Annotated in this window: 36 protein-coding genes and 2 pseudogenes (1 of these 38 running past the window's edge); 15 read left to right on the top strand and 23 right to left on the bottom strand. The window is 45.0% G+C overall.

Features of this window, described 5'->3' with window-relative positions; translation table 11 throughout:
• The 3 genes from H8S52_RS11690 to H8S52_RS11680 form a co-directional block, all read right to left on the bottom strand.
• On the bottom strand, positions 1–802 hold the 5' end (the start) of the coding sequence (locus H8S52_RS11690; protein ID WP_186909882.1) for a RagB/SusD family nutrient uptake outer membrane protein. Its footprint begins 1,151 nt before the window's first position; only the first 802 of its 1,953 coding nucleotides appear in the window; its start codon is at positions 800–802; its stop codon lies beyond the left edge, outside the window.
• An 11-nt stretch (positions 803–813) separates the two neighbouring features.
• Positions 814–3,975, bottom strand: a complete 3,162-nt coding sequence (locus tag H8S52_RS11685; RefSeq protein ID WP_186909881.1) for a TonB-dependent receptor — start codon at positions 3,973–3,975, stop codon at positions 814–816.
• A gap of 265 nt (positions 3,976–4,240) precedes the next feature.
• A complete protein-coding gene (locus H8S52_RS11680) occupies positions 4,241–5,974 on the bottom strand; it encodes a glycoside hydrolase family 43 protein (RefSeq protein WP_186909880.1) in 1,734 nt (577 codons plus the stop codon).
• A gap of 615 nt (positions 5,975–6,589) precedes the next feature.
• On the opposite strand from H8S52_RS11680, the gene miaA reads away from it, so the two are divergent.
• From miaA to H8S52_RS11645, 7 genes and pseudogenes are all read left to right on the top strand, one after another.
• On the top strand, positions 6,590–7,510 hold the full coding sequence (gene miaA, locus H8S52_RS11675; protein WP_005657872.1) for a tRNA (adenosine(37)-N6)-dimethylallyltransferase MiaA: 921 nt from the start codon (positions 6,590–6,592) through the stop codon (positions 7,508–7,510).
• 71 nt (positions 7,511–7,581) lie between these two features.
• Positions 7,582–8,508 (top strand): diacylglycerol kinase family protein, encoded by a 927-nt coding sequence (locus H8S52_RS11670; protein ID WP_186909879.1) that lies wholly within the window; start codon positions 7,582–7,584, stop codon positions 8,506–8,508.
• Between the two features lie 53 nt (positions 8,509–8,561).
• The gene (gene kdsA, locus H8S52_RS11665) at positions 8,562–9,362 is read left to right on the top strand and encodes a 3-deoxy-8-phosphooctulonate synthase (RefSeq protein WP_016661493.1); all 801 of its coding nucleotides are present in this window, start codon (positions 8,562–8,564) and stop codon (positions 9,360–9,362) included.
• 76 nt (positions 9,363–9,438) lie between these two features.
• Entirely contained in the window at positions 9,439–12,258 is a 2,820-nt protein-coding gene (locus tag H8S52_RS11660; protein ID WP_186909878.1) for a pitrilysin family protein, read from the top strand.
• A gap of 195 nt (positions 12,259–12,453) precedes the next feature.
• Entirely contained in the window at positions 12,454–13,941 is a 1,488-nt protein-coding gene (locus H8S52_RS11655; protein ID WP_186909877.1) for a DUF5687 family protein, read from the top strand.
• Between the two features lie 25 nt (positions 13,942–13,966).
• A complete protein-coding gene (locus H8S52_RS11650; protein ID WP_186909885.1) occupies positions 13,967–14,725 on the top strand; it encodes an ABC transporter ATP-binding protein in 759 nt (252 codons plus the stop codon).
• A 125-nt stretch (positions 14,726–14,850) separates the two neighbouring features.
• Positions 14,851–15,229: pseudogene (locus H8S52_RS11645) on the top strand (C40 family peptidase).
• Between the two features lie 141 nt (positions 15,230–15,370).
• Here the strand turns inward: H8S52_RS11645 and H8S52_RS11640 are convergent.
• The 12 genes from H8S52_RS11640 to H8S52_RS11585 form a co-directional block, all read right to left on the bottom strand.
• Positions 15,371–17,662: a GH92 family glycosyl hydrolase gene (locus tag H8S52_RS11640; protein WP_186909876.1), complete on the bottom strand. Its 2,292-nt coding sequence runs from the start codon at positions 17,660–17,662 to the stop codon at positions 15,371–15,373.
• 22 nt (positions 17,663–17,684) lie between these two features.
• Complete coding sequence (locus H8S52_RS11635) at positions 17,685–18,668, bottom strand: glycoside hydrolase family 130 protein (RefSeq protein WP_370527584.1); 984 nt, start codon at positions 18,666–18,668, stop codon at positions 17,685–17,687.
• 141 nt (positions 18,669–18,809) lie between these two features.
• Positions 18,810–20,129, bottom strand: coding sequence for an MFS transporter (locus H8S52_RS11630; RefSeq protein ID WP_186909874.1), 1,320 nt, complete (start codon positions 20,127–20,129; stop codon positions 18,810–18,812).
• A gap of 26 nt (positions 20,130–20,155) precedes the next feature.
• A complete protein-coding gene (locus H8S52_RS11625) occupies positions 20,156–22,447 on the bottom strand; it encodes a GH92 family glycosyl hydrolase (protein WP_186909873.1) in 2,292 nt (763 codons plus the stop codon).
• A 25-nt stretch (positions 22,448–22,472) separates the two neighbouring features.
• A complete protein-coding gene (locus tag H8S52_RS11620; protein WP_186909872.1) occupies positions 22,473–24,476 on the bottom strand; it encodes a glycoside hydrolase family 97 protein in 2,004 nt (667 codons plus the stop codon).
• Between the two features lie 47 nt (positions 24,477–24,523).
• Positions 24,524–26,800, bottom strand: a complete 2,277-nt coding sequence (locus H8S52_RS11615; RefSeq protein WP_186909871.1) for a GH92 family glycosyl hydrolase — start codon at positions 26,798–26,800, stop codon at positions 24,524–24,526.
• A gap of 43 nt (positions 26,801–26,843) precedes the next feature.
• On the bottom strand, positions 26,844–27,854 hold the full coding sequence (locus tag H8S52_RS11610; RefSeq protein ID WP_224200111.1) for a FecR family protein: 1,011 nt from the start codon (positions 27,852–27,854) through the stop codon (positions 26,844–26,846).
• Between the two features lie 101 nt (positions 27,855–27,955).
• A complete protein-coding gene (locus H8S52_RS11605) occupies positions 27,956–29,380 on the bottom strand; it encodes a BT_3987 domain-containing protein (RefSeq protein WP_186909870.1) in 1,425 nt (474 codons plus the stop codon).
• 126 nt (positions 29,381–29,506) lie between these two features.
• A complete protein-coding gene (locus H8S52_RS11600; protein ID WP_186909869.1) occupies positions 29,507–31,339 on the bottom strand; it encodes a SusD/RagB family nutrient-binding outer membrane lipoprotein in 1,833 nt (610 codons plus the stop codon).
• A gap of 47 nt (positions 31,340–31,386) precedes the next feature.
• Positions 31,387–34,788: a SusC/RagA family TonB-linked outer membrane protein gene (locus H8S52_RS11595; protein ID WP_186909868.1), complete on the bottom strand. Its 3,402-nt coding sequence runs from the start codon at positions 34,786–34,788 to the stop codon at positions 31,387–31,389.
• A gap of 146 nt (positions 34,789–34,934) precedes the next feature.
• On the bottom strand, positions 34,935–35,471 hold the full coding sequence (locus H8S52_RS11590; RefSeq protein ID WP_117906592.1) for an RNA polymerase sigma-70 factor: 537 nt from the start codon (positions 35,469–35,471) through the stop codon (positions 34,935–34,937).
• Between the two features lie 19 nt (positions 35,472–35,490).
• Complete coding sequence (locus tag H8S52_RS11585; RefSeq protein WP_186909867.1) at positions 35,491–37,716, bottom strand: GH92 family glycosyl hydrolase; 2,226 nt, start codon at positions 37,714–37,716, stop codon at positions 35,491–35,493.
• 226 nt (positions 37,717–37,942) lie between these two features.
• Here H8S52_RS11585 and H8S52_RS11580 point away from each other — a divergent pair.
• The 5 genes and pseudogenes from H8S52_RS11580 to H8S52_RS11560 all read left to right on the top strand — a co-directional run.
• Positions 37,943–38,650, top strand: a pseudogene (locus tag H8S52_RS11580) (HAD family hydrolase); the annotation flags it as partial.
• Positions 38,651–39,047: 397 nt separating this feature from the next.
• On the top strand, positions 39,048–39,365 hold the full coding sequence (gene rplU, locus H8S52_RS11575; RefSeq protein ID WP_009122535.1) for a 50S ribosomal protein L21: 318 nt from the start codon (positions 39,048–39,050) through the stop codon (positions 39,363–39,365).
• Positions 39,366–39,388: 23 nt separating this feature from the next.
• A complete protein-coding gene (gene rpmA / locus H8S52_RS11570) occupies positions 39,389–39,658 on the top strand; it encodes a 50S ribosomal protein L27 (protein ID WP_005657898.1) in 270 nt (89 codons plus the stop codon).
• Positions 39,659–39,816: 158 nt separating this feature from the next.
• Complete coding sequence (serS, locus tag H8S52_RS11565) at positions 39,817–41,091, top strand: serine--tRNA ligase (protein ID WP_005657900.1); 1,275 nt, start codon at positions 39,817–39,819, stop codon at positions 41,089–41,091.
• A 331-nt stretch (positions 41,092–41,422) separates the two neighbouring features.
• Complete coding sequence (locus tag H8S52_RS11560; RefSeq protein WP_186909865.1) at positions 41,423–43,729, top strand: bifunctional dihydroorotate dehydrogenase B NAD binding subunit/NADPH-dependent glutamate synthase; 2,307 nt, start codon at positions 41,423–41,425, stop codon at positions 43,727–43,729.
• Between the two features lie 79 nt (positions 43,730–43,808).
• Here H8S52_RS11560 and panD read toward each other — a convergent pair whose 3' ends face one another.
• Together panD and panC are read right to left on the bottom strand one after the other, a co-directional pair.
• Entirely contained in the window at positions 43,809–44,162 is a 354-nt protein-coding gene (gene panD, locus H8S52_RS11555) for an aspartate 1-decarboxylase (RefSeq protein WP_005657904.1), read from the bottom strand.
• A 22-nt stretch (positions 44,163–44,184) separates the two neighbouring features.
• Entirely contained in the window at positions 44,185–45,030 is an 846-nt protein-coding gene (gene panC, locus H8S52_RS11550; protein WP_117985328.1) for a pantoate--beta-alanine ligase, read from the bottom strand.
• Positions 45,031–45,275: 245 nt separating this feature from the next.
• On the opposite strand from panC, the gene H8S52_RS11545 reads away from it, so the two are divergent.
• Both H8S52_RS11545 and H8S52_RS11540 read left to right on the top strand, forming a co-directional pair.
• Positions 45,276–46,094, top strand: a complete 819-nt coding sequence (locus tag H8S52_RS11545) for a glycogen/starch synthase (RefSeq protein ID WP_005657908.1) — start codon at positions 45,276–45,278, stop codon at positions 46,092–46,094.
• Between the two features lie 25 nt (positions 46,095–46,119).
• Positions 46,120–47,694, top strand: a complete 1,575-nt coding sequence (locus tag H8S52_RS11540) for a DUF4270 domain-containing protein (protein WP_060386267.1) — start codon at positions 46,120–46,122, stop codon at positions 47,692–47,694.
• 220 nt (positions 47,695–47,914) lie between these two features.
• Here the strand turns inward: H8S52_RS11540 and H8S52_RS11535 are convergent, their stop codons facing one another.
• The 4 genes from H8S52_RS11535 to H8S52_RS11520 form a co-directional block, all read right to left on the bottom strand.
• Complete coding sequence (locus H8S52_RS11535; protein ID WP_117901639.1) at positions 47,915–49,315, bottom strand: glycoside hydrolase family 57 protein; 1,401 nt, start codon at positions 49,313–49,315, stop codon at positions 47,915–47,917.
• A gap of 17 nt (positions 49,316–49,332) precedes the next feature.
• Positions 49,333–50,598, bottom strand: coding sequence for a glycosyltransferase family 4 protein (locus H8S52_RS11530; protein WP_186909864.1), 1,266 nt, complete (start codon positions 50,596–50,598; stop codon positions 49,333–49,335).
• A 14-nt stretch (positions 50,599–50,612) separates the two neighbouring features.
• The gene (locus H8S52_RS11525; RefSeq protein ID WP_186909863.1) at positions 50,613–52,553 is read right to left on the bottom strand and encodes a glycogen debranching enzyme N-terminal domain-containing protein; all 1,941 of its coding nucleotides are present in this window, start codon (positions 52,551–52,553) and stop codon (positions 50,613–50,615) included.
• Positions 52,554–52,926: 373 nt separating this feature from the next.
• Positions 52,927–53,523 (bottom strand): MarC family protein, encoded by a 597-nt coding sequence (locus tag H8S52_RS11520; protein WP_117955785.1) that lies wholly within the window; start codon positions 53,521–53,523, stop codon positions 52,927–52,929.
• 176 nt (positions 53,524–53,699) lie between these two features.
• Between H8S52_RS11520 and H8S52_RS11515 the strand changes: the two genes are divergently transcribed.
• Positions 53,700–54,386: a Crp/Fnr family transcriptional regulator gene (locus H8S52_RS11515; RefSeq protein ID WP_117985323.1), complete on the top strand. Its 687-nt coding sequence runs from the start codon at positions 53,700–53,702 to the stop codon at positions 54,384–54,386.
• Positions 54,387–54,474: 88 nt separating this feature from the next.
• On the opposite strand, the gene guaA (H8S52_RS11510) is transcribed toward H8S52_RS11515, so the two are convergent.
• Both guaA (H8S52_RS11510) and guaA (H8S52_RS11505) read right to left on the bottom strand, forming a co-directional pair.
• A complete protein-coding gene (guaA, locus tag H8S52_RS11510; protein ID WP_117985321.1) occupies positions 54,475–55,782 on the bottom strand; it encodes a glutamine-hydrolyzing GMP synthase in 1,308 nt (435 codons plus the stop codon).
• Between the two features lie 40 nt (positions 55,783–55,822).
• A complete protein-coding gene (gene guaA, locus H8S52_RS11505; protein ID WP_117985320.1) occupies positions 55,823–57,376 on the bottom strand; it encodes a glutamine-hydrolyzing GMP synthase in 1,554 nt (517 codons plus the stop codon).
• Positions 57,377–57,671 lie beyond the last annotated feature (295 nt).

Raw genomic sequence — 57,671 nt, 5'->3', positions numbered from 1 at the left:
CGCCTCCAAGTTGTGCACCATTCTTCATTAAAGGGCTTCCTGCCCACAAATAGTTTTTACCAAGATATCCTAATGCCATGATTTTATTAACACGCAACTGATTCTTGCCTTCCGTAGCTTTACCGATAGACGTCTTGTCCCAATCAATAGGAAGCAAATCAGCAGCACGACGAAAATCAGCAGCAGCTTTATCAGCACATTCCTGATAACTCAGGCGAGGTAAATTCAGTTCTTGTGTAGCATCAAGAACCTGATCAACATAAGGCAGACCACCCCAATAAGTCATCAATTCGAAATGCCACCATGCACGGAAAAAATAAAGTTGACCGGCAATCATGTCTTTTTCCTCTTGCGTACCTACCATTTTATCCAAATTAGCAAGACCTACATTAGCTTTACGAATGCAATACCAAGAGTGTGGCCACAAAGAATGGTCAAACGCATTGGTAGAAGCAGGATTACTAGAATCTCTGTATAACCAACACTGACCATTGCTTTGCCAAGCCCGGAAATTACCTAAATCGGCTTGATGCGTCATATGTCCATCCCCCATAGAATTGAAAAGTTCATCATCACCCCAATTCCAGGATGTACAATAATTACACTTTTCTTTATCAGGTATGCAATTGTATATTTCTTCTATGAACCCTTGAAAATTACGAAAGTTCTTGAACGCATCTTCTTCAGATACCGTCGATTCTGGACTCTTGTCCAAATAATCTTCGCAAGATGTCATGCAGAATCCTACTGAAAAAGACAAAAGACCTGCATAAAACAGAGTTTTATATGTATTATATTTCATCTTGTACACTATTATAATGTGAATTTAATACCAAAGTTATAACGTTTCACCGTAGGATAAGCACCTAAATAACCAGCTCCTGAAAGATTTGCTTCACGGTCGTCGGGCATACGTGTCCATAACCAAAGATTATTACCATTGACATAAATCTTTAAACTGCCTAATCCAAGTTTTTTGATCCATCCTTTATTCCAAGTATAAGCTAATTCAACATTTTTTAGACGAATATAAGAGCCGTCATATAAGAATTGAGTTCCATCATTGTAACTTGGTGTAGAATTCCAACGAGGTACAACTACATCTGCATTGGGAGTAGCTTTTGACCACCATGTACCATTATCAAATACAGTATTTAATTTACTGCCAAAACTATTAAGGGCAACATCACGAGTTACATTAGTTACACCGTAGAATTGTGCAAATGCACTGAATCCTTTCCACTCAAATCCCACTGTTGCATTAAACGTATTCTCTGGCGAATTTGTATAACCATAAGGTGCTTGGTCTTTGTTATCTACAATACCATCACCATTGAAATCGACAATGTAATAATCTCCTACTAATTTTTGAGAATCATTGGCATCATGAGCTGGAGCGCCAAACAATTGGTCATAACTCTGAATAAAACCAGCATCAATATAAGAGGTATATTGATTTACAGCATGTCCAGCAGCTTTCTGATATCCGGGACGTAAAGCCTGGTCATCTTTCACAAGGACCTTATTTCTTGCATGAGTCATACTGAAGTTACCCCAAACACGCAAATCATTAGCAAACGTCTTATTGATACGTAACTCCAATTCATATCCGCTTGTACGAATTTTACCTTTATTAACAGATGGAGGTGTTCCACCAAAATAAGAAGGAATAGAACGATCACCACCATAAACAAAAATATTAGAACGTACATCTCGGAAAAATTCCACACTACCAGCAAACAAGCCTTCAAGAAATGAATAGTCTATACCTACATTCAACTTTTTCACAACTTCCCATTGAATATCTTTATTTCCAATAGCAGACTCGCGATACCATGTATAAATACTTTGCGTCTGATTAAGATCCATCGTAGTGTGTCCGCCATAAGCCCACTGATTCATATAGAGCCAGCGACGACTAGAATCAAAAGGATCGGGTCCCAATTGGTCAGAACCAATTTCACCATAAGAAGCACGTACTTTCAACATATCTACAATTTTCTTTTCCCGAAAGAATTTCATGAAAGGTTCTTCACTGATCATCCAACCAATAGCTCCGGAATTGAAAAAAGCGAAACGATTTTCCGGACTGAATTTCTCAGAGCCGTTATATGCACCGTTATATTCAATAAAATAACGATCAGCGTAATTATAAGTAGTACGGAATGCCCAATCTTCACGATAGGTAGGCATCACGCTTCCCCTTGCATTTTCCTGACGGCTGAACAACCCCATGGCTGTCACATTATGTTTCCCAAAACTACGTACCCAATTCAATTGTGCTTGATAATAAAGGTTACGAACTGTCTGGCTGTTATCTACAGCACCAGGAGAAGTACTCCAATTTACTCCTTGAGTCCAATCGAAACCATTATTGGTATCATAGGATTGTTCATACCGTTCCTGACCTGTATCTGGATCTATCCACTTATGTTGTGCACTATTATACAAATCATTGATACCACGATTGTTTTCAACAAAAACATTATCCCAAGAAACAGTAGCCCGAGCTGAAAGTCCTTTGGTTATAAACTTTAAATCTTGTTCCAATGTAAAATCTGTATTAATACGAGTTGTTGTTACCTGCATCGTACCCCCTAAAGAAATATTTTCCGCTGAGTTAGTTGTATTGGACACAAATGGATACATACCCCAACTACCATCAGAATATTGCGGTAGAAACACATCTGGAGCAATATTGTATGCACCTGACCATTGCTGACCAATTTGCCATTCAGAATTTCCTGTATTGCTCCATGGAGCCTTACGAATGGCATTAGAGCCTGCCAAATTCACTTTTAATACAGTAGTTTTTGTAATATTAAAATCTAAATTACTGCGCACATTGATACGGTCATATCCATAACCAGAGTTATAACCACGCCCGTTATCATAAGTTCTAAAAAGGTCTCCTTCATGCACATAATCGGCAGAAGCAAAATATTTTACAAATTTCGTACCACCACTAATATTTATATTAGCATTATAAGACATTGTATTATCTTTAAACAAAGCTTTTTGCCAATCAACGTTAGGATAACGTTCTCTCTGTTCAATAGTAGTCTGATTACGATAGTTTTCAATAAAAGATTGAGGACGAATATATTCCCATGAATCAGGTCGCAAAGCCAACTCATGTTCAATAGCCGTATTACGGAACATCAATGCATCATAGGAGTCATACTTATTAGGCAATTTTGAAGGAGATTTCAAAGTAGCATTAAAACCTACATCTATTTTCGCACTACCCTCCGTACCACGTTTCGTTGTTACAAGAATTACACCATTAGCACCTTTTACACCATAGACTGCAGTCGCTGAAGCATCTTTCAATACAGAAATAGATTGTACAGAACTAATATCTACAGAACTCATAGGACGCTCAATACCATCCACTAATACCAATGGATCTTCATTGTTATTCCATGAGCTTGCACCACGAATAGTTATCTTCGGTTCTTCTTCGCCAGGCATACCCGTACCTTGAGTAGTAACAACACCAGGCAAGTTACCTGTCAAAGCAGCACCTATATCTGAAACACCAGCTGCCCGTTCCAAAACTTTACCTGTCGTTTGGGTTATAGCACCAACTACCGATGCTTTCTTTTGCTGACCATACCCGACTACCACCACCTCTTCTAACTGTTGAGAATCATCTTCCAAAGTTATTTTGATCAAACCTTTTGAAGTCGCTTTTACTTCTTTGGTCTTCATTCCCACAAATGAAACAATAAGAGTAGGGTTTTCATTGGGCACAGTCAACATAAAATTACCATCTATATCTGAAATCGTACCTATTGAATTATTACCTTTTAATACCACTGAGGCACCAATGACCGTCTCACCATTATTGTCAAAAACAGTTCCCCTTACCGTTATCCCACTTTGTGCCGATGCCATCAGGCAACAGAACAGCATGAGTAAAAAGAGGTAAGGAATCTTTTGATTTTTTTTTACTACATTTTTCATTACCATTAGTTTAAGATGTTAATTAACTACATTGTTCTCTAATCATCAGTCATTCTTTAATAGCCTTAGCTATCATCATACATACATTTCATTTTTATTAGTATAAGATTAATAAACGCTAACAGTTAACATGATTGATTTCACCGCGCAAATATATTTTAAATATATAAAAAAATAATTGTGAAAGTGTTCCACATATCCATACAAACGTTACATAGGATTTGTTGCATGTAACAGAAATTATTCTTCATGTTACATGCAACAATAAATATCACTTACAAACAGCATACAGCCCTATCACACTACCCGTAAATCCACCAGCTGTAGCTGTGGAAAGATAGCTTGCATCGACATCTTTACAGAGCAAAGTCCAATCTTTCTCTCCTTTTAAAGAATAATAAAAATCATAATGAGTACCTTGAGATATTACTTTCAAATAAATTTCTTTTGTTTTTTCAGGGATTGTATCAGAAGCCAAAACTTGTTCAGACTCACCTATTCGTTTTAGAAAAACAGATTTATTTTCTCCTTGCTTATTTACAGCAAGTAAATATTGATGCTTTTCATCTTTAAACAATAACATACCAGCCTCTTCCTTTTCATTGGAAGGATTAAACAACATACGGGTAGTAGATTCGAATTTATGATGCTGCATACGACGGCAAACAAAAGCAGGAGTGTCCTTTTCAGTAGCACTGACAGCGGCACACTTCAAAGTCAAAAAGCCCGGAGCATCAGATAAAGAATACAATTCAGTAGCAGGAGCACGCAATGTCATCCACTGCATTCCCAAAGAAGTGTTATCAAAATCTTCAAATTCTTCGAAGTTACCAAATGTCACACTAGCATCACGCTTTACGCCTGTTCGTTTTAGAATCAGAGGAACTATTTCATTTTCTTGCGTCATATAAGGAAAACCATCTTCGCTCCACCTTACCGGCATTAAAAATGTTTCACGCCCTAAATTTTCAAACTTATTATTTATAGGACGGCATGCCAAAAACACAGCCCACCAATCGCCTTCTTTGGTTTGTATCAAATCAGCATGACCGGCACAAGTAATCGGATTAGGACGTTCAGCACTAAGATGGCGTTGTGTTAATATTGGATTTTTCGTCCAAGGCGTAAAAGTTCCCATCGGAGAATCACTGCGGAAAATAACTTCAGAATGCCAGGTACTCGTACCACCTTCCGCATCCATGAGGAAATATTTCCCATTAATCTTATACATATGGGGACCTTCTATCCAGATAGGTCTTTCTTCCGGATGCACACCTTTGTTTACCAGAATTTTGCGAAGTCCAATCGTTTTATCTGACTTTACATCAAACTCTTGTATGCGAATTGTACGATGCCCGCTATACTCTGGTTTATAATCCGGAGCATCATCATTATTTACAATATAAGCTTTTCCGTCTTCGTCAAAGAAGAAAGACGGATCTATACCGCCCACTTCAGGCAACATAATAGGATCAGACCATTCTCCAAAAGGATCCTGAGTTTTCACAAAGAAATTACCCGCTCCCACATTAGTGGTTACCATATAATAAGTCTTATTGTGAGGATTATATGAAATAGCCGGTGCAAAAATTCCCCCACTCACATGCTGTCCTTTCATATTAACCAATTGGGAAGGACGGCTAAGAACATGTCCTATCTGTTTCCAATTTACTAAATCCCTACTATGAAAGATAGGTACACCTGGAAAATAAGTAAAAGTAGAAGTCACTAAGAAATAGTCTCCTTCTCCATTTGTACATATACTAGGATCTGAATACCAACCAGGCAAAATAGGATTATAAAACGACTCATCATCAGGCAGTGGATTTTCCTTGTAAAAATCATCATCACCTTTATAAGTAAAATAATCAAAAAGGGCTGTAGAATCCTTTACAGCAGGTAAATTTCCATTTGCTTTGGACAAATTGCAAGAAGAAAAGCTTCCCAATATACCGGCAGAGACTAATAAGGCCGATAAAATTGCAAAAAAAGATCTTTTATTCATCAATACTCGATTTTATAGTTATTAATATTTTTAAGGCACACGAAAGATAAAGAGTTCTTCATATTTGTATATTTAATATGAGTAGTTTTATATTTCCGGTTTTTCCGCAACAAATGTACAAAAGACACACATGTGATTCTGAAAATCGTATAACATGTTTTTTTGATGACATTACATATTTTTTTTATATGTTACATTCTTTATCATACATGTAACATACACTCAATTAATCTTCTATATATCAATATATTAAAGAATAAAGATAGATTTTATATTACCGTAATAGGAGTCCTATAAAAATATGCAGCAAGAAAAGGAAAGTATAGAGCAAAAAAAAGGAGTACCGCTGTACTCCAACCTTTGTTAACCTTAAATCTAATACTATGAAAAACACATTGCAAAGATACGGACATTTGCTAAATCTGCAAATTATCCAAAGGAAAAGATATGTTTTATAACACCTTTTAAGAAGAAGGACGTTTTTTTACTTCCTTTTTCAGATACACGCTTTAAATGTAAAGAGAAATTATATCCTCACAGAATAAAATGAACCGGTTCTTTTTATCTACCCGCAAATTGCATTATCTTTGTAAACGAATTACAAATACTTAGTATATGCCTGACTATGATTTAATCGCCATATTAGGCCCTACAGCATCCGGTAAAACTCCATTTGCCGCCGCGTTGGCAGCAGAACTCAATACGGAAATCATCAGTGCCGACTCCCGGCAAATATACCGGAGCATGGATCTCGGTACAGGAAAAGACCTGGCCGACTACATTGTAAACGGCAGACAAGTACCTTACCACCTTATTGATATAGCCGACCCGGGATATAAATACAATGTATTCGAATACCAACGCGATTTCCTAACCGCCTATGAAAGCATTAAACAAAAAGGCTGCCTGCCCATTGTATGCGGCGGAACGGGAATGTATTTGGAATCCGTACTCAAGGGATACAAACTACTGCCTGTACCCGAGAATCCGGAATTGCGCAACCGCCTGGCCAATAAATCACTGGAAGAGCTTACCGAAATATTGCAAACCTATAAGAGCCTGCACAATACAACGGATGTAGATACGGTGAAACGAGCCATCCGAGCCATTGAAATCGAAGAATATTATGCTCATACTCCGATAGACGCACGCTCATTTCCACAACTGAACAGTCTCATCATCGGCGTAGACATAGACCGGGAACTTCGGCGTGAGAAAATTACCCGTCGCCTGCGCCAACGACTGGACGAAGGAATGGTAGATGAAGTACGCCGGTTGATAGATTCAGGCATTTGTCCCGACGACCTCATTTACTACGGACTGGAATACAAGTATCTGACACTTTACGTCATTGGCAAGCTGACCTATGATGAAATGTTCAGCCAACTGGAAATAGCCATCCACCAATTTGCCAAACGCCAGATGACCTGGTTCCGGGGGATGGAAAGACGAGGCTTTACTATCCATTGGATGGACGCCCGGTGGCCCATGGAAGAAAAGATAGCTTTTGTAAAGTCAAAACTCAAAGAGATTTAGTATCTTTGACGGCAACACCGCTTAAGCGGCAGATTTATGAAAATGTTGGACCGATTGAAAGAAACGGATATATGAGTGTAGAACCCAATAAATGGGGCGTAATCTATAACCCCAAAGCCGGAACGCGCAAAGTGCAGAAACGGTGGAAAGAGATTAAAGCATATATGGACAGCAAAGGCGTGTCTTACGACTATGTGCAGTCCGAAGGGTTCGGCTCCGTAGAACGTCTGGCAGGCATACTTGCCAACAACGGTTACCGCACCATTGTCGTTGTAGGAGGTGACGGTGCACTGAACGATGCAATCAACGGCATAATGCTTTCCAATGCGGAAGATAAAGAGAACATCGCTATCGGCATTATCCCCAATGGCATCGGCAATGATTTTGCCAAATATTGGGAAATAAGTTCGGAATACAAGGAAGCCGTAGATTGCATCATAAATAACCGCCGCCGTAAAATAGATGTCGGCACATGTTATTACTATGACGGCCAAAAACACATGACCCGCTATTTTCTGAATGCCATCAATATCGGCCTTGGAGCCCGCATAGTTAAAATCACCGACCAATGCAAGCGCTTCTGGGGGGTAAAGTTCCTTTCTTATTTTATGGCATTCATCTCCTTGATTTTTGAGCGGAAGTTATATCGTATGCATCTTAAAATAAACGGCGAGCATATACGCGGGCGCATTATGACGGTGTGCATAGGCAGTGCATGGGGATACGGACAGGCACCCAGTGCAGTACCTTACAATGGCTGGCTGGATGTATCGGTTATCTACCGCCCCGAACTATTGCAACTCTTTTCGGGAATATGGATGTTGATGGAAGGACGGATTCTAAACCATAAAGTGGTAAAACCCTACCGTACCCAAAAGATAAAGGTATTACGTGCACAAAATGCTTCCGTCGATTTGGACGGACGTATCCTCGACCGGCATTTTCCATTGGACATCGGTGTGCTGCACGAAGCGATAACATTGATTATACCCAACTGAGATATGAACTTTTCATAGCTCGTAAACCATAACTCATAATTCAAAAAAAACGTATGATTGAACTGAAAAATAATCCTGCCGGAAACTTCTTTCTGCTGGCAGGTCCTTGTGTTATTGAAGGAGAAGATATGGCAATGCGCATTGCCGAACGCGTAGTAGCTATTACCGACAAACTGCAGATTCCTTACGTATTCAAAGGCTCGTACCGTAAAGCCAACCGCTCGCGTCTGGACTCCTTCATGGGTATAGGTGATGAAAAAGCCCTGAAAATCCTAAAAAAAGTGCACGACACATTCGGAGTACCCACCGTAACAGACATCCATGCCGCCGAAGAAGCTGCCATGGCAGCCGAATATGTAGATATTCTGCAAATCCCTGCTTTCCTTTGCAGACAAACCGACCTGCTGGTAGCCGCAGCCAAGACCGGCAAGACCGTCAATATAAAGAAAGGACAGTTCCTCTCTCCGCTTGCCATGCAATTCGCAGCAGACAAGGTGGTGGAAGCCGGCAATAAGAACGTGATGATTACCGAACGCGGGACAACCTTCGGCTATCAAGACCTCGTAGTAGACTATCGCGGAATACCGGAAATGCAAACCTTCGGCTTCCCCGTCATACTGGACGTCACCCACTCCCTGCAACAACCCAACCAAACCAGCGGCGTTACAGGCGGTATGCCTCAGCTGATTGAAACCATAGCAAAGGCAGGTATCGCCGTAGGCGCAGACGGTTTGTTCATCGAAACACACGAAAATCCTGCCGTAGCCAAAAGTGACGGTGCCAATATGCTGAAACTGGATTTACTGGAAGGACTTTTAACCAGATTAGTACGTATCCGGGAAGCAATCAAATAAAAAAACAAGACTCTTTTGTGATTTATTATTTATCACTTCGACAGATAAGGCAAAAACATTTTAAAATCAAATAATGATGAAACATTTATTACGTAACTTATGGATTGTTGCACTAATCTTATGCTGTAACTTCCAACAGGTGTCTGCCCAACAACTACCACCTATTCCTATCGACCAGGATGTTCGTATCGGCAAGCTGGACAACGGACTGACCTATTACATCCGTAAAAACAGTCTTCCTGCTAACCGAGCCGATTTCTATATTGCCCAAAAAGTAGGTTCCATACAAGAAGAGGACAACCAGCGCGGTCTTGCCCATTTCCTGGAACACATGTGTTTCAACGGAACGACTCACTTCCCCGGAAAGTCCCTGATACAATACCTGGAACGCATCGGCGTGAAATTCGGTGAAAACCTGAATGCCTACACGTCCATAGACGAAACGGTTTATAACATTTCCAATGTACCGGTCAATACTCCGGGGGCTATCGACTCTTGTCTGCTGATTCTTCACGACTGGAGCAACGACCTTACTCTGGATCCCAAAGAAATAGACAAGGAACGCGGCGTTATCAATGAAGAATGGCGTACCCGCATGAGTGCCATGCAACGTTTTCAGGAGAAAATGCTTCCCGCCATGTTTGCCGGAACAAAATACGCCAACTGCTTCCCTATCGGAACCATGGACGTTGTAATGAACTTCAAGCCTCAGACTTTACGAGATTACTATGAAAAATGGTACCGTCCCGACTTACAAGGTATCATGGTGGTGGGTGACGTTGACGTAGATGCCACTGAAGCCCTGATTAAGAAGATGTTTGCAGATATTCCCGCCCAGCCCAATGGTGCCAAACGCGAATACTACCCGGTAAACGATAATAAAGAACCTATCATATTGGTTGCACGTGACAAGGAACAGCCTTATGTACAAACCTTTATCTTCAATAAGCACGAAACAACTCCCAGAGAGGAGAAAGGCAACGTGGGTTATCTGATGCAAGACTATGCAGCGACACTGATTACCAACATGTTGAATGCACGTCTGAACGAATTGCTCCAGGCAGCTAACCCGCCTTATATTTATGCCGCAACCTATGACGATGACTTCTTCGTAGCCAAGACCAAGGACGCCTTTACCGGAATTGTAGTCTGCAAGGAAGATGCCATTGAAAACGGTATCTCAACCGTTCTCCGCGAAATCGAGCGTGCACGCCAATTCGGCTTTACCGAAACCGAGTACAGCCGTGCCCGTGCAGAATATCTGCGCCATCTGGAATCGGCTTTCCAGGAACGCGACAAGCGTAAGAATGAAAGCTATGTAAAGGAATATGTCCGTCACTTCCTCGACAACGAACCTATTCCGGGCATTGCCAACGAATATACCATCATCAACCAGATAGCACCGGCTATTCCCGTAACCGCCCTGAACCAGATGATGCAGCAAATGGTGACAGACAGCAACCAGGTGGTAGCCCTGTTCGGTCCTGAGAAAGAAGGCTTAAAGCTCCCCACAGAGGAAGCTATCAAGAACCTTCTGAAAGCGGTAAAATCAGAGAAACTTACGCCGTATGTAGATAAAGTTTCTAACGAGCCCTTGATGAAAGAAGCCCCGAAAGGCGGTAAAATCGTATCTGAAAAGAAAGACGATATTTTCGGAACTACTATGCTGACACTGTCCAACGGAGTTAAGGTTATCATCAAAAAGACAGATTTCAAAGCCGATGAAATTCGTATGAAAGGTGTAAGTATGGGTGGTAGCTCACTCTTCCCCGACTCGGAAATCATCAATATCAACGGATTGGATGCAGTAGCATTAGGCGGCCTTGGCAATTTCAGCGCTATTGAACTGGAAAAAGTGCTGGCCGGTAAAAAAGCTTCCGTAAACTACGGAATCGGCGATAAGACAGAAGCCGTAACGGGCAGTTGCTCTCCCAAAGACTTTGAGACAATGATGCAGCTTACCTATCTGACTTTCACAGCTCCAAGACGTGACGACAATGCTTTTGCATCTTATAAAAACCGCAGCAAGGCCGAATTGCAGAATATGGATCTGAACCCGAGTTCTTCTTTCAGCGACTCCATCACGTCCACTCTCTACATGAAGCACCCCAGAACCTTGAGAATGAAAGCCGATATGGTAGACAAGATGGATTACGACAAGATTCTTTCCATGTATCAGGACCGTTTCAAAGACGCCAGCGACTTTACCTTTATTTTAGTAGGAAACGTCGATGTGGAAGCCGTAAAACCTCTGATTGAATCTTATCTGGGTTCATTACCCTCTATCAACCGCAAAGAAACATTCAAGGACAACCACATCGAAATGCGCAAAGGAATCTACAAAAACGAGTTTATCCGTCAGCAAGAGACTCCGAAGGTAAATAACTTCATCTCTTACAGCGGTACTTGCGCATACACGCTCCGCAACGATATTCTCATGAGCATGACCGACCAGCTCCTGGACTTAATCTATACGGAGAAAGTACGTGAAGATGAAGGTGGTACTTATGGTGTATATCCTATGGGACAGCTTGTTAAATATCCTACGGAAAGAGCCGTTCTGCAAATCTTCTTCAATACAGCTCCCGACAAGCAGGACAAACTGATGAAGATTATCTATGCCGAAGCGGAAGCTTTCGCCAAAAACGGTCCCGATGAAGCCAGCCTGAACAAAGTGAAAGAGTACATGCTGAAGAAGCATAACGAAAATCTGAAAGAAAACGGTTACTGGCTGAACAGCATAGACGAATATCTCTATACCGGTATCAATCCGATAAAGGATTACGAGCAAATCGTCAATGGAATCACAGCAAAAGATGTCCAGAAATTTGCCAACGAACTCCTGAAACAGAAGAACCAAATTACTGTTTCAATGATCAGCCCCGAAAAGAAATAGGGGTCTACACCAGGAGTCGTAAAGTAGACCTTTAGCGTTGTAGAGTTGACCTTTAGAGGCGTAAAGTAGCTCTTTACAAACCGTACTATCAGCAGTCTGATTTTTCAACTCACAACCAAAGTCACAGTTTTCAAAAGGCTGCGTTGTTCGTGAAGCAGCGCAGCCTTTTTCATATACATTAACCATCTATCCATTATGAACCTCTTTATAGAATTACGCAAGCACGGAAAGTTGGCAGCCAAGCGAAACCCGATGTACGAGAAGAATAAATTCGGAAAATTCTGGATGTACTTCATGGCTGTATTCTGGGCTGGTTATCTGATATTCTTCGGAACGAGTTTTGCCTTTGCTTTCAACGACGGGGCAACCGAAGCATATCATGTCCTGAACAGCGGGCTGATATTTATCCTCTGCCTGGATTTCCTGATGCGTTTTCCATTTCAGAAAACGCCTGCCCAAGAGGTAAAGCCCTATCTGCTGCTACCGGTAAAGCGCAACCGCCTTATCGATTTCCTGCTGATACGTTCCGGATTGAACGGCTTCAACCTGATATGGCTGTTCTTCTTCGTTCCGTTCGCCATCATCAGCATTACCAGATTTTACGGCATAACGGGTGTACTGACCTATAGTATCGGAATATGGTTGTTGATGGTACTCAACAACTACTGGTTCCTGCTATGCCGGACATTGATGAACGAACGCGTCTGGTGGATAATCCTGCCTATACTGGCATACGGGAGTATCGCTGCCGGAATGTTCATACCGGACAACAGTCCGCTATTCGACTGGTCCGTCGACTTAGGAGAAGGGTTTATCCTTGGACATCTTCTCACCTTCACCGGAGTATTTGCAGCTATCGTAGTGCTATGGTTCATCAATCGCGGACTGATGATAAAATTGATTTATAACGAAATCAATAAAGTAGAAGACACCAAGGTAAAGCATGTATCCGAATACAAATTTCTGGACCGCTACGGAGAGATTGGCGAATACATGCGGCTGGAACTGAAAATGTTATTACGCAATAAAGTCTGCAAAACGGCCCTGCGTACAGTATTTCTGGTAGTGATTGCATTTACCTGCATTCTGAGCTTCACCGAAGCATATGACGGACAAGGTATGAAAAGCTTTATCATGGTTTACAACTTCGTGATTTTCGGCATTCTGTTTTTATCAAGCCTGATGAGTTACGAAGGCAACTACATCGACGGGCTGATGAGCCGCAAGGAGTCCATCTACACACTGCTGCGTGCCAAATATATTCTGTACAGCATCGCCATACTCATCCCCCTGTTCCTGATGATACCGGCTATGGTAACCGGCAAACTGGCTGTGCTGAGCTGCATCAGTTGGGCTGTATTTGTTGCGGGCTGTGTATATTTCTGCCTGTTCCAATTGGCCGTATACAATAACAGGACAGTGGATTTGAACGCCAAAATGACCAACCGCCAGAACATGGGAACCGGATTGCAGAATCTGATTTCCGGAGCGGCATTCGGCGTACCTCTACTTATGAATTTTATGCTGACAACCTTTTTCGGCCCCACAGTTACAGCCTGGATATTGATTGCCATCGGTGCGGGTTTTATATTGACGTCCCGCTTCTGGCTGAAGAATGTATACCACCGCTTTATGAAGCGGCGTTATAAGAATATGGAAGGATTTAGAGACAGCAGACAGTAAGATTTACAATTTAAGATTTATGGCTATGATTCAGATCAGTAATTTGCAAAAGAAGTTCGGCGAAAAGACCGCCGTAAATATTGACAACTACCTCATCAATCAGGGTGATATGCTGGGCTTGGTTGGGAACAACGGAGCCGGAAAGACCACCCTTTTCCGGCTGGTATTGGATTTGTTGCAAGCCGACCGAGGAAAGGTCACCATCAATGATATAGACGTATGTAAAAGCGAAGACTGGAAAAACTTTACCGGCGCTTTCATAGACGACGGTTTCCTGATAGACTACCTCACGCCGGAAGAATACTTCTACTTCATCGGCAAGATGTACGGACTTAAAAAAGAAGAAGTAGACGAACGCATCGCCCCTTTCGAGCGTTTCATGAACGGTGAAGTCATGGGACAGAAGAAATTCATACGCAACTTCTCCGCCGGAAACAAGCAAAAGATAGGCATCATCTCCGCCATGCTGCATCATCCGCAGCTGCTGATACTTGACGAACCTTTCAACTTCCTCGACCCCAGTTCGCAGTCCATCATCAAACAACTGCTGAAAAAATACAACGAGGAACACAAAGCAACCGTCATCATTTCCAGCCACAACCTCAATCATACGGTAGATGTATGTCCGCGCATCGCCCTGTTGGAGCACGGAGTCATTATCCGTGATATACAGAACGAAAACAATTCGGCCGAAAAGGAATTGGAAGCTTATTTCAATGTCAGTGTCGAAGAAAACATCGAAACTGAAAATAATACTGAAGAAGAAACACCTACAGAGGAATAAATATGAAACACTCCTTTTCCTGTATAATTGCCTTGACCGGGTTAATATTCTGTTTAAGTTCCTGCCATACCGCCGCTCCCCGTCTCGACTATAAAGCATTGGCACAAGCCTCTGTACGCCTGGGCATGGATATCGGACTGACAGACAACCACAAGCTGTACCTCAATGCCGCCGAGTGGATAGGCACTCCCTACCGTGCCGGTGGCGACAGCAAACATGGAACGGACTGCTCCGGCCTGGTATCCCAACTCTATAAGAAAACCTACCGCATACGCCTGTCGCGCAGCACGGACGGCCAGTTGAAAGAAAGCAACAGGATAGCCCGCCGCAACCTGCGCGAAGGTGACTTGGTATTCTTTGTCACGCAAGAAAGTGGCACATGTAGGCATCTACCTGAAAGACGGCAAGTTCGTTCATGCCAGTACCGGACAAGGAGTCATCGTGAGCAGCCTCAAGGAAGATTACTATACAAAGCACTGGCTCTGCGGCGGAAGAGTGAAATAAGACTCCATCCAACATTAAAAAGAGGGTATGCCTAAAGGAAAATTCACTTATTATTTGTTTCCTTTAGGCACGGATTACACGGATTTCACAGAAGAAGAATAAAGTAAATCTGTGAAATCCGGTTATGTATCATCCGATTCGTCAACGTAACACAAACCGCAACTTTCCGCCCTCTACCAGCTCTTGGTGGCTGATTCGGAAACGTGACAGTCTCTTTCCTCCTAACTCCATTTCACGGATATAAAGCGAATCGTCCGAAGGACGCTCCGTCTCTATCACCAACTGCCCACGTCCCCACACTTCGGCATCAAGACGGATGGTCACTTTGTCGAACACCGGTGTGGAAAGCGTGTAAGACGGTTCGCCCGGACAATCCGGATAGAAGCCCATCATATTGAAGATGGCCCATGCAGACATCGTTCCGGTATCATCATTGCCGGGAATGCCATCGGGGGCATTCTTGAAATACTTCTGCAAAAGACGGTGTAACTCCTTCTGGGTACGCCACTCCTCTCCCTTGAAATAAGAGAACAGATGCGCATAAGCGATGTCCGGCTCATTGGCAGGGTCGTAAAGCCCCTCATCGAAAACACGTTGCAGCTTGTCTACGAAAGCCTTCTTCCCGCCCATAAGTTGCGCCAGCCCCTTTACATCGTGGGGAACATAGAAAGTATAGTTCCATGCGCACCCCTCATGAAAGCCCGGATTAGGTTCAAAGTTTTCGCCCTGCCTCGGGTCAAACGGAGCATAAAACTCACCGTTCGGCAAAATAGGACGGAATGTGCCGTACTCCTTGCTGTAATAATGCTTATATCCCAAAGAACGGTTATAGAAAAGACGGGCATCCGCCTTGTAGCGGCGTGCTTTTTCCTTCTGTCCTTTCACCTCGGCATCCTTGGCAAGCGCCTCTGCCATGCGCGAAAGAGCGTTATCGGCTATGTAGTACTCCAAAGCATGCGATACGGAGTTGTCGTACTGCTCGCGCAAAGGTACATACCCCAATGAAAGATAGTCGTCATTATCCGGTCGCAGGAGATTTTCCGCTCCCGGCAATACAGCCCCTTTGCGCATCGCCTCATAAGCCAGCTCCACATCGAAGCCGCGCAAACCTTTCAGCCAGGTATCCACAATGACCGGTATAGAAGGGTCGCCCTCCATCGTCAATGTCTCGCGTCCATAGAGTTCCCACTTGGGCAACCAGCCATGCTCACGGTACATGTCGAGCATGGAACGCACCATTTGCAGTTGCCGTTCGGGATATACCAGCGTAAGAAGCTGGTGCACATTACGGTAAGTATCCCAAAGGGAGAATACGGTATACCGGTCGCCCTTTGCCGTAAGAATCCGGTCGCTTTCCATTGCCGGATATTGCCCGTTGACGTCCTGCAAAAGGTTGGGATGTATCAGCGCATGATAAAGCGCTGTATAGAAAACAATCTTCTGCTCGTCCGTCCCGCCTTCCACAATGATACGCGACAAATCGTCGTGCCAGCGTTTACGGCTTTCCGCCAATACCTTGTCGAAGTCCTTGCCGGACTGCTCTTTGTCCAGATTGAGACGGGCATTCTCGATACTGACGAAAGAAACACCCATTTGTACCTCTATCTGCTCGCTCTCCCCGGTATCGAATGTCAGAAAAGCGCCAATATCATCGCCCGCCAGTTCCTTGTGATAACCGGTATACAATTTATACTTGCCGTTGTCCGGATCCCATTCGGCCTCCACGCCTGTCATGGAACGCTGTTTTTTCCAATAACCGGTTTTGAGGGGAGTTTTGTTGACACGCATCACGAAGTAAACAGGAAATACCGCCTGCGGATTGTAGCAGAAAGTACCGAGCAACTTCATCCCCTCAAATTCACACTCTCCGGTTTGCCGCAGGAAAGCTCCGGTTTCATTGGTCAGTCCCTCTCCCAAGTTCAGCAGAATATGACTCCGCCCTTTTGGAAAAGTGAAGCGCGCCACACCGGTGCGCGGCGTGGCAGTCACTTCGGTCTTTACATTATAACGGGTAAGGAAATTAGTGTAATACCCCGGAGAGGCCTGTTCGTCTTCATAACGGCTGCCATACTCCTTGTAGTCTACGGAAAGCTCGCCCGTAGTGGGCATCAGCAGCAACGAACCAAGTTCGGGACATCCCACTCCACTGAGATTAACATGCGAATACCCGGTAAAGAAGCAGTTGTGATACTCATAGGGAGTGGACCACCAACGGGCATCCTTATCGTATTTGTTGTCCGCCGCCCCCATCACGTTGAAAGGAACGACAGACATCATCCCGTTGGGGCATACAGCTCCCGGATGGGTCGTGCCGAAGTTAGTCGTACCGATAAAGGGGTTCACATAGTCTACAGGAGAAAAACTTTTCTCCGCAGCCGGAGACACAGCCAGCAGAACAAAGGCAAATACGCCGGAAAGGAATGCTCGTTTCATGGTTCCCAAAAGTTTATGTACATCAAATGATGCTTGTACGTTTGGTAAATTCTATAATTTCGGGAATATAGCCGAATGCCAGTCCGGTTACGGTATCGGCACAACCGTAGTATATGGCAATCCTGCCCGTTTCATTGTCGTGCAGAGCGGCGCACGGGAAACATACATTAGGAACATCGCCCATACATTCGTACGGTTCGCGCGGAGCAAGCAGATAAGGACCCGAGCGGAACTTTACTTTCCACGGTTCGTCCAAATCGAGCAGAGCAGAACCGAAACTGTAAACATAACCGTTGCAGGAATGCAGCACACCGTGATAAATCAGCAGCCAGCCTTCGGGAGTCTCGACAGGGATAGGACCTGCACCGATTTTGGTGCATTGCCATGCACTTACCTCAAAAGCGGCAGGTGACATCACGTGGCGGTGGCGTCCCCAAAACTCCATATCGGGCGACTCACTGTAGAAAATATCTCCAAAGGGAGTATGCCCATTGTCGCTCGGACGGCTCAACATGGCAAAACGACCGTTTATCTTGCGCGGGAAAAGTACTCCGTTACGGTTGAAAGGAATAAAAGCGTTTTCCAACTGGTGGAACGTCTCGAAATCGAACGTATAGGCCACACCGATAGTAGGACCGTGATAGCCGTTGCACCAGGTAACATAATAGCGGTCTTCGATAAAGCACACGCGCGGGTCGTAGCCATACACCCATGTACCGATTTCCTCATCATCGCATTGGAACTTCAACGGCTCTTCCTTGATGTTCCAGTTTATGGCATCTTTACTGAACCCTACGTGCAGCCGCATGCGACGGTTAGTATCGTCGCAACGGAATACTCCTGCAAACCCGTCGCCGAAAGGTACTACCGCACTGTTGAAAATACTGTTGGAAGTGGGAAGCAAATCACGCGGAATAATGGGATTTGCCACACTGCGCCATAATACGTCCTTGCATCCTGCCGGACGTTCTTCCCAAGGAATAATAATTTTGCTACTCATACTCATTTCATTTTCTATGTAATAACACGAAATTAAATCTATCTATAATTACTTATATAATCTGTCACAGGAACCGGGAATGTACGGAAAGCCGGCATCAATCGAAACCACTATCCGGAACATATCCCGCCAATGTTTTTCCACCGACTATGCGGCCGCTCCGCCTTTTACCTCATCGGCATACGTAAACGGTACGAACCAGGTAATGAGGAATGCCGGAATAGTGGCAAACAGGGTGAAGATGAAGAAATCCTCATACCCCAGAAAATCGCTCACATATCCGCTGATTGTTCCCGGAAGCATCACACCCAGATTCATGATACCGGAAGCGAAAGCATAGTGCGCCATCTGGTGCTTGCCCGGAGCTACCTGTTGCATCATAAACAGCGAAAGCCCCACAAAGCCGAAGCCGTAACCGAAATACTCCAGCACGATGGCACTGCCAATCAGCATGCCGCTCTCCGGCTGATATATCGCTAACAGGGTATATGCCACAAAAGGCAGGTTAAAGATGCAGCACAGGGAGAACAGCGTTTTCCGCAGTCCGCGGTGCGATATGTAATAACCGGCCAGCAAAGAGCCCAGCACAAAGGCGGCAGCTCCGTAAGTGCCGTAATACAACCCTATTTCCTGCTCATTCAGCCCTAAGCCGCCCGCCGAACGTTCCGCCTTCAAGAAAAGGGGAACAATCTTCATGACGAAACCCTCGGCAAGGCGATAGAGAATGATAAAGGCAATATAATACCCTATATGACGTTTCTGAAAGAAATCCCTGATTACGCTCTGCAACTTCTCCAGCGTTTCGCCCGCCGACTTGGTTTCGGCAGCCGCAGCACCGCCCGAAGGCAACATACGCCAATGGTATATTGCCAGCAATATCATCACGGCAGCCATTACCAGCATTACACACATCCAAGCCTGGACAGTTGCTTCATGACGCACTGCATCCGTGGCACCGGGCACTCCACCGAAGTATTTCAGCAGCCACCCAGCCAGCCATACCAAACCGCCGGACGCCACAATCTTGGCGATGTTATAGAAAGCTCCCTGCCAGCCGATGTACTTTGCCTGTTCCTGCTTATTCAGCTCGGACATGTACACGCCGTCCGTTGCCACATCGTGCGTAGCGCCGCTGAAAGCGATAACCGCCAGCAAAAAAATGGAAAGAGCAAAAAAGAACGGAAGATTCAGTGCAAAGGCGACCAGTGCGAACCCCGCTCCCGTAACCAACTGCGTCAGCACCACGAAGAGTTTCTTCGTCTTGAACATCTCGAGAAAAGGACTCCAAAGAAACTTCAACGTCCAGGGAAGCATTATCAGTGAGGTCCACAAAGCGATTTGGGCATCACCCACTCCCAGCCCCTTGAACATAAGTACGGAAACCATGTTCAGCACCACAAAGGGAAGCCCCATGGCGAAATAAACGGTTGGAATCCAAGATATCGGATTATGATAATTCCGGCTCATATATGTTTCGTTGCTATCGGTACTTTCTATTTCCGTAACTCATTATCCGGCATCAGCGGCTCCGCTCCCATAGTCAGCTCCAGCGTACCGCCGTCTACGATGTCTTGATGGTTGAAGAAAGGAGCGGCAAGTTCTTCCCCGTTCAGGATAATCTTCCGGACATACTTATTGTCACGACTGTTATTATGAGCTATAATGGTAAAGGTGTTGCCATTCTGCAAACGGATGGCGGCCTCATCAAACAGCGGACGCCCGATGGAATACACCGGTTTTCCGGGGCAAACCTGGTAAAATCCCATAGCATTAAGCACGTACCATGCCGACATCTGTCCGCAGTCTTCATTGCCGGAAAGGCCATTGGGCTCGTTGAAGTAAAGCGTATGCAGCACACTGTCCACCAACGCCTGTGTCTTGTACGGCTGTCCCACATAGTTATAAAGGTGAGCAATATGGTGGCTCGGCTCGTTACCGTGCGCATACTGTCCTATCAGTCCGGAAATATCTACCGATACCGACTCGCCCTCCAAGGAAGAATCTGCCACGAACAGAGAATCGAGCTTACCGATGAATGCGTCACGGCCACCCATGAGTTCCACCAGACCATCTACATCGTGCGGCACGAACCAAGTCCATTGCCAGGCAGTGCCTTCACAATAATCATCGTTGCGGTGAGTGGAAGCACGAGGATTGAAAGGCGTACGCCAATTGCCCTCGCTGTCGAGCCCGCGCATGAAACGGGTAGACGGATCGAAATATACCTTATAGCCCTCTGCAAAAGCCGCGTACTTAGTCCGGTTCGGTTCATCGCCCATTGCTTCAGCCAACTGTGAGATGCACCAGTCGTCATAAGCATATTCCAAGGCCTTGGCTACCGATTCATTGTCTTTGTCACAGGGAACATAGCCTATTTTATTCTTCCAGTATTTGGCCTGCGGCATCAAATGCAGCAATACACGGGGGTGAGTAATAATGCCCGTCGTATCGTATTCCGCCGTGCGGAGACAGGCACGGTAGGCTTCCTTCACATCAAAATTACGATATCCTTTGGCGTAAGAGTCGGCAATCAGAGAAGCTGCATGGTAACCAATCATCGTTCCCGTATAGTTGCCGGCAAGTTCCCACATCGGGAATACACCGCCTTCTTTCTCTTTCTGGATCAAAGAGCGGATAAAGGCTTCATTCTGTTCAGGATCTATAATTGTCATCAAAGGATGATAAGCACGGAAAGTATCCCACAAGGAGAATATCGTGTACACAGGTTCGTCCACACTGCCCTGATGCGGCTTCAAATCCATACCGAAATAACGTCCGTCGGCATCCGTAAAGAGATTGGGCTGCAAACCGGTGTGATAAAGGGCTGTATAAAACATCGTGCGCTGGTCGGCATTCTGCGTACGGATATCTATTTTGGACAGATAGTCATTCCATGCCTGACGTGCTGCACTCCGCACTCCGTCAAAATCCCATCCGGGTATTTCGGCCTCCACATTCTTACGCGCTCCGTCCATATCGACAGCCGAAACACCCACTTTCACCAATACCTCTTCATTCTGTGCCGTAGGGAACTGCAACAGTACTTTGGCAGTGGGCAAAAGCGGACCGCCTTCTTCCAATGCCACAGAATCCGTCACCAATGTATAGGTAAACGGCTTGGAGAACTTGGCATAGAAGTTGATATACTGGTCGAATGCCCAATATACCGTTTTTTTATGTCCGCGGATTTCGGTATCACTGATTACTTCTATTTTCATTTCCTCATTTGTCTGACGCTCGATACTGTAATCAAAGTCCAGAATGAAACCGGCATCTTCGGCTTCCGGAAAGGTATAACGGTGAATGGCGGCACGCTTTGTCGCAGTGAGTTCCGCCTTTACGTTATAGCGTTCCAGCAAGACGGAATAATATCCGGGTTGCGCCACTTCATTATCGTGCGAGAAAGCCGAACAGTACGCCATTTGCTGACTCTTCGCCCCCATCGGATGATACTCCTGTTTCCCAACAGTAGGCATCAGCAGTACATCACCGTAGTCCGCACATCCTGTTCCGCTGACATGGGTATGCGAGAAACCGTTGATGGTAGTATCCTCGTAATAGTATCCGGAACAAGCGTCCCATTCGTAGATGCGTGTATCGGGACTGGGTTGAATCATCCCGTTCGGAACAACCGCACCCGGATATGTATGTCCATGTCCGCCTGTCCCAATAAAGGGATTTACATAAGAGGCATAGTCCTGCTCTGCCTGCGTACAGCTAAAGACAGTACCCAGCAACAGGAGTCCGCCCAGCAATATGGAATTAGATTTCAAGTTTGTTTTCATATTCTTTGGTATTACATTAGGATTATCAAATCGGCATAAAGCTGACAGCCTGTCCCCCACCTTTTGCCATGACAATGGTCAGGGTATCATCGGACGTCACCTGTTTCTCTATGATTTCGTAAGATTCCGGATTGGTCTCCCAATCGGCATCTTTTCCGTCGGCATAGATAACGGCTGCATAAGTTTTTCCTTTTTCCAGAAAATCCAGTTTCACATCTATGCTGCGCGCCTCTTCATCGGTTGCCGCCCCCAGAAAATATTTATCTTTTGCCTTACGTACTATTGCCACGTATTCACCCGGTTCGCCGGCAAGCGCCTCCGACCAGTCACAGTCTGCATCAAAATCACGGAAGAAACGGAAAGCGGGATGGCCTTCATAGTTTTCAATCATGTCGGCAGCCATCTGCAAAGGAGAGTAAAGTATCACCCAATTGGCTATCTGCTTGGCAAGCGTGGTATTGATACGGCAGTCCTTACTGTCTTTCATATTCCACTTTTTCCGGTCGGGATTGTTTTTGGCACGCTTGTACAGCACATCAAAGATACCCGGCGTATAGTCCATCGGACCACCCAGCAAACGGGTAAACGGCAACATCACATGATGTTCCGGCGGATTACCTTCGCTCCAGGCATTCCACTCCATGCCGCGGGCGCCTTCGCGGGTCATCATGTTGGGATAGGTACGACGTATACCGGTATCCTTTATCGGCTCATGCACATCGAGGGTAGTACGATACTTGGCAGCCGTTTTCACGACATTGCGATAATGCCGCACATTGAACTGTCCGTGGTGGTTGTGACCGTTGGGAAGACCACCGGCATACCCGGTCTTTACGCTATGGATACCCAAATCGGCATACCATTCATAAGCCTTATCCAACTGATTTTCGTAATTACAGATATTTCCTCCCGTTTCATGATGACCGATAATCTCAACACCCTTCTTCCGGGCATAGGCTGCTATCTCCTTTATATCGAAATCGGCATACGGTTTGGTATAATCGAAGTTCTGCGTTCCGCCCCAGTTCTCCCAACCTTCATTCCAGCCTTCGAACATAACGGCTTCGATGTTGTTGGCTGCGGCAAAATCAATATAACGTTTTGCATTTTCGGTAGTGGCGCCGTGGCGGTCGTTTATCACCCAGCTCTCCACACCCAGATGCATGCCCCACCATATACCTACATACTTCATCGGGCGAATCCAGTCGGTAGACTCCAAAACGCAGGGTTCGTTTAAGTTCAGGATAAGTGCTGAATTTATCAATCCCACAGCTTTCGAAGCTATCTGTACAGTGCGCCAGGGCGTATTGAAACTGCCGCCTTCTATCTTAGCCTTAATGCCGTCGGGCCATGGAGCCAACTCGGATTTGAATCCGCAGCCTCCGGTATTTTGCAAAGTCATTTCAGGAAAGTCCGTCAATGCGGCTTCGTGAATACTGGCGTAAGTCTTACCTACCTTAAAGGTCATCGGAGTGTTTGCGTTATCAGTCTTGCTCAGCGGCTGTGTACGATATAACAGCTCATATGTTTCGTAGTTGGCAGGAATAGACCAGGAAATTCCATCCTGCGCCATATTGAAAGAGGTAAGTTCGTCCGTAACAAAGATGCTGTCTACTCCGGCAACTTCATACTCGTACCGGAAACCGACTCCGTCGTCAAATACCCGAAAACGAAGGGTCAGTTTCGTATCCGCCTCATCAGACAGACAAACCGCCATTTCATTATAATGGTTACGGATACTCTTATTCTCTCCCCAAGGTTGTGTCCATGTCTCGTCCGCAGCGGAAAACTCCGTACCGACAACTTTCATACCTTCCGAAAGATTCACACCCTTTCCGGCAAGGAATCCCAAAGCAGAAGGGGTTACAAAAGCCGTATCATCCACATCTATCCGATACGTCATGCGGTTGTGGTCATCCAATGCGAACTGAAGGCGGATATGACCATCAGGCGAAACGACTTCTGTCGGTTTGGGAGTGCACCCGCATATTACAAACAGCAGACTGACAGTCCATAATATTGTTTTCATGTTTTTCCGGTATTTTTTTTACTGTGTAATGGTACAAAAACATGCAGCTACCTACGCTTTTCCTTAGAAAACGAATACGGATAATCTTCCGCACGGACACCTCGCTGCAGATTGGGCTTATCGCCCATTTCGAATTTCAGCGTACCGCCTTTCAGCAAGTCTCCGTGGCGCAGGTAGTTTTTGGTATATTCATTTCCGTCGACCTGAAGAGACTGTATATAGACATTCTGCGCACTGTTGTTTCCGGCATCGATCGTCAGCGAGTTTCCGTTTTCAAAATGCAGAACGGCTTTCTTGAACAAGGGAGCGCCCAATACATATTCGTCCGTACCCGGACAAACCGGATAGAAGCCTAATGCGGAGAATACATACCATGCCGAAGTCTGCCCGTTGTCTTCATCCCCGCAATAACCGTCCGGACCGGGTGTGTACATGCGGTTCATCACCTGACGCAGCCAATATTGCGCTTTCCAGGGTTGTCCGATGTAGTTATAGAGATAAATCATGTGCTGTATAGGCTGGTTGCCATGTGCGTAATTGCCCATATTCATTACAGTCATTTCGCGTATTTCATGGATGACTTGTCCGTAGTAGCTATCATCGAATACAGGCGGAACAATGAATACGGAATCGAGCATATTGGCAAATACCTTTTCGCCCCCCATCAGATCGACCAATCCTTGCGGGTCGTGGAATACCGACCAGGAGTAGTGCCAACTGTTTCCTTCGGTAAAGGCATCCCCCCACTTCAACGGTGAGAACGGTGTCTGGAACTTACCGTCTTTATTACGCCCGCGCATCAACAGACTTTCCTTATCGAAAATATTACGGTAGTTCATGGCACGCTTTGCAAACAACTCCTGCTCCTTTTTCGGACGGTTCAAAGCTTTGGCAAGCTTATAGATGCACCAGTCGTCATAAGCATATTCCAGCGTACGGGCGGCATTCTCGTTAATCTTCACATCATAAGGAACATATCCCAACTTGTTGTAATATTCATAGCCCAAACGTCCGGTAGATGATATTTCCGGATGTACATGCTCCGTCCCGTAAAGCAACCCTTCATACATAGTCTTTACATCTTCTACCTTAACACCCTTCAAATAGGCATCGACCAAAACGGAAGCCGAATTATTGCCGATCATGCAGCCACGGTGTCCCGGACTCGCCCATTCGGGAAAGAAACCACTTTCCTTGTAAGCATTGACAAGTCCCTCCTGAATTTCCCTGTTTACCGACGGATACATCAGATTAAGGAAAGGAAACAGACAACGGAATGTATCCCAGAAACCCGTATCGGTGTACATATAGCCGGGAAGCACTTCCCCATTATAGGGGCTGTAGTGAATGGGAGCACCCTGCTTGTCCAACTCGTAAAAAGCACGTGGGAAAAGCAGCGAGCGGTACAGGCAGGAATAGAAAGTGCGGTATTGGTCGAGGTTTCCGCCCTCCACTTCAATCTTGCCCAACACATTGTTCCAAGCATCACGTCCTTTCTGCACCAGCGTGTCAAAACTGTCCGCACCCAATTCGAGCAAGTTCCGCTCAGCCTGTTCGTAGCTGACAAAAGAAGAAGCAACACGGGCATGCACAATCTCGCCTTTCTTCGTCTTAAATCCGATAATCGCACCTGCATGGGCAGCTTGCTGCTCTTTCTGCGATTCCTGAATTACACTGTCTTTAACAGAAGCGGTATATGTAAAAGGTTTGTCGAACTCTACAATAAAGTAGTTTCTGAAATTCTGCGGTACACCGCCGCTGTTACGGGTGGAATATCCGATGATCCGGTTCTTTTCCGGTACAATCCTGATATAGGAACCGCGGTCGAAAGCATCTACCACGACATAGGAATGTTCATTTTCCGGAAATGTGAAACGGAACAGCACGGCACGTTCGGTAGGAGTAAACTCCGTCACCACATCGTGCTCCGCCAGATATACCTTATAATAATGCGGCAACGCAACCTCACCTTTATGCGAGAACCAGCTTGCACGTTTGTCCTCATCGAAAACAGGTTGCCCGGTAACAGGCATAATGGAGAATTGCCCGTAATCGTTTATCCATGGACTGGGCTGGTGCGTCTGCTTGAAGCCTCGGATTTTATTGGCCGTATAGACATATTGCCAGCCATCCCCCATTTTTCCGGTTTGCGGTGTCCAAAAATTCATTCCCCACGGACGCGCAATGGCGGGATAGGTGTTTCCGGTAGAAAGCTCGAATGTGGACTGAGTGCCCACCAAAGGATTTACATACTGTACCCAATCCTTAGCCTTTATGCTCGTAAAACAGCATAAAAAGGCAAATGCCAATAAAAGTTTTTTCATAATATTTGAATTTCAGATTATCAATAAACAAAACAAGCCTGTTCTATTTGGATTTGGAAGAAGATATAAAAACGTTTTCGCCTATTACCTTGTATTTGATACCGATGGAATTCTTTATCAAATCCAATGTGGCAGCTACGTTTTCTTTCTTCTTCAACGGTCCGGAATATGTTCTTTCAATGTCCACATCCGGTGCTATAATGATTTTCACGTTATAGGCTCTCTCCAAAATCTTGCAAAGCGTACGTATGTCCGTCTGATTTAAATCGAATGCCGTATCATGCCAGCCCTCTATACCCGGTTCTGCAGGTTTCACCGTCAGTCGTCGGGTCATTCCGTCCAATTCGGCCTGTTGCCCCGGCGAAAGCACTATCATGCCTTCACCATGATTGCCCTTTACTTCTACCTCACCTTTCAATAAGGTGGCTACCGCCCTTTGTCCGTTTTCCCCGGACTTCAAATTAAAGGTTGTTCCCAATACCCTCACTTGCATGGCATGGCTTTGTACGATAAATGGCTTGGCTGTATTTCTCTTCACATCAAAGAAACCTTCTCCGTTCAGATACACATGTCTCTCGCCACCTTCAAAATTACGGGGATACTGCAAAATCGTGTTTTTATTCAACCATACTTTGGTTCCATCCGGAAGCATCAGCTCCTTTATGGTTTCATTGGCCGTAACAGTGACCAAAGATTCGGAACTACGGCTACCCGCCTGATAGAACCAGTAGCCCATACCTCCTATAAAAAAAGCACCGACTGCAATAGCTGCATATTGCATCCACCGGTGAAACAGTGTACGCTTCAACTTACGCTTCCGCTCCTCTCCGAGCCTTTGCGACAATTGTTTTTCAGCCTTCGCAAGGAGTGCTTCCTCAGAAGCCGCATCGGATTTTCCCAAATGGTACAGTTCCTCTAATGTAAATAATTCATGAGCATTCTCTTCCGACTCCTCCAACCAGACATTCAACGAGCGAAGTTCCTCTTCCGAACATTCACCCGCTAAAAACTTTACTATTATTTTTTCATCCAATTTGCCCATTTTCCTGTTCATGTTACAATATTAGAACAATCCTATCTTTAAAAACACTTACTAATCCGACCGATAATTAAAGAGAAAATGCCTATTTGCACATCGGAGTGGCAACCTTTCGGTTACCACCCGGTACGTTCATACTGCTTTCCGCTCCACTCTACTTCATCGTCGTACAACAATCGGGATATACGGCTGAATTCTTTTTCATACGAACGTTCGTTGTTCAAATCGTAAACAGCAAAATAGCCCCAACCGTTCTGACGGATGTTTTTCAAGCAGTCATCATCTATCTTTACATCTCCTCTGGCTGTAGTAACTTCAATAGCATACGGGCATTGTTTGGCTATGCTTACCGTATCGGCAGGAATGGCCTTCCACTTACCGTAATATCCGTAAATGGAATAGTCAATCAATTCATCCACTGTTTTTCCTTCTACCGTACCGACCGGATAGTCGTATCCCGCATACCAGTAAATTCCTATTGTCTTGTCCGGCATTAACTTACGGCTTTCATATACCAAATCGGCATAACGTTGCGAAGTACATTCTTCAATGCTTGGCGCTACTGCATCCGAAGGAATATAGGGCTCCACAGCCTGGTCGGTGGCATAGGTGGAATACTCATCATCAAAGTCTATGCCGTCAAATCCATAAATATCGATATACGCTTTCAAATCCTTTGCAAAGGCGCGGGCGGCATCTTTCGAAAGACTACGCATACCGGCAGCAGTGTGGTCTCCCAAGATGGAGAGATGAACTCTTATGCCTTTTGCCTGTAACGGGCGTACAGTCTGCTCGATATTATCAAGTACAAATCTGGTTTGCTCGTTACAAGAAACATAAGGAACATCATCCGCGCTCAAACGAATATTGGCTGCAAATACACTGGCTATGTCAAAGAAAGGAGACTTATCGCTCTTCATCGTGTACTCACCCGCATTCAACATACTTTCACGATTGACTTCCACATAACATAAATTCTTTACCTTGCGTCCCGCATTGACTTCCGGCATGGCTGCAAGCGGTTTTACCAAATAAATAAAGGCCTTGTTGTCCGTATGTTTTTCCGTTCCCGCAGTAGCTACCGCCGATACAGCCACAGCATAGGTAGCCCCTTCCGTTCCACCCGGCAGTATATCCAGTGCAAGTGTGGCAGACTTACTTTTACCGGCTTCAACAACCACGTTGCCATTGTTTTCCAGTAGCAGCTTGTCTGCCGGATACATCGTATACCCCGTACCATTCAGCTGGTTATAAGCATCCAATATCCTGGAATCCAGTTTGAAAGTAACGGCAACCTCCTGTTCTGCCGGTTCACTCAATTCAAAAAACAAATGTCCCGTAGCTTTTTTATCTCCTCTGAGCGCAATGGGAGTCAACATTTTGGCACCGGCGGCAGACTTCACTTCCCCGAAAATCGCTCCGGGATTTTCCGTAGTCTGTTTTCTGCCATTACCTGCTTCGGAGCAACCGGAATTCAATATCATTGATGACAGCATTAAAACACCTGCCGATATAAGCGTTCCTATTTTCATATATCTCATATATTATTATTCATTTAGATTAAAAACAAAAACTAACCTAAGAGAGATATCCGCAATCATACTTAGGTTAGTTTTCCATATAGGAAAACGGCAATGCACCGTTTTCCTATCATAACTTAAAACGGATTATCTGAAGTTATCCGGTGTTTTCCATTTACCGGTTTCATCCATCGTATCTGCCACATCCCACCATACTTTAGTTCCTTGCGTATAAGCAGGCTTGTTCGGATTTCTGGATTCACTGTTCGGATAGCTTACACGCTTAATCAGTTTGGTATTCTCCACCTCACCGCTTGAGTTGTTGCCATAACGCGGCAGCAACAAATAACGGGGATAATCTGTGCGGCGAACCTCAGCCCAACCTTCGTTACCATTAGGATAGACAGCCAGCCACTTTTGTGTAATGATTTGTTCCAGTTGTTCTTCTCTTGAACCACCTGCTCCGAAAGCCTCTTTACCTTTCAAATGGTTGATATATTCGTCTGCTTTATCTGAAGCAATACCATAATAGTCCATAGAAGCACGTACACCTTCTTCATACAATCTTCCGGCAACCGCAGCTCCTGTTTCATTGCCCCAACCACGCAATGCAGCCTCAGCTTTCAGGAAAAGAGATTCAGAGTAACCGAGCCAAACAATTTCACGAGCCTGATTCCACCAACAATCGGGAAGCATTTCATCGCTCTTCAGATTAGTCTTCATAGGTGAATACTTCACTGTGTACTTAGAACCGACTTCTTTTGCCCCATTTCTGTATCCGCCGTATTCAGCATTGGGGTCCTCTGCTTTATAATCGTCCTTGATTCCCGGATCATAGGGTGAAGGACGGAAGAACAGTACCTTGCAACGGGGATCCAAATAGCAATTCGCTTCTTTTTCATTATACTTGGTAGCGTCCAATCCAAAGATAGTACCTTCCTCATCTGCATTTCGGGCAACCTTTTCAACAAAGCCACTGCCATTGGTATCTACACCCTCTTTAAGAGCCTGATTTTTATAAGCCCACTCCATCTCTTTCGGTAAAACGCAACTTGCCCCCCAGCTGAACATCAATGCAAAGATATTCTCATTGCCACCGGTTATCCACTGACGTTTAGGAATCAGTTTCATATTATCTTCCTGGCCTTTCATCAAGCCCGAAGGATCTGACAAAGCTTTTTCTCCTTGTTCCCGAGCGACTTCCGGAGCAACATTGCTTACACGTAAAGCCAGACGTAAGCGCAAGGTATTGGCGAAGCGAATCCACGGCTCTACCTTACCTCCATAGATGCGGTCATCCTCGGCACTGAAAGAGTACTGCTCTACAGTAGGTGGATTATGCAATTCCGTAATGGCTTGGTCAAGCAATTTAAAGATAATGTCATACACTTCTTTCTGCGGAGTATAAGTAACATTTTCCGTAGGCGGCATCGCACCTTTCACATAATACTGGATAGGAATATCACCATACGTATCGGTTTGTGCCGAAAGCAGGAAAGCGTAATAGATACGGGTTATATAGAACGCATTGTGATAATACTCCTTGTTGCAGAACCAGAAAGTCTTGATAAGCTGGCTGTACTCGGCAATCGTACGGTCGTCATAAAAATGCTTCCAACGGGCAGCAGACCAGCCGTCATTATAAGCATACGCCGGTGAATTGTTCAAGAAACCGTTCGAGCCATTATATGCCGCATAGACATCATGAGTCAGATTGGTAGCAGTCTGGTAATCGTTATACAGACCTTCATAAGTAAAGTTGAAGAAAATAGAGCCTAATGCACTTTCCGTAGCCTTCAAACTTTCCAAAGCGCTCTCCGAAATGGTATAATCAATATCAATACCCTCCGGACCGCAATCCATAACCGACGGGTCATAGATAGGTGCATTCGGATTGGTATTCATTTCTTCAAAATCATGGCATCCGGCCAATGCCAGCAATGAGCAGAGAGCAACGGATTTATATAAATTAAGTTTCATATAATTTTAATATTTGAGTTTTTAAGTTTCCTACTGCATTATCAAGTTTAAAAACCTAAGCTGACAGACAGACCGAATGTACGGGTATAAGGCAGCGCCGCATAGTCGATGGCCTGTGAGAACATGGTTGTATCATAACCGCCCTCCGGACTTGTACCCGGTGTATGTTTCAGCAGGTAACAAAGGTTACGTGCCACGAATGATACGCTGAGCGACTGAATCGGAGTCTTTTTCAACAGTTTAGTCGGGAAATTGTAACCGATTGACAACTCTTTCAATTTGATGAACGAAGCATCGTACAAGAAATCTTCCGCCAGCAACGCGCCATAATACTGGCTTGCCGTAATCTTGGTAGTATTGGGTTGCCCGCTTTCGGTTACACCGGGGAACACCATCATATAATTATCCTTCTCACCGCGATTCTCGGTACGCTTTGCCAAACCGTTACCTGCTGCCACCATCTCGGAATAAGAAAGGATGTCGCCACCGAATTTCATATCGAACATTGCCGACAAGGTAATTCCCTTATAAGTAAAGGTAGGCGATACGGACATAGTCAAATCAGGCTGAATATTGCCGATAGGATTGTTTACGCGTTCCTTCTCATCGTTGATTGTCTGGGGCAAACCGTTCTCACCGATAATGATATTACCGCTGTCATCGCGTTTGTACAGTTTCTGAGCATAGATTTCACCCAGTTTTTCTCCGGCACGTGCACCTACGTTAACGGGGAAGTTGTTGTCACCGTTAAAGAACAGGTAGTTCACATTAGCATCCGGTGCCAATTCTTTCACCTTAGATACGTTATGAGCAATGTTCACATTCAAATCGAACGTAAAGTCTTTGGTATCCACAATTGTAGAATAAAGCATCAACTCCACACCCTGATTGGTAATCAAACCGGCATTTACCCATTGTCCGCCACTCCAGGGAGCCGCTGCGGGCACTTTCATAATCTGGTTCTTAGTCTTGCTATAATAGTAAGTGAAGTCAAAGCCCAAACGGTTATTAAAGAATTTCATATCAAGACCAGCCTCGTAAGAGGTAGCGATTTCCGGTTTCAGATTGTCATTCATCTTTACATTGCTCTTATCCGGAACCAGAATACCGTTGTCGAACTTATAACCATAGGTATTTATCAACTGATAGGGTTCCGTATCCTTACCCACCTGAGCTGCGGAAAGACGCAACTTGGCAAAAGTAACCCACGACGGCAACGGCTTGTCGATGCTCTTCATAAAGTCGGAGATAACAAAACTCAAGTTGGCACTGGGATAGAAGAACGAGTTGTTTGCCTTTGGCAAAGTAGACGACCAGTCGTTACGGGCCGTAACATCGAGTGACAGATATTCCTTCCATGACATCTGTACCGAACCGAACACGGAATTCATGGCACGTTCACGCTTTTCATTAGCAGCGGAACGAAGCAGATTGGAAGCATTGAACATCCACAATCCTTTAGTGTGCATATTACCCACACCGGCAGTAAGGTTCTCGAATTTCTGATACATGAAGTTGGCGCCGGCAGTAAAGCCCAGACGGAAGTTATCAGTCAACTGGCGATCGCCCATCAATACAACTTCGGCATTGCTTTCAAAGAAGTTCTCTTCACCGCGATCCATCTTGTCATCCTTAATCTGGCTGGGGAAAGATTCTCCGCTGATACCGTCACCGCCATTGGTATTCTCCACACGGGTACGATAGTAGTCGAACGCATATTTGGCTGAAAGATGCAACCAATCGGTAAAGTTGATTTTAGCTCCATAGTAACCGAAGGCACGCCAGCGCTCATCGCTGTTGTGACGTTGGTTCAGTACATAATAAGGGTTACGGATGCCGGCTGTAGGGCCATACCAGTTGCTGTGTACACGGTCCTCCGTAGAATATTGTTTCAAATCGTCCAGGCGGACATTATGAGGAATACCCATCAACTGATTGATTGCACCGTAGTTACCATATTGCGGACGGTCTGTTGCCTTCGTGCGGCTCAAAGAGATTTTACCATCCATAGACATCCACTTATTCAGTTCCGTACCGGCATTAAGGTCGATATTCACACGGTTCAGTTTTTCATTGGGGAATACGCCCTTGCTATCCGAAATACCGACAGAAGCACGATAATGAGAAGTTTCCGTACCGTTGCTCACAGATACGTTGTGATTTTGAGAGAAACCGGTATCAAAGTAATCCTCCAGTTTATTGCCATACTTGGAGTAAGCGTATGTCTCACCGTTCCAAGCCTTTTGCTGGCTGCCGTCAAGAACAGGTCCCCAGCTGCCCGATGCCGATGTAGTATATTCAGCACCGCCATTCGCGCCAATTTGTCCCTGACCGTAACGGGTTTGCTGTTCCAGCGTTTCCGCTACACTGCTCCAGGTGAAATTACCGCTATAACGCACACCGAAACCTGCTTTTTTTGAACCTTTCTTGGTTGTTACAAGGATAACACCGTTACCGGCACGCGATCCGTAAAGAGCAGCCGCATTAGGCCCTTTCAACACGGAAATACTTTCAATGTCGTCCGGATTAATGTCGAGTGCTGTGCCACCACGGTCTACACCTTCATAGAAAGAAGCATCGCTGTTGTTGTTATCGCTGAACGGCACACCGTCTACAATCCACAACGGCTGGTTGTTGTCGCTCAAGGAAGAGTTACCGCGAATGGTGATTTTGGTAGAACCGCCCAAACCGGTTGCCGAGGCGTTCATCTGAAGACCTGCCACCTTACCTTGCAGTGCGCTGGTTACCGACGGGTCGCCTGTTTTATTCAGTTCATCGCTCTTCAGTTCCTGAACCGCATAACCCAGCATCTTCTTCTCGCGCTTGATACCGAAGGCAGTAACCACAACCTCCTGCAATAACTGCGAGTCGTCTTTCATCGTTACATTAATGGCGGCTTGTCCGTTTACATCAATGTCTACCGCCTCATAGCCAATGTAAGAGAAACGCAATTTGGCCGACGGAACCGAAACATTCAACGTATAATTACCGTCAATATCCGTAATCGTACCGTTGGAAGTCCCCACTTCCTGAATACTTACGCCAATCAGCGGTTCGCCTGTAGTATCTTTAACGGTTCCCGTAACTTTGTGAGTTGCCTGCTGGGCTACCTGGGCAACTGCCGTCCTCGTTTCTTTTTTAGAAAGATACACCACGCCGTCTTCGATACGATAGCTGACACCCTTTCCCTCGAGCGCCTTGTCCAAAACGGTTTCCAACGAAGCATTCTTCAAATTCACTGCATGTACAGGAATGGAAGCCAGATTGTCATCATAAAAAAATTGGTACTTGGACTGCGCCTTGATCTGCTTTATCATAGTCCCTAAACGGGCATTTGACAAAGCAACATTCAGCTGAGCTGCCGCAATCTGAGAAGAGGTTGCAAACATGGCAAAAATAAGAAATGCACGGAGCAATTTCTGAAAATTGCACAAATACTTGTTTTTCATACTTGTCTCTTTTAAGATTAAACTAATTACTTTATATTAGATTTTTTCACTACGATAATATAACAACCACACCTATGGAAAACACTTACGCGAACAAACACTTTTTTTCAACAAAAAATATTTATCTTACAATCAAAACCTTACAACTATTTGTTCCGGATATAACCTTCCAGCCGGCTGCGCAAAAATTTCAATGCCTTATACATATGAGCCTCTACCGTACGGAGCGATACATCCATCGCTTCGGCAATATCCTTATTCTTCATATTGTGCAAGTAGCTGAGCTTAAATACCAGCTTGCATTTTTCCGGCAATTCGTCGATGGCGCTGACGATATGCTTCCTTAATTCCCGGTCTTCTATCCGTTTCAGCACATCGTTGTCATCCGGCTGGTAAAACAGGGCACGCTTATTGTACACTTCCTGCATGGCTGCCTCATAGCTGTTCTTGATGTCGCGATGTTTCAACACATTCAGTGCACGGGTATAAACCGCCCGGTACAGAAAAGCCTGTATCTGCTCGCCCACTGTCACACTGTCTCTTCTGTGCCAGAGCTCCACAAACACTTCCTGCACCACATCTTCGGCATCTTCCTCCCCTACCATGCGCGTTGCATAAAACAACAGATTCGCATAGTATTTCCGGAACAGTTGCCTGTACACTATGTCAAACTCATCTTCCATATATTATTTCAAGGTAAGCTCAATACCATGCTTTTCCGGGTTCACTTCCCATTTCGAACTCCAGAATACTGCCGTTCATTATCTGCTCATGCGTAATATAACTTTTGTCATAAGGCTTTCCGTCGAGCTTCACCGACCGGATATACCTATTCTTCCCGCTCACCCCATGAGCAAGAACCGTAAAGGTTTTGCCATTGGACAACCGCATCCTTACCTCCGGATACAGCGGCGTACCTATTTCATACTCACCGCCGACCGGATTTACAGGATAGAATCCCATGGCGCTGAATACATACCAGGCAGACATTTGCCCGCAATCCTCATTACCGCACAAACCGGCGGGCGTATTCTTATACAACTCACGCATCACCTCCGACGCATACTTCTGGGTTTTCCAGGGTTGCCCCACTTTGTTGAACAGATAAATAACATGATGGCTCGGTTCATTGCCATGCGCATACTGCCCTATCATACCGGTACTGAAAATAGGAAGTTCCTCATCATCGGCAGGACGGTACGTAAACATACTGTCAAGCTTCTGCGCAAAGCGCTCCTTCCCGCCAGTCAGGGCTATCAGCCCGTCAATATCCTGCTGCACCGACCAGAAATACTGCCAACCGTTGCTTTCGCAAATATGTGGTGTATAATCATCCGGCGAGAAACCGTCTGCAAAAGCTCCCCTGTCATCACGCGGCTGCATGAAAGATGTCTGCGGATTATATACATTCTTATAATTCTGCGAACGTTTGTAGAATTCATCCGCTACCTGCCGCTCACCCAGCTTCTCGGCCAAGCGTGCTATACAGTAATCATCGTAAGCATACTCCAGGGTTTTGGAGAGCGACCAGTTCTCTGCATTATAGCTATCCGTCACGTTGTAAGGCACATATCCATGCTTCTTATAAAGGCCGATGCCCCGATAATCATCCATATTAGCTGTAGCCACGCAAGCCTCCAAAGCCTTCTTAGCATCAAAATCCCCTATACCTTTCAGACAGGCATCCGCAATGACCGGTACGGAGTGATAGCCTATCATCATATCCGTTTCGCTGCCATAAAAATTCCATACCGGCAGGCGGCCGTTCTGCTCATAAAAGGCAAGGAAGGATTTTACCATGTCGTTCACACGCGCCGGCTCTATATAAGTATAAAGCGGATGAGAAGCACGGTACGTATCCCATAAGGAGAAAGTGCTGTAATTTGTCCACCCGTCGGCTTTATGTACCTGCCTGTCGGGCCCGTAATAAGAACCGTCCACATCGGCATAGATGGTAGGAGCCAGCATCGAATGGTAAAGAGCCGTGTAAAACTTCACCTTTTCATCGTGATTGTCGCACTCGATTTCTATCCGTGACAAATGCCCGTTCCAGTTTTTGCGTGCGGCAGCAAGGTATTTATCGAAATCATCATCAGGTACTTCCGCCGCCAGATTACGCGCTGCCCCTTCCATGCTGACCCCCGAAATGGCCGTACTCACAAGGAGCTGTTCTCCCTTTGCCGTCTTAAAGTCAAAACGTGCTATGACCGAAGTCCCGATTCTTTTTCCATCTTTCAGGACTGCTGCCGAATCCAGCTGCATCGTCTCAAAGGGACGGGAAAAGCGTGTACGGAAAAAGATGCGCTGACCGCGCGCCCATCCGTCAGAAAAACGATAGCCCTGAATAGTAACGGAATCCACTTTCTCTACATAGGAATCTTCCGTAAAGTCCCAGTTCATGGCTTTCCTCAAATTCAGGATAACGGCTGCATCAGCCTGGGGAAAGGTATAGCGCTGAATGCCGCAACGCTCGGTTGCAGTAAGCTCTACGTTGATATCGTAATCTTTCAGGAGCACGCGATAGTAACCTGCGCTTGCCGCCTCATCGGCATGCGAGAACCGGGAGTGGATGCCCAACGGTTCTTCCGCCTCTTTATAAGGAAGGGTTACCGGCATAAAAGAAATGTCATACAAATCGCCCGCCCCCGTACCCGAGAGATGGGTGTGACTGAAACCGGCAATCGTACTGTCGGGATAAAAATATCCCGAAATGCGGTCCCAACCGGGAAGCCCGTTGTCGGGACTGAGTTGCACCATACCGAAGGGAACCTGTGCGCCGGGATACGTATTCCCGGTAAAATCAGTACCGATAAACGGATTTACATAGTCTGCATAACATTCGCCTGCGGCTTTCAGAGCGTCCCGCTGCATGCAAGAGGATAGCAACAGGACAGGTAAGACTGTACAAATGGATCTCAATATTTTCATAATATGATACGGTTAACATATTCAAACTGCTTATTAAAACAACCCAACATGAAATAACACTTATTTCCATAAGTATGTCTGAATACAAATATAATAAAAAATGTGTATGTTTTCACACTTTTTGCATATTTTTTCGTCCGTATCGCCAAAACGGATAAAGAGAGTTTTCTACAAGATAAAGTATTCGGAACTCATGTTTTTTATTTATGTTTGCGTAAAAAAACAAATGAACTATACAACTTACCTCTTTGACTTCGATTATACGCTTGCCGATTCTTCACGCGGCATCGTCACCTGTTTCCGCAACGTGCTGAACCGCCACGGCTATACCCGCCCGACCGACAACGACATCAAGCGCACCATCGGCAAAACGCTGGAAGAATCTTTTTCCATTCTTTCCGGTGTAACCGATACCCGCCAGTTGGCTGAATTCAAAAAAGAATATATAAAAGAGGCAGATACGCACATGACCGTCAACACCGTGCTTTTCCTTGAAACCAAATCGGTACTGGCAGCCTTGAAAGATTCAGGCGCCCGCATCGGAATTATATCCACCAAATTCCGTTACCGCATCAAGGAGCTGCTGGACCAGCATTTTCCCGAAGACTTTCTTGACATCATCGTCGGCGGAGAAGATGTGCAAACGCCCAAGCCGTCACCGGAAGGGCTGCTGCTTGCCATCAGGCAACTCCATGCCACCAAGGCCGAAACACTATACATCGGTGACAGTACGGTAGATGCAGAAACCGCACAAAAGGCCGGAGTGGATTTTGCAGGCATCACGCACGGCATGACCACCGCCGAAGAACTGAAGAAATACCCGCACAAGAAAATAATGAGCAGCCTGGAGGAATTGTTAGAACGGGAACCACTGCCCGCCTCTGCACCTCCCAAGAACATCAGTGTACGCCGCATCGCGCTTCTGCTGCTCCTCTTAGCTGCATTTGCCGCTCTCTTTTGCTTTCTCCTCCTTATATAATGCTTAAGGAAATACCTTGCCACAATTAAATCGTTCCGCTATGGAGAAAGTTTTGTTCCGCCATGGTGGAATAAAACTTCCTCCACGGTGGAACAGAATGTTCCCCGCGGTGGAACGAATAAGCCTTCGCATCTCCACCGCTTAACGTCACTCCCGGAACATCCCGGCTTATGGAGAAGCATTTGTTTAAGCACGAAATATTAATTGTCTAAAAAAAGAGAAAGAAAGATTTGTCCGTTCCAAATAAAAGAGGTAATTTTGTGCCCGATTATTCCGCACCGGGTTTAATTAAGTGTATTCTAAGTGATTAGAGGCCACCCGACGGAGCTAACTTATACATTATATATAAGAAATGTACGCAATTGTAGAAATCAACGGCCAGCAATTCAAAGCAGAAGCTGGCAAGAAACTGTTTGTACACCACATGCAAAACGCTGAAGCCGGTGCAACAGTAGAATTCGAGAAAGTTCTTTTGGTAGACAAAGACGGCAACATCACTGTAGGTGCTCCTACTGTAGAAGGCGCAAAGGTAGTTTGCGAAGTTGTTTCCGGTTTGGTAAAAGGCGACAAGGTTCTTGTTTTCCACAAGAAAAGAAGAAAAGGTTATCGCAAACTGAACGGTCACCGTCAGCAATTCACAGAGTTAACAATTAAGGAAGTAGTAGCTTAATCAAATTAAAACAGTAAGAAGAAATGGCACATAAAAAAGGTGTCGGTAGTTCTAAGAACGGCCGCGAATCACAGAGCAAGAGATTAGGCGTTAAGATATTTGGTGGCGAAGCTTGCAAGGCAGGTAACATCATCGTTCGTCAAAGAGGTACTGAATTCCATCCGGGTAACAACATCGGTATGGGTAAAGACCACACTCTTTTCGCCTTGGTAGACGGAACTGTACAATTCAAAGTAGGTAGAGAAGACAGAAGATTCGTTTCTGTTATTCCCGCCGAAAATGCAGAAGCATAAGTTTCCGGACAAAAAATAAAGCGAAGGGATGCAATCAGACAGATTGCATCCCTTTCTTTTTAAGCGCAAAAATAAGCAAGTTTCTTTTTTGTAATACTTTTGATTTGCACTATCTTTGCCCTCACAAATCCGGAATATCATAAAAACAAGTATAAGATATGCTTACCATTAAACAAATTACAGACAATACCGACGCGGTAATCCGCGGACTGGAGAAAAAGCACTTCAAAAACGCCAAAGAAACCATTGAGCAAGTGCTGGAAACCAACAACAAACGACGCAACACCCAAACAATCTTAGATAAGAACCTGTCGGAAGTCAATTCCCTGTCCAAATCTATCGGAATGCTGATGAAAGAGGGCAAGAAAGACGAGGCAGAGACTGCCAAAAACCGTGTAGCCGAATTGAAAGAAGCCAACAAGGCATTGCAGGAAGAAATGGACCAAGCCGCAACCGACCTGCAGAACCTGCTCTATACAATCCCCAATGTTCCTTACGACAGCGTACCCGAAGGTGTAGGCGCCGATGACAATGTGGTGGAAAAAATGGGCGGTATGGAAACCGAACTTCCCAAAGATGCGCTTCCACACTGGGAACTGGCCAAGAAATACGACCTGATAGACTTTGACCTGGGTGTTAAAATCACGGGTGCGGGCTTCCCTGTATATAAAGGAAAAGGCGCACAGCTCCAACGTGCGCTCATCAACTTCTTCCTGGACGAGGCACGCAAGTCGGGCTATACGGAAATAATGCCGCCGACAGTGGTCAATGCCGCTTCCGGTTACGGAACAGGCCAGTTGCCCGATAAAGAAGGTCAGATGTACCATTGCGAAGTGGACGATTTGTATCTGATTCCGACTGCCGAAGTTCCCGTAACGAATATCTATCGCGATGTAATCCTTGACGAAAAGCAGCTCCCTATCAAAAACTGCGCTTATACACAATGTTTCCGTCGCGAAGCAGGCTCATACGGTAAAGACGTGCGCGGCTTGAACCGTCTGCACGAATTCTCCAAAGTAGAATTGGTACGCATCGACAAACCGGAACATTCCAAAGAGTCTCACCAAGAGATGTTGGACCATGTGGAAGGATTGCTCCAAAAACTGGAACTGCCCTATCGCATCCTGCGTCTGTGTGGTGGCGATATGAGTTTTACAGCTGCCCTTTGCTTCGACTTCGAGGTGTACTCCGAAGCACAGAAACGCTGGCTGGAAGTAAGTTCGGTATCCAACTTCGACACTTACCAGGCCAACCGCCTGAAATGCCGCTACCGTACAGCGGAAAAGAAAACAGAGCTTTGCCACACACTGAACGGTTCTGCACTGGCACTGCCGCGTATCGTAGCAGCGCTATTGGAAAACAACCAGACACCGGAAGGTATCCGCATTCCGAAAGCACTGGTTCCGTATACAGGATTTGAGATGATTGACTAAGGAAACATCATTTCCTCATTCAAAATAATAAAAGGTGCGTCAGAATATAAAATTCCTATTATTCTGACGCACTTTTCATACAAAGCAGAAGGCTGAAAGTCTTATATCTTACAGGAATGTGTGTCAAAACTAAAATCCCCATAATTGTCCCCTCACTCCTCAAGTTCCTCTTCCCTTAAAAGTTCATTCTCTATCCTCAAAACCCTTTCATCCCTTCCCTCTGCCTCTTTTTTCCCTGCACATTCTTTGTTATTAACAAATAACCCGTATCTTTGCAAAATCTATCATTCTGAAAGAAATCGCGTAATTACACCAACAAAATTATAAGATAATGAATAAAATCATTAGCAAAGAACATTTCTCTGAAAAGGTCTTCAAATTAGTAATTGAAGCACCGTTAATTGCTAAATCGCGCAAGGCAGGACACTTTGTAATAGTACGTGTAGGCGAAAAAGGCGAGCGCATGCCGCTGACCATTGCCTCTGCCGACCCTGTAAAGGGAACTATCACTTTGGTTGTACAGAAAGTAGGTCTCTCATCTACCCGCTTGTGTGAGCTGAATGAAGGTGATTATATAACCGATGTTGTCGGTCCACTGGGACAAGCCACCCATATCGAGAACTTCGGAACTGTTGTTTGCGCCGGTGGCGGTGTGGGTGTAGCCCCGATGCTTCCCATCGTGCAGGCATTGAAAGCTGCCGGTAACCGTGTGATTACAGTGCTGGCAGGACGCACCAAAGAGCTGATTATCCTTGAAAAAGAGATGCGCGAAAGCTCCGACGAGGTCATTATCATGACGGACGACGGTTCATACGGCCGTAAAGGTTTGGTTACGGAAGGTGTGGAAGATGTTATCAAACGCGAGAAAGTAGACAAATGCTTCTGTATCGGCCCGGCCATTATGATGAAATTCGTTTGTTTGCTGACGAAGAAATACGAAATACCCACCGATGTATCCTTGAATACCATCATGGTAGACGGAACCGGAATGTGCGGCGCCTGCCGTATCACCATCGGCGGTAAAACCAAATTTGTATGCGTAGACGGTCCCGAATTCGACGGTCACCAGGTAGATTTCGACGAAATGCTGAAACGCATGGGTGCATTCAAAAATATCGAACGCGAAGAAATGCATAAACTGGAAGAACCGCAAACTTGTCAGGCAACCGGCGAAAACACTCAGGCAGAAGATGAAAAAAGCCGCAATGCCGCTTGGCGCCAAGAGTTGCGCAAATCCATGAAAGCCAAAGAGCGTACTGCCATTCCCCGCGTGGAAATGAACGAGTTGGATGCGGAATACCGTTCACACAGCCGCAAGGAAGAAGTGAACCGGGGATTGACCGAAGAACAGGCCCTGACAGAAGCCAAGCGTTGTTTGGACTGCGCCAATCCGGGGTGCATGGAGGGTTGCCCCGTAGGTATAGACATACCCCGTTTCATCAAGAATATAGAACGCGGCGAGTTTCTGGAAGCAGCCAAGACATTGAAAGAAACCAGCGCATTGCCCGCTGTTTGCGGTCGTGTGTGTCCGCAGGAAAAGCAATGCGAATCCAAATGTATCCACTTAAAGATGAACGAAAAGCCGGTTGCCATCGGTTATCTGGAACGCTTCGCCGCAGATTACGAGCGGGAAAGCGGACAAATCTCCGTTCCGGAAATCAAAGAAAAGAACGGCATTAAGATTGCTGTAATCGGTTCGGGACCTGCCGGCCTGTCTTTCGCCGGAGATATGGCGAAATATGGTTACGATGTTACCGTATTCGAGGCACTGCACGAAATCGGCGGCGTATTGAAATACGGTATCCCCGAGTTTCGTCTGCCCAACAAGATTGTGGATGTAGAAATCGAGAACCTTGCCCAAATGGGTGTGAAGTTTATCAAGGACTGCATCATTGGCAAGACATTAAGCGTAGAACAACTGGAAGAAGAAGGGTTCAAAGGCATATTCGTCGCTTCCGGTGCCGGACTGCCGAACTTTATGAACATCCCCGGCGAAAACTCCATCAATATCCTATCGTCCAACGAATACCTGACACGCGTCAACCTGATGGATGCCGCCAGCGAAGATTCCGATACGCCCGTGCCCTTCGGTAAATGCGTAGCCGTTATCGGTGGCGGTAACACGGCTATGGACTCCGTCCGCACAGCCCGCCGCCTGGGCGCCGAACGCGCTATGATTATCTACCGCCGCTCGGAAGAAGAAATGCCCGCACGCATCGAGGAAGTGAAACATGCCAAGGAAGAAGGTGTGGAATTCCTTACACTCCACAACCCGATAGAATACATTGCCGACGAGCAAGGAAAAGTAAAACAGGTGGTTCTTCAGAAAATGGAACTGGGCGAACCCGATGCTTCCGGACGCCGCAGTCCTGTCCCCATTCCGGGAGCTACCGAAACGATTGACATTGACCTTGCCATTGTCAGCGTGGGTGTATCTCCTAATCCGATTGTTCCGAGTTCTATCAAAGGACTTGAATTGGGGCGCAAAGGTACGATTGCCGTAAACGACAACATGCAGTCGTCCATACCGACCATTTATGCCGGTGGCGACATTGTCCGTGGCGGCGCTACCGTAATCCTTGCTATGGGCGACGGGCGGAAAGCTGCTGCAGCGATGAATGAACAACTGAAGAACTAAAGAAGCTTCACCATAAAAAGAAAGAAAGCGTATCGCAATGAACGATACGCTTTCTTTTTCTTTCTATCTGATACAGAACTTACTTCACCACCTTGTTTGTCACCGGATCGGGAAAAATCACCGTCGGCTTAAACGTCTTGGCCTCTTCAAAGTCCATCAATGCATACGACATGATAATAACAATGTCATCCGGTTGAACCCTGCGGGCTGCCGCGCCGTTCAAACAGATTTTGCCCGAACCGCGCTCGCCTTTAATGATGTAAGTTTCAAAACGTTCACCGTTATTATTGTCGGCAATATAAACCTTCTCGCCGGCAATCATGTTAGCGGCATCCATCAAATCCTCGTCAATCGTGATGCTCCCCATATAATTGAGGTTGGCTTCCGTAACACGGGCGCAATGGATTTTAGACTTCAACACTTCAATCATCATAAGATTGGCTTTTTTATGTTTATTATTCCTTATACTTGATATTGTCAATCAGGCGGACTTCTCCGCAGAACACCGTAATGCAACCCACGGCATACGAGGTATCTTCCCAATCGGCAATCCTCTGCAACGTATTACCGTCCACCAGTTCAAAGTATTCCAGACGCAAGCCGGGAGCGGCTACAATGGTATCTTCCACAAACTTCTGTGTCTCAGCAACCGTATGCGAAGCCGCAAAGGTACGACTTTCAAATAAAGTCTGCGAAATTTTCAAGGCATTTTTGCGTTCCTCGTCAGACAAACGGGCATTGCGGCTACTCAGCGCCAAGCCGTCTTCCTCACGTACGATGGGACAACCTACAATCTCCAACGGATACTTCATCTGATGCACCATTTCACGGATAATGGCCAATTGCTGAAAATCCTTCTCACCAAAATAGGCGCGATCCGGCTGCACCGCATCAAACAACTTGCTCACAATCTGACACACACCGTTAAAGTGTCCCGGACGAAAGGCTCCCTCCATTACCGTGTCCAAAGGTGCGTAGCTGAATCGGCGCGTATCCGGTTCCGGATACATCTCCTCCACTGCCGGCGCAAAAACAAACGCAGCCCCACATTCTTCCAGCAAACGACAATCAGCTTCCGGCGTACGGGGATATTTGATTAAATCATTCTGGTCATTAAACTGAGTAGGATTTACAAAAACACTGACTACAGCGGCATCATTCTCCGCCACACAACGTTTTACCAATGAAGCATGACCGGCATGCAAGGCCCCCATCGTAGGTACCAGGCCGACCTTCTTACCCTGGGCTCTCATAGCCGAAAGTCCGGCCTGCAAGTCCTTGATAGTATGTACTATTTCCATTTTTATTGGTTATATAATAACTTAGTTGTTCGCAAAACGATGCAAAATAAGCTATTATTTACCACATAAAGAAGAAATATCATAAATTAATGCAAAAGTCATTCCATACCCAAAGCTGTATCCAGCCCTTTTTATCGCTGATATACAAATAGTTAACAATTCATAAGGAATTATAGATGAGCTCGTCTTGCTTTATTGCCCGATTTTTTTTATATCTTTGCAGAATAATTGAGAACATCGTTATTATGACAAAAGCGAACAAGGTTTTATTTATAACACAAGAAATTACCCCTTACGTTTCAGAATCCGAAATGTCCCTTGTTGGCAGAAACCTGCCGCAAGCAATCCAAGAAAAAGGCAGAGAAATCAGAACGTTTATGCCCAAATGGGGAAACATCAACGAGCGCAGAAACCAATTGCACGAAGTGATACGTCTCTCCGGCATGAACCTTATCATTGACGATACCGACCATCCGCTTATCATTAAAGTAGCTTCCATACAGTCTGCCCGCATGCAAGTTTACTTTATCGACAACGACGATTACTTTCAGAACCGCCTGCAAGTGGTTGATGAGAACGGCGTTGAATATGAAGACAACGATGCACGCGCTATTTTTTATGCACGCGGTGTATTGGAAACAGTCAAGAAACTGCGTTGGTGTCCGGACGTCATCCACTGCCACGGTTGGATGACTGCATTAGCACCGCTGTATATCAAGAAAGCGTATAAAGACGAACCGTCATTCAGGGATGCAAAAGTTGTCTTTTCACTTTATGACAATGACTTCAAGGAACCGTTCCATCCCGATTTTGCCAGCAAGCTTCTTCTGAAGGGTATCAGTAAGAAAGACGTTGCCGATTTGAAAGAGCCGGTGGACTATACAGCTCTCTGCAAACTGGCGGTGGACTATTCCGACGGTGTCATCCAGCAAAGCGAACACGTGAATGAGGAAGTAATAGCATATGCCCGCCAAATCGGCAAGCCTGTCTTAGGCTATCAATCTCCCGAAATCTTTGCAGATGCCTGCAACGACTTCTACGACCAGGTTTGGGGAGCAGAATAAAAATAAAGTATCAATACGAAGAATTATGAAAGTAAAATATTTAGGGATATTGCTTTTTGCAATTCTGGCTTTCTACGGATGCGATGACAATACCGGCACATTGGGCATGAGCATGTTACCTGATTCTGACGGTATTTCAGCCACAACTACGACTTTTGATGTCACCACCAAATCTCTCCTTGCAGAAAAAGTTTATGCCAAGACAAGTACGGGATATGTAGGTAAATTCACCGATCCTGCTCCCGAAGGTTTTGGAAGCTACGAAGCCAGCTTCCTGACTGAGCTGAACTGTACGGATGACTTCAAATTCCCCGCAGTATACGACCCGGAAAAGCATGTGGGAACAATGGCGGGTGATACCGTCGTTTCAGCACAGTTGACAATATACTACTCTTCATGGTTCGGAGATTCCTTAAATCCATGCAGAATGTCGGTATATGAGCTGGACAAAAGATTAGAAAACAAGCACTATACCGATATTAATCCGAAAGAATATTACGGAAACGAAACTGACAAGCCGCATTTTGAAAAAACCGGTTATTTTGAGTTACACAAAGCATATACTGCTTACGATACCTCTGTTCCCGACTCTGTAAGAAATGCTACCGACTCTAATGGAAACAGTCTTTTTTATCCCAATGTAACTCTGCCTCTAAGCAAGCAGTTTGGAAATGAACTCCTGCAGTTGAACAGAGCCTACCAAAGAGGAGAAAACGATTTCTTCAAAAACTCGGAGAAGTTTATTGACAATGTATTGAAAGGAGTCTATATTAAGACGGATTACGGAGACGGAACAATTTTATACGTTGACCGTGTGGACCTGCAAATGCAATTCCGCTTTCATTACGTAGACAGTTTAGGAGTGAAGCTCACCAAAAAAGACGGTAAAGACTCTTTATATTATAGTACGGCAACAGTGTTTGCCTCCACCAAAGAAGTTATTCAAGCCAATAAGTTTGAAAGTTCCGAGGAATTAATCAAGAAAGCGAATGAAACCGGTTGGAGTTATCTCAAATCGCCTGCAGGTATCTTTACAGAGGCAACCTTGCCCTATGATAAAATACATGAAGAGTTGTCAAACGACACACTGAATGCCGTCAAGCTGACTTTCACAAACTATAATCAGGAAAGTAACAAGTATAAATTCAGCATGAGTGCACCGGAAACCGTACTGTTGCTGCGTAAAAAAGACATGGATTCTTTCTTTGTCAACAATGAGCTTGCAAACAATGTAACCTCTTTTGTCGCAACTCACAACAGTATCGAAACCAACCAATACACCTTTATGAATATAGCCCGTCTGGTTTCTGCTTGCATCAATGAAAAAAAGGCCGCCAAACAGAAAGCCAAAGAAGCGGCAGGTACATCGTGGAATGAAACTGCATGGGAAACAGAATGGAGCGAAGGCGAAGGAAAGGATTGGGATAAAGTAGTAATAATCCCCGTAGTTGTGACCTACGATACAAACAGCACTACTCCTTCCATAATTGGTATTCAGCATGACTTAAAGCCTACGTATGCCAAGCTGAAAGGTGGAGACCCGGAACAGGGTGGAACCAAATTGCAAATAGAGGTTACATATACTTCTTTCAATAAGTAAAAAAAGCAGGAACTTAGATTCTATATCTTTATATACAAAAATCTTCATTTATAAAAACCGAAGTTTAGTTTTTATAAATGAAGATTTTGGTTTATAGTTTACTTTAAAGAAAGAGAAGGTTCTGGCATAAGCAGAATAGAATTAATCCAAGCTACAAAAAAAGTCCTCCATACTCTCAAATAAAGCATGGAGGACTAACATTATCTAAAGCCAGATAGTGCTATTTGGCAGACTTGGCAGCAGGCTTCTTTGCCGTAACTTTCTTTGCAGTAGACTTTGTAGCAGGCTTAGAAGTATCTTTCGGTTCTTTTTTCTTCTCAGCGGCTTTTTCCTTTTCCAACTTTTTCTGCGCTTTTTCCAACTCTTTATGAAGTTCTTCTATTTCATCCCCCTGATTCTTGATTGTAGTAAGCAAAGCATTCAGCTCCTCGTTATCAATATCCACCGGATAAAGAGAATCAACACGCTTGATAAAGTCTCCCAAAATATTCATATAGTTGGTGAAAGCATCATACGGTGATTCATAGATACCGCGGTTCAACCCTACCCCACTATTCTTGGTCGTCATAAAGCGGAAGTTGTTGCTGGCCTGCAAATAATCCCAATCCTGCTTGATGCGACGGTCATCGCAGATATGTACACGCTCGGCCACACTATACAGTTTATTGAAAGCCTCACGCTGCATTACATTACCCAACCAGCAACTTGTATCTCTTTCTTCATCCACCCACGACATAGGATAAGGTACATCCAATTGTGAAACGGATTTCAACTTGGTAACAATTTCGGTAGGAGTTGAGAAAGTAATGCCTTTTTCCTTAGCACATGCAGGCAATGCCTTCAAGAATTCCAGAATATTGGAGGATAGAGGCTGTGACATCCCTAATGAACAAAGCTCCATAAATATGTTGATAACCTGCTCCTCTTGCGGGAATGCATCGATCCAACTGATATACTTATCGGCAAACAACGGATATTCGTTCCACTCGGAATTCGAGAAACGCAAACTAATATCATCCGACAGTTTAAAATCGCGCAACAGTAACTTTAAGTTCGGATTCATATTACAATGGTACACATAGTGCGGACTCTTCCAGCCAAGCACATGTTTTGCTCCTTCAGTCAGCATTCCCTTAAAGCCCATACTTGCCACCATGGCACCAATTTCGTCATTGTAAATCAGACTGGAGTTACGGAACACCTTGGGCGCTTTGCCAAACATTTGTTTCATTTTAGCACTCTGACGCATCACCTCTTCCTTGAAGCAATCTTCATTAGCTAAAGAAGAAAGTCCATGAGAGTACGGTTCAGCCAAGAACTCACAGCATCCCGTATCATTGAGCTGGTGCAATAGGTCGATTACAGCAGGTGCATGGATTTCCAGTTGCTCCAATGCCACACCTGAGATGGATAAAGCCACTTTAAACGCACCACCCGAATCCTTCACCATCCCAATAAGCGTATTCAGTGCAGGAATATACGAACGTTCGGCAACTTCATTAATACTTGTTTCATTGGCATAATCATCATAATAGTAATGGTTTGTACCAATATCAAAGAAACGATAACGTTTCAGATGTATAATTTGATGTATCTCAAAATAAAGACAGATAGTTCTCATTAGTATTTGTTGTTTTATTATTTACCATAGTTTCTTAACACATCCTCGTAAAGAGCACGGATTCTCAAGCCCACCTTTTCCCAGGTAATTCCGTCCACTTCTTTCTTTCCTTCTTCCTGAAGATAATGGAATAAAGACGGATTCATACAGATGGAATAAATAGCATCCGCCATAGCATGAATATCCCAATAATCGGTCTTAATTACCTTATCGAGGATTTCACCACATCCGGATTGCTTGGAAATGATAGAGGGAGTTCCGCACTGCATGGCTTCCAACGGGGCGATACCGAAAGGCTCGGAAACGGAAGGCATAACGAATACATCACTATTCTTATAAACTTCGTACACTTGTTTACCTTTCATAAAGCCGGGAAAATGGAAACGGTCTGCAATGCCACGTTCGGCAGCCATATTAATCATGGCATTCAGCATATCACCCGAACCGGCCATCACAAAGCGGATGTTGCGGGTACGTTGCAACACCAGTGCAGCAGCTTCCACAAAATATTCCGGACCTTTCTGCATAGTGATACGTCCGAGGAAAGTCACGACCTTCTCTTTCGAATGTTCAGGACGCGGAATATCCTGGTATTCTTGCGAAAGCGGGTACACCGCATTATGCATGGCAAATACCTTTCTTGGATCTTGATGATACTCGTTGATAACAGTACGACGGGTAAGTTCCGACACACACATAATGCAGTCGGCATAATCCATTCCGTTTTTTTCCATGGAATAAACCGTGGGGTTAACCTTCCCCCGCGAACGGTCAAAATCTGTTGCATGCACATGGATACAGAGCGGTTTGCCACTCACCATCTTCGCATGTACACCAGCCGGATATGTCAGCCAATCGTGCGCATGAATAATGTCAAATTCCTGTTGACGTGCCACAACTCCGGCTATAATCGAGAAGTTATTGATTTCTTCGTGCAAATTTCCGGGATAACCGCCGGCAAAGTCCATACAACCAAGATCATTGACGTGTATATAGGAGAAATCCGAGTAAATATGGTCGCGCAAAGCATAATATTGCTCCGGACTCATTGTCGACAAACGAGACTTCAAATAATCGTAATCAACATCACGCCACACGATAGGCACCTGGTTCATACCGATTATATTCAAGAATTTCTCTTCTTCACCTGTAGGCTTAGGCATACAGAAAGTAGTCTCCACATCTCCCTGCTGACTCAAACCCTTCGTGATTCCGTATGATGCAACTGCAAGGCCACCATATATTTTGGGAGGAAATTCCCAACCAAACATTAAAACTTTCATCTTCGTTCCTCCTCCTATAAATTATACTTAGACAACAATTTCAAGATACGCAGAATCTCCGCCACATTCATGGCGAACGATACCGCGCCTCTTCCTTTAAACGGCGGGTTTCCATCGAATAACTCGGGCAGAGAACCTATGCAATGGCTCGTCATCTCATCTTCAAAACCGATCAGATACCGCTCTACAAACGAAATACCACTCATCTTATATATACGCAGGTACGCTTCCATATAAAAGCCCATAAGCCACGGCCAGGCTGTGCCTTGATGGTATGCGTAATCTCTCTGAATCTGAGGACCGACATAATTTGGATTATACCCCCCACTCTTAGGGCTCAATGTACGCAGACCTTTCGGAGTCAGCAATTCTTTTGTCACAATATCAAGTACCTGCTTCTTCTGTGCCCTATCCAATGGAGAATAGTCAAAAGCAACAGCAAATATCATATTGGGACGAACGCTCCAATCCATCATATAACCGTCTACATAATCAAACAGATAACCGTACTCATTACGAAAAACTTCCACAAACGATTTTCCTGTTATTTCTGCCTGAGCATCCAATTTGTCTGCAAGAATGTCATTCCCACCCTCACGCACAATGTCCGCAACAAAACGCAAAGCATTATACCACAGCGAATTCACCTCAACAATATACCCGGTGCGAGGGATTACAGGATGCCCGTTAACCGTAGAGTTCATCCAGGTAACTGCCTTTTCCTTACCATTTGCGTAAAGCAAACCGTTTTCATGCAAGAAAAGATTATCATGCTTACGCTCGCAGATATAATTCATAATATCCTCCAATAACTTGCCGTATTTCAAGCGGCATTGTTCGCGCGATGTATCCTTGGCATACTGCTGCAAAGCCCACACTGCCCATAAAAGCACATCGGGATGTTCCATCTCATAGATTTTATAACCTGCGGGTTTATCCTCAATGAAAGCACGGATAGCCTTTTCCGCCGTTTTCATAACATCCTCGAACTCATCTTGTTCGTCCACAGCCAAGGTTAACCCCGGTAAAGAGATAAACAAGTCACGCGCACGGCATTTAAACCAGGGGTAGCCTGCAAGTACATAATGTTCTTCTCCTTGCTTATTGTGAAACTGGTGAGCCGAATTTTTCAAACAGTGATAAAAACTGTCACGTGGAGTACGGTCTTCTGCCTCAGCCTCAAAAGTCTGTTTTAGCTTACGCGGTGAAATTTCGGAGATACCCGCAGAGAAAACGATACTTTCACCTTTCTTTATATCTACTTCAAAATAACCGGGTACATACAGGTCTTCATTAAAATCGTAACCGCGTTCCTGTTCTTTCGGATATTCAATGCCACGATACCAATCCGGCTGATAATGAAATTCGTTCTTTTTGTTCAACTGCATATAAAGTTCCGGATAACCGGGATACATACAGGTTTTAATACCGTTTTCCACCGGTTGGTAATCACGGCTTACCTGTGCATTTTCGTGCGTGTATTCGCGTACGCTACGGAATGCCAAAAAGGGACGGAACCGAAGTGTTGTTGCCGAATGGGCATCGACCAAGGTGTAACGAATCAGTATCCGGTTCTCATGGTGTACAAAAATTTTCTCTTTGCGGAGAATAACGCCTCCCACACGGTAAGTAGTTGCCGGGATATGCTCGCAATCAAACTCACGGATATACTTATGTCCGTTCGGGCTAAAATTATTCCCCTGATATTTGTGCAATCCCAAGTTAAACTCTGCACCGTGCTGAATCACTGTTTCATCCAAAGAAGACAGCAGCACATGGTTTTCATCATCCAGGTTGGGAACGGGAATTACCAACAAGCCGTGATATTTGCGTGTGTTACAATCTACAATCGTTGTACAATGATAGGCTCCTGATTTGTTAGTCCGAAGTATCTCCCTTGGCAAAGATTCTTGCAGATTAACCATCAGGGTCTTGTCAAATCGTAAATAACTCATAGTTGTGCATTATTTAAAGGTTAATTATTTCAGGTATATGCGCTACAAAGCTTGTAGCAATGCCCAAAAATACGAATTAAAGCCTACACGCAAAATAAAAAGTCTTTTTTTTTCGCTTTTCAGGCAAATAATCCAAAGCATTGTACGAAAATGATAAATCCCTGTACAATATAGGAAGCATGACGGGCTACAAATAGTTCTGACTATGGTATACCACTATTTTTATTTATCCGCTTTATCCACATCTGGATTCTTGGAAGCAGGAATAGACCGTGGATTTTAACACACGGGAAGTTGTCCTATGATACCTTTTAATATCTTCCTTTACGGAAAAGTTGTTACAATTTCTTCTACAGGAAAAAGAGAAAGAGAACTAATGATGAAAGCTGTCCAGCAGCAATGAAATATTAGCCATAAACAAACGCACTGAAATTGCCAACAGGATAATGCCAAAAAATTTACGGATAATATAGATGCCGCCTTTACCCAAAAAACGTTCTACCCGCCCGGTCATGCTGACAACAAAATATACCCATATCATATTCAAGACTAATGCAATGATAATATTAATACTGGCATATTCAGCACGCAAAGAGAGTAAAGTGGTAAAAGCTCCCGCTCCGGCCAATAGCGGAAAGACCAGCGGAACCAGCGTTGCTTCTTTAATCGGCCCCTGGTTTTTAAAGATTTCAATATCAAGAATCATTTCCAGCGACATCAGAAAAATAACAAACGCACCGGCCACCGCAAATGACTCAATGTCCACATGAAACAATTTCAGCATCATATCACCCGCATAAAAGAAACCAATCAGCAAGGCAAACGATATTAATGTAGCTTTCAGCGCATTTACATCTTTCCCCTTTTCTTTCAAATTGATAATAATAGGAATAGAGCCTATAATATCTATCACGGCAAACAGCACGATAAAAGCACTGGTCATCTGCTGCCAATTAAATGCTGAAAACATATGTCCCTCCTTTTTTCTACAAAAATAATCTATTTTTATGTATTTCGCAAAATTTCTTAAAAGTGAATGAGTAGCACGTTTAAGAAATAATAAAAAAAACAAAAAGAAAGGGCAAGTGTTTACGGCAGAGTTCGATTATATCTACTTTTGTTCTTAAACCAGAAGATGAGAATGATATGGAAACAATGTTTGATACGTTATTACAATTACCCCTGTTTCAGGGACTTGCCCAAGAAGACTTCACCCGTATTTTGGAAAAGGTCAAATTGCACTTCACAAAATATAAGTCAGGTGAGCTTCTTTTAAAAGAAGGGGGCGCCTGTCATGAACTGGTCTTCATCCTAAAAGGAGAAATTGCATCTTCCACATCATCCGCCGATTCTTCTTACTGCTTCACCGAATATTTTCCAGCCCCTTTCCTGATTGAGGCTCACTCCATATTCGGCATGAAAACGCATTATGCTTCTACATATCGGGCAAGAACCGAAGTGCATACGGTCAGTATCAGCAAAGCATTTGTAGTGAAAGAGCTCTTCAATTACGAAATATTCCGCTTGAATTACATGAATATTATCAGCAGCCGCACTCAAATGCTGCACAACCGCTTATGGGCTGTGTGCGGTGATAATCTCGAGGCACGCATTGCCTACTTCATTCTTAGCCATGCAGAACGCTTATCGGGCGAGAAAGCACTGAAAATAAAAATGGAAGATTTGGCGCAAATCGTCAACGATACCCGGACAGGGGTATCAAAGACTCTCAATAACATGCAAGCAAAAGGACTGGTAGAATTACATCGCGGAGAAATCGTAATACCCGATGCAAAGAAGCTGTCTGAAAACTTATATCAGCTATCGCTTTGACGCAGATGACGCGAATGACACAGACTTAAGAAAAAACAATCCATGTCATCCGCGTCATCGCGCGTCTGAAAATAATCAGCCTATAATTTTATTCCCACTCAATGGTAGAATTGGGCTTCGGAGACATGTCATAACAAACACGGTTTACATTCTTCACCTCCTTGAGAATACGGTCGGTAATCTTCATCAATATAGGCCACTCTACCGGCTCAATAGTAGCAGTCATGGCATCCACCGTATTAACGGCACGGATAATGACAGGCCAGTCAAAAGAACGGGCATTATCACGTACACCTACCGACTTGAAATCGGGTACAACAGTGAAATATTGCCATACTTTCTTATCCAGACCTGCCAACCGGAATTCTTCCTGCAAGATAGCGTCCGACTCACGAACAGCCTCCAAACGGTCACGTGTGATAGCTCCCAGGCAACGTACCCCCAATCCCGGTCCGGGGAAAGGCTGACGATACACCATTTCATACGGCAAACCAAGTTCAAGACCACACGCACGCACTTCGTCCTTGAACAACTGGCGCAGCGGCTCTACCAATTCAAACTGCAAATCTTCAGGCAAACCGCCCACATTATGATGAGACTTCACCATCTTGGCAGTCTTGGTTCCACTCTCTACAATATCAGGATAGATAGTGCCTTGTCCCAAGAAGTCAATACCATCTAACTTACGGGCCTCTTCCTCAAAGACACGGATAAACTCACCACCAATAATCTTACGCTTCTGTTCGGGGTCGGCCACGCCTGCCAGCTTATCCAAGAAACGATCCGTGGCATCCACATAGACAAGGTTCGCATTCAGTTTATTCTTGAAAATTTCGATAACGGCTTCCGACTCACCCTTACGCATCAGTCCATGATTCACATGTACGCACACCAGATTGTCACCGATAGCCTTTAGCAAAAGAGCAGCCACCACAGAGCTATCCACACCGCCGGACAGCGCCAGCAATACCTTACGGTCACCTACCTGGCGACGTATCAGTTCTATCTGGTCGTTGACAAAATTTGTCATATTCCAGTTGGCTTCAGCCTTGCAAGTATCGAATACAAAAGACTTAACCGCATTTTTAATAGCTTCCACATCATCTGTAAACCGGGGAAGCTTCACTTCGCACAAAGCCTTATCATGACCGGCAGCCATTACAGGGAATCCTGCTTCATAAATTTCGGGCAGTACGTCGATGGATACCCCATCAATCACATTATTGGGGCCACCGTTGATGATAATACCTTTCACATTCGGCAAGGCCTTCAGTTCGGCGGCGGTAATGTCGTGCGGGTAGATTTCGCTATATACTCCCAACGCACGAATCGCTCTGGCAAGCACCGTGTTTTCATGACTTCCCAAATCCAGAATCACAATCATATCCTGCTTCATTCTTCTATATTGTTTTTTAAGTTAATAATTTCAGTCGGTCTTATTCCCATTCTATTGTGCTGGGTGGCTTTGAAGATATATCATAGGTTACGCGGTTCACACCTTTCACCTTATTTATAATATCGTTGGACACCTTGCCCAGAAATTCGTAAGGCAGATGCGCCCAGTCCGCCGTCATGGCATCGGTAGAAGTCACGGCACGCAAAGCCACTGCACGTTCATAGGTACGTTCGTCACCCATCACACCTACACTCTGCACAGGCAGAAGGATAGCACCTGCCTGCCACACCTGATTGTAGAGCGATGTCTCGTTTCCTGCAGCATCCTGCACTTTCCAGTCACGCAAGCCCTGAATGAAAATATCATCGGCTTCCTGCAGGGTACATACCTTCTCCGGTGTTATATCCCCCAGAATGCGGACAGCCAATCCCGGACCGGGGAAAGGATGACGGGTAATCAGATGTTCGGGCATTCCCAATTCACGTCCCACACGACGAACCTCATCTTTGAACAACCACTGTAACGGCTCGCACAGACGGAGGTTCATCTCCTCGGGCAGACCGCCCACGTTGTGATGGCTCTTGATAGTCTTGCCCGTAATGTTCAAGCTTTCAATGCGGTCGGGATAAATAGTACCTTGCGCCAACCAGCGGGCATCGGTTATCTTGTGTGCTTCAGCATCGAATACTTCGATAAAATCGCGACCGATAATTTTACGCTTCTGCTCAGGCTCGGTCACTCCTTCCAAGTCCTTGAAAAATTTCTCGCTGGCATCCACGCCAATCACGTTCAGTCCCAGACACTCATAGTCGTGCATCACATTCCTGAACTCATTCTTACGAAGCAGACCATGATCTACAAAAATACAAGTCAGATTCTTACCGATGGCACGATGCAGCAATACGGCGGCTACCGAAGAATCCACACCGCCACTCAGTCCCAGGATAACGCAGTCATTACCAAGCTGTTCCTTCAGTTCAGCAACAGTGGTATCTACAAACGATGCGGCACTCCAACTCTGGCTGCAACCGCAAATGTCCACCACAAAGTTGCGCAACATCTGCGTACCGTCCTCGCTATGGAACACTTCCGGATGGAACTGTACTCCCCATATTTTCTCACCAGCCACTTGGTAAGCGGCAATTGCTACCTTATCCGTAGAAGCTATAATCTTGAAGTTATCGGGGATGGCAGTAATCGTGTCCCCATGACTCATCCATACCTGAGTATTTTTCCTTACCCCTTTGAAAAGGATATTCTCCGAATCAAAGGAATCGAGATAGGCACGTCCATACTCGCGGGTTCCTGCCGGTTCTACCCGTCCACCGTTACTATAAGAGATAAACTGTGCACCGTAGCAGATACCCAGGATGGGATATTTCCCACGAATCCCGCTCAAATCCACCTTGAATGCACTCTTATCATAAACAGAAAAGGGGCTACCCGAAAGGATAACTCCTTTTACACTTGCATCTCCCTGGGGAAATTTGTTGTAAGGTACAATTTCGCAATATACATTCAGCTCGCGTAACCGACGGCCTATAAGCTGCGTGGTCTGTGAGCCGAAATCAAGAATAATAATCTTTTCTTGCATAGAAACAGAGGTGTTAGTAATTTGGAGCACAAAGATACGAATTTGTTTAGAGCAGAAAGCAAAATATGGCAAAATTTGTTTAGAGCAAAAAACAAAAAGCAGCTATATATTCAGAGCAGAACACACCTGCACCGCTTATTCCTCAAGAAACTAAAGAATTTGTTGGATTTATAAAATAGAGTTTATATCGAATAATTGATTAAAGCGTTCTTTGACTTATCTTTGTGGCCTAAAAAGTTCAATTGATGTATTACGACAAGATTCGCCACCGTCATAGCCAAGTGCTTGCAGCGAC

The sequence above is a fragment of the Bacteroides sp. NSJ-48 genome (assembly GCF_014287405.1).
In the GTDB taxonomy this organism is placed as follows: domain Bacteria; phylum Bacteroidota; class Bacteroidia; order Bacteroidales; family Bacteroidaceae; genus Bacteroides; species Bacteroides stercoris.
Note: the sequence above shows the minus strand (reverse complement) of the source record. Positions and strands in the feature narration are given on the sequence as shown.

Bases quoted from the DNA above. Each gene is read 5' to 3' on its own strand.
- H8S52_RS11640 (WP_186909876.1), bottom strand. From the start codon at position 17,662: ATGAAACGAGCATTCCTTTCCGGCGTATTTGCCTTTGTTCTGCTGGCT.
- panC (WP_117985328.1), bottom strand. From the start codon at position 45,030: ATGGAAATAGTACATACTATCAAGGACTTGCAGGCCGGACTTTCGGCT.
- H8S52_RS11630 (WP_186909874.1), bottom strand. From the start codon at position 20,129: ATGAGCCGGAATTATCATAATCCGATATCTTGGATTCCAACCGTTTAT.
- rpmA (WP_005657898.1), top strand. From the start codon at position 39,389: ATGGCACATAAAAAAGGTGTCGGTAGTTCTAAGAACGGCCGCGAATCA.
- guaA (WP_117985321.1), bottom strand. From the start codon at position 55,782: ATGAAGCAGGATATGATTGTGATTCTGGATTTGGGAAGTCATGAAAAC.
- H8S52_RS11615 (WP_186909871.1), bottom strand. From the start codon at position 26,800: ATGAAAAAACTTTTATTGGCATTTGCCTTTTTATGCTGTTTTACGAGC.
- H8S52_RS11590 (WP_117906592.1), bottom strand. From the start codon at position 35,471: ATGGAAGATGAGTTTGACATAGTGTACAGGCAACTGTTCCGGAAATAC.
- H8S52_RS11600 (WP_186909869.1), bottom strand. From the start codon at position 31,339: ATGAAACTTAATTTATATAAATCCGTTGCTCTCTGCTCATTGCTGGCA.
- H8S52_RS11530 (WP_186909864.1), bottom strand. From the start codon at position 50,598: ATGAAAGTTTTAATGTTTGGTTGGGAATTTCCTCCCAAAATATATGGT.
- H8S52_RS11685 (WP_186909881.1), bottom strand. From the start codon at position 3,975: ATGGTAATGAAAAATGTAGTAAAAAAAAATCAAAAGATTCCTTACCTC.
- H8S52_RS11540 (WP_060386267.1), top strand. From the start codon at position 46,120: ATGAAAGTAAAATATTTAGGGATATTGCTTTTTGCAATTCTGGCTTTC.
- H8S52_RS11680 (WP_186909880.1), bottom strand. From the start codon at position 5,974: ATGAATAAAAGATCTTTTTTTGCAATTTTATCGGCCTTATTAGTCTCT.
- guaA (WP_117985320.1), bottom strand. From the start codon at position 57,376: ATGCAAGAAAAGATTATTATTCTTGATTTCGGCTCACAGACCACGCAG.
- H8S52_RS11605 (WP_186909870.1), bottom strand. From the start codon at position 29,380: ATGAGATATATGAAAATAGGAACGCTTATATCGGCAGGTGTTTTAATG.
- H8S52_RS11525 (WP_186909863.1), bottom strand. From the start codon at position 52,553: ATGAGTTATTTACGATTTGACAAGACCCTGATGGTTAATCTGCAAGAA.
- rplU (WP_009122535.1), top strand. From the start codon at position 39,048: ATGTACGCAATTGTAGAAATCAACGGCCAGCAATTCAAAGCAGAAGCT.
- H8S52_RS11595 (WP_186909868.1), bottom strand. From the start codon at position 34,788: ATGAAAAACAAGTATTTGTGCAATTTTCAGAAATTGCTCCGTGCATTT.
- serS (WP_005657900.1), top strand. From the start codon at position 39,817: ATGCTTACCATTAAACAAATTACAGACAATACCGACGCGGTAATCCGC.
- H8S52_RS11650 (WP_186909885.1), top strand. From the start codon at position 13,967: ATGATTCAGATCAGTAATTTGCAAAAGAAGTTCGGCGAAAAGACCGCC.
- H8S52_RS11625 (WP_186909873.1), bottom strand. From the start codon at position 22,447: ATGAAAACAAACTTGAAATCTAATTCCATATTGCTGGGCGGACTCCTG.
- H8S52_RS11620 (WP_186909872.1), bottom strand. From the start codon at position 24,476: ATGAAAACAATATTATGGACTGTCAGTCTGCTGTTTGTAATATGCGGG.
- H8S52_RS11655 (WP_186909877.1), top strand. From the start codon at position 12,454: ATGAACCTCTTTATAGAATTACGCAAGCACGGAAAGTTGGCAGCCAAG.
- panD (WP_005657904.1), bottom strand. From the start codon at position 44,162: ATGATGATTGAAGTGTTGAAGTCTAAAATCCATTGCGCCCGTGTTACG.
- H8S52_RS11520 (WP_117955785.1), bottom strand. From the start codon at position 53,523: ATGTTTTCAGCATTTAATTGGCAGCAGATGACCAGTGCTTTTATCGTG.
- H8S52_RS11660 (WP_186909878.1), top strand. From the start codon at position 9,439: ATGAAACATTTATTACGTAACTTATGGATTGTTGCACTAATCTTATGC.
- H8S52_RS11535 (WP_117901639.1), bottom strand. From the start codon at position 49,315: ATGAGAACTATCTGTCTTTATTTTGAGATACATCAAATTATACATCTG.
- H8S52_RS11670 (WP_186909879.1), top strand. From the start codon at position 7,582: ATGAGTGTAGAACCCAATAAATGGGGCGTAATCTATAACCCCAAAGCC.
- H8S52_RS11515 (WP_117985323.1), top strand. From the start codon at position 53,700: ATGGAAACAATGTTTGATACGTTATTACAATTACCCCTGTTTCAGGGA.
- H8S52_RS11560 (WP_186909865.1), top strand. From the start codon at position 41,423: ATGAATAAAATCATTAGCAAAGAACATTTCTCTGAAAAGGTCTTCAAA.
- H8S52_RS11610 (WP_224200111.1), bottom strand. From the start codon at position 27,854: ATGAACAGGAAAATGGGCAAATTGGATGAAAAAATAATAGTAAAGTTT.
- H8S52_RS11545 (WP_005657908.1), top strand. From the start codon at position 45,276: ATGACAAAAGCGAACAAGGTTTTATTTATAACACAAGAAATTACCCCT.
- kdsA (WP_016661493.1), top strand. From the start codon at position 8,562: ATGATTGAACTGAAAAATAATCCTGCCGGAAACTTCTTTCTGCTGGCA.
- H8S52_RS11635 (WP_370527584.1), bottom strand. From the start codon at position 18,668: ATGAGTATGAGTAGCAAAATTATTATTCCTTGGGAAGAACGTCCGGCA.
- miaA (WP_005657872.1), top strand. From the start codon at position 6,590: ATGCCTGACTATGATTTAATCGCCATATTAGGCCCTACAGCATCCGGT.
- H8S52_RS11585 (WP_186909867.1), bottom strand. From the start codon at position 37,716: ATGAAAATATTGAGATCCATTTGTACAGTCTTACCTGTCCTGTTGCTA.